General features: G+C 60.0%; 45 protein-coding genes and 1 pseudogene. 18 read left to right on the top strand and 28 right to left on the bottom strand.

What is annotated here, in order from left to right:
• The first annotated feature begins 326 nt into the window (after positions 1 to 326).
• Positions 327 to 800 (top strand): hypothetical protein, encoded by a 474-nt coding sequence (locus AC58NV_RS22350; protein WP_497229119.1) that lies wholly within the window; start codon positions 327 to 329, stop codon positions 798 to 800.
• 55 nt (positions 801 to 855) lie between these two features.
• Here AC58NV_RS22350 and AC58NV_RS22345 read toward each other — a convergent pair whose 3' ends face one another.
• Entirely contained in the window at positions 856 to 1,977 is a 1,122-nt protein-coding gene (locus AC58NV_RS22345) for a flavin-containing monooxygenase (protein ID WP_497229118.1), read from the bottom strand.
• A complete protein-coding gene (locus AC58NV_RS22340) occupies positions 1,974 to 3,071 on the bottom strand; it encodes a class I SAM-dependent methyltransferase (protein WP_497229117.1) in 1,098 nt (365 codons plus the stop codon). The genes AC58NV_RS22345 and AC58NV_RS22340 overlap by 4 nt, the downstream gene beginning before the upstream one ends.
• Positions 3,072 to 3,172: 101 nt before the next feature.
• Between AC58NV_RS22340 and AC58NV_RS22335 the strand changes: the two genes are divergently transcribed.
• Together AC58NV_RS22335 and AC58NV_RS22330 are read left to right on the top strand one after the other, a co-directional pair.
• Positions 3,173 to 4,213 carry a GlxA family transcriptional regulator gene (locus AC58NV_RS22335; protein WP_497229116.1) on the top strand — a complete coding sequence of 347 codons (1,041 nt, stop codon included), beginning with the start codon at positions 3,173 to 3,175 and terminating at the stop codon, positions 4,211 to 4,213.
• A gap of 302 nt (positions 4,214 to 4,515) precedes the next feature.
• A pseudogene (locus tag AC58NV_RS22330) lies at positions 4,516 to 5,592 on the top strand (IS110 family RNA-guided transposase).
• Between the two features lie 374 nt (positions 5,593 to 5,966).
• On the opposite strand, the gene speB reads toward AC58NV_RS22330, so the two are convergent.
• From speB to AC58NV_RS22295, 7 genes are all read right to left on the bottom strand, one after another.
• The gene (gene speB / locus AC58NV_RS22325) at positions 5,967 to 6,947 is read right to left on the bottom strand and encodes an agmatinase (RefSeq protein WP_497229115.1); all 981 of its coding nucleotides are present in this window, start codon (positions 6,945 to 6,947) and stop codon (positions 5,967 to 5,969) included.
• On the bottom strand, positions 6,944 to 7,933 hold the full coding sequence (locus AC58NV_RS22320; protein ID WP_497229114.1) for an arginase family protein: 990 nt from the start codon (positions 7,931 to 7,933) through the stop codon (positions 6,944 to 6,946). The genes speB and AC58NV_RS22320 overlap by 4 nt, the downstream gene beginning before the upstream one ends.
• An 88-nt stretch (positions 7,934 to 8,021) precedes the next feature.
• Positions 8,022 to 9,581 carry an ABC transporter permease gene (locus tag AC58NV_RS22315; RefSeq protein ID WP_497229113.1) on the bottom strand — a complete coding sequence of 520 codons (1,560 nt, stop codon included), beginning with the start codon at positions 9,579 to 9,581 and terminating at the stop codon, positions 8,022 to 8,024.
• The gene (locus AC58NV_RS22310; RefSeq protein WP_497229112.1) at positions 9,578 to 10,627 is read right to left on the bottom strand and encodes a quaternary amine ABC transporter ATP-binding protein; all 1,050 of its coding nucleotides are present in this window, start codon (positions 10,625 to 10,627) and stop codon (positions 9,578 to 9,580) included. The genes AC58NV_RS22315 and AC58NV_RS22310 overlap by 4 nt, the downstream gene beginning before the upstream one ends.
• A gap of 77 nt (positions 10,628 to 10,704) precedes the next feature.
• On the bottom strand, positions 10,705 to 11,595 hold the full coding sequence (locus tag AC58NV_RS22305) for an ABC transporter substrate-binding protein (protein WP_497229121.1): 891 nt from the start codon (positions 11,593 to 11,595) through the stop codon (positions 10,705 to 10,707).
• A 130-nt stretch (positions 11,596 to 11,725) separates the two neighbouring features.
• On the bottom strand, positions 11,726 to 12,967 hold the full coding sequence (locus AC58NV_RS22300; RefSeq protein WP_497229111.1) for a Zn-dependent hydrolase: 1,242 nt from the start codon (positions 12,965 to 12,967) through the stop codon (positions 11,726 to 11,728).
• The gene (locus AC58NV_RS22295) at positions 12,964 to 13,869 is read right to left on the bottom strand and encodes a dimethylarginine dimethylaminohydrolase family protein (RefSeq protein WP_497229110.1); all 906 of its coding nucleotides are present in this window, start codon (positions 13,867 to 13,869) and stop codon (positions 12,964 to 12,966) included. The genes AC58NV_RS22300 and AC58NV_RS22295 overlap by 4 nt, the downstream gene beginning before the upstream one ends.
• Positions 13,870 to 13,985: 116 nt before the next feature.
• Between AC58NV_RS22295 and AC58NV_RS22290 the strand changes: the two genes are divergently transcribed.
• Entirely contained in the window at positions 13,986 to 14,930 is a 945-nt protein-coding gene (locus AC58NV_RS22290; protein ID WP_497229109.1) for a LysR family transcriptional regulator, read from the top strand.
• Between the two features lie 364 nt (positions 14,931 to 15,294).
• Here AC58NV_RS22290 and AC58NV_RS22285 read toward each other — a convergent pair whose 3' ends face one another.
• The 3 genes from AC58NV_RS22285 to AC58NV_RS22275 all read right to left on the bottom strand — a co-directional run bounded on the left by AC58NV_RS22285 (position 15,295) and on the right by AC58NV_RS22275 (position 18,149).
• Positions 15,295 to 16,353 carry an IS110 family RNA-guided transposase gene (locus AC58NV_RS22285; RefSeq protein WP_497229108.1) on the bottom strand — a complete coding sequence of 353 codons (1,059 nt, stop codon included), beginning with the start codon at positions 16,351 to 16,353 and terminating at the stop codon, positions 15,295 to 15,297.
• 297 nt (positions 16,354 to 16,650) lie between these two features.
• Positions 16,651 to 17,349, bottom strand: a complete 699-nt coding sequence (locus tag AC58NV_RS22280; protein ID WP_497229107.1) for a GntR family transcriptional regulator — start codon at positions 17,347 to 17,349, stop codon at positions 16,651 to 16,653.
• 74 nt (positions 17,350 to 17,423) lie between these two features.
• A complete protein-coding gene (locus AC58NV_RS22275; RefSeq protein WP_497229106.1) occupies positions 17,424 to 18,149 on the bottom strand; it encodes a maleate cis-trans isomerase family protein in 726 nt (241 codons plus the stop codon).
• A gap of 164 nt (positions 18,150 to 18,313) precedes the next feature.
• On the opposite strand from AC58NV_RS22275, the gene dctP (AC58NV_RS22270) reads away from it, so the two are divergent.
• From dctP (AC58NV_RS22270) to AC58NV_RS22245, 6 genes are all read left to right on the top strand, one after another.
• Complete coding sequence (dctP, locus tag AC58NV_RS22270) at positions 18,314 to 19,318, top strand: TRAP transporter substrate-binding protein DctP (RefSeq protein ID WP_497229105.1); 1,005 nt, start codon at positions 18,314 to 18,316, stop codon at positions 19,316 to 19,318.
• 61 nt (positions 19,319 to 19,379) lie between these two features.
• A complete protein-coding gene (locus tag AC58NV_RS22265; protein WP_497229104.1) occupies positions 19,380 to 19,985 on the top strand; it encodes a TRAP transporter small permease in 606 nt (201 codons plus the stop codon).
• Between the two features lie 4 nt (positions 19,986 to 19,989).
• Positions 19,990 to 21,285 carry a TRAP transporter large permease gene (locus AC58NV_RS22260; RefSeq protein ID WP_497229103.1) on the top strand — a complete coding sequence of 432 codons (1,296 nt, stop codon included), beginning with the start codon at positions 19,990 to 19,992 and terminating at the stop codon, positions 21,283 to 21,285.
• A gap of 49 nt (positions 21,286 to 21,334) precedes the next feature.
• A complete protein-coding gene (locus AC58NV_RS22255; protein WP_497229102.1) occupies positions 21,335 to 22,492 on the top strand; it encodes a M24 family metallopeptidase in 1,158 nt (385 codons plus the stop codon).
• A 3-nt stretch (positions 22,493 to 22,495) separates the two neighbouring features.
• A complete protein-coding gene (locus tag AC58NV_RS22250; RefSeq protein WP_497229101.1) occupies positions 22,496 to 23,290 on the top strand; it encodes a carbon-nitrogen hydrolase family protein in 795 nt (264 codons plus the stop codon).
• A gap of 69 nt (positions 23,291 to 23,359) precedes the next feature.
• Positions 23,360 to 24,166 carry a PhzF family phenazine biosynthesis protein gene (locus AC58NV_RS22245; RefSeq protein ID WP_497229100.1) on the top strand — a complete coding sequence of 269 codons (807 nt, stop codon included), beginning with the start codon at positions 23,360 to 23,362 and terminating at the stop codon, positions 24,164 to 24,166.
• 413 nt (positions 24,167 to 24,579) lie between these two features.
• Here AC58NV_RS22245 and AC58NV_RS22240 read toward each other — a convergent pair whose 3' ends face one another.
• From AC58NV_RS22240 to dctP (AC58NV_RS22215), 6 genes are all read right to left on the bottom strand, one after another.
• Positions 24,580 to 24,993: a universal stress protein gene (locus tag AC58NV_RS22240; RefSeq protein WP_497229099.1), complete on the bottom strand. Its 414-nt coding sequence runs from the start codon at positions 24,991 to 24,993 to the stop codon at positions 24,580 to 24,582.
• Positions 24,994 to 25,064: 71 nt separating this feature from the next.
• Positions 25,065 to 26,579, bottom strand: a complete 1,515-nt coding sequence (locus AC58NV_RS22235; protein ID WP_497229098.1) for a malonate--CoA ligase — start codon at positions 26,577 to 26,579, stop codon at positions 25,065 to 25,067.
• 15 nt (positions 26,580 to 26,594) lie between these two features.
• Entirely contained in the window at positions 26,595 to 27,842 is a 1,248-nt protein-coding gene (locus AC58NV_RS22230) for a malonyl-CoA decarboxylase (protein ID WP_497229097.1), read from the bottom strand.
• Complete coding sequence (locus AC58NV_RS22225; RefSeq protein WP_497229096.1) at positions 27,839 to 29,155, bottom strand: TRAP transporter large permease; 1,317 nt, start codon at positions 29,153 to 29,155, stop codon at positions 27,839 to 27,841. The genes AC58NV_RS22230 and AC58NV_RS22225 overlap by 4 nt, the downstream gene beginning before the upstream one ends.
• Positions 29,156 to 29,160: 5 nt before the next feature.
• Entirely contained in the window at positions 29,161 to 29,703 is a 543-nt protein-coding gene (locus AC58NV_RS22220) for a TRAP transporter small permease (RefSeq protein WP_039167304.1), read from the bottom strand.
• 79 nt (positions 29,704 to 29,782) lie between these two features.
• Positions 29,783 to 30,769 carry a TRAP transporter substrate-binding protein DctP gene (gene dctP / locus AC58NV_RS22215; RefSeq protein WP_497229095.1) on the bottom strand — a complete coding sequence of 329 codons (987 nt, stop codon included), beginning with the start codon at positions 30,767 to 30,769 and terminating at the stop codon, positions 29,783 to 29,785.
• 137 nt (positions 30,770 to 30,906) lie between these two features.
• On the opposite strand from dctP (AC58NV_RS22215), the gene AC58NV_RS22210 reads away from it, so the two are divergent.
• Positions 30,907 to 31,563 (top strand): GntR family transcriptional regulator, encoded by a 657-nt coding sequence (locus tag AC58NV_RS22210; RefSeq protein WP_497229120.1) that lies wholly within the window; start codon positions 30,907 to 30,909, stop codon positions 31,561 to 31,563.
• A gap of 157 nt (positions 31,564 to 31,720) precedes the next feature.
• Entirely contained in the window at positions 31,721 to 32,461 is a 741-nt protein-coding gene (locus AC58NV_RS22205) for a hypothetical protein (RefSeq protein WP_497229094.1), read from the top strand.
• A 26-nt stretch (positions 32,462 to 32,487) separates the two neighbouring features.
• On the opposite strand, the gene AC58NV_RS22200 is transcribed toward AC58NV_RS22205, so the two are convergent.
• The 3 genes from AC58NV_RS22200 to AC58NV_RS22190 are packed head-to-tail and all read right to left on the bottom strand — an operon-like array spanning position 32,488 to position 34,511.
• The gene (locus AC58NV_RS22200) at positions 32,488 to 32,916 is read right to left on the bottom strand and encodes a YqaA family protein (protein ID WP_497229093.1); all 429 of its coding nucleotides are present in this window, start codon (positions 32,914 to 32,916) and stop codon (positions 32,488 to 32,490) included.
• Between the two features lies 1 nt (position 32,917).
• Positions 32,918 to 34,243, bottom strand: coding sequence for an MFS transporter (locus tag AC58NV_RS22195; RefSeq protein WP_497229092.1), 1,326 nt, complete (start codon positions 34,241 to 34,243; stop codon positions 32,918 to 32,920).
• Between the two features lie 7 nt (positions 34,244 to 34,250).
• A complete protein-coding gene (locus tag AC58NV_RS22190) occupies positions 34,251 to 34,511 on the bottom strand; it encodes a metal-sensing transcriptional repressor (protein WP_490399042.1) in 261 nt (86 codons plus the stop codon).
• Positions 34,512 to 34,579: 68 nt separating this feature from the next.
• On the opposite strand from AC58NV_RS22190, the gene AC58NV_RS22185 reads away from it, so the two are divergent.
• The 3 genes from AC58NV_RS22185 to AC58NV_RS22175 are packed head-to-tail and all read left to right on the top strand — an operon-like array spanning position 34,580 to position 36,378.
• Positions 34,580 to 34,948: a hypothetical protein gene (locus AC58NV_RS22185; RefSeq protein ID WP_497229091.1), complete on the top strand. Its 369-nt coding sequence runs from the start codon at positions 34,580 to 34,582 to the stop codon at positions 34,946 to 34,948.
• A 58-nt stretch (positions 34,949 to 35,006) separates the two neighbouring features.
• Positions 35,007 to 35,729 carry a HupE/UreJ family protein gene (locus tag AC58NV_RS22180; RefSeq protein WP_497229090.1) on the top strand — a complete coding sequence of 241 codons (723 nt, stop codon included), beginning with the start codon at positions 35,007 to 35,009 and terminating at the stop codon, positions 35,727 to 35,729.
• A gap of 19 nt (positions 35,730 to 35,748) precedes the next feature.
• Positions 35,749 to 36,378, top strand: coding sequence for a transmembrane anchor protein (locus AC58NV_RS22175; protein WP_497229089.1), 630 nt, complete (start codon positions 35,749 to 35,751; stop codon positions 36,376 to 36,378).
• Between the two features lie 406 nt (positions 36,379 to 36,784).
• On the opposite strand, the gene AC58NV_RS22170 is transcribed toward AC58NV_RS22175, so the two are convergent.
• Complete coding sequence (locus AC58NV_RS22170; protein ID WP_497229088.1) at positions 36,785 to 37,702, bottom strand: LysR family transcriptional regulator; 918 nt, start codon at positions 37,700 to 37,702, stop codon at positions 36,785 to 36,787.
• A 130-nt stretch (positions 37,703 to 37,832) separates the two neighbouring features.
• On the opposite strand from AC58NV_RS22170, the gene AC58NV_RS22165 reads away from it, so the two are divergent.
• The 3 genes from AC58NV_RS22165 (at position 37,833) to AC58NV_RS22155 (ending at position 40,448) form a co-directional block, all read left to right on the top strand.
• Positions 37,833 to 38,756, top strand: a complete 924-nt coding sequence (locus AC58NV_RS22165; protein ID WP_497229087.1) for an SDR family NAD(P)-dependent oxidoreductase — start codon at positions 37,833 to 37,835, stop codon at positions 38,754 to 38,756.
• Between the two features lie 24 nt (positions 38,757 to 38,780).
• Entirely contained in the window at positions 38,781 to 39,164 is a 384-nt protein-coding gene (locus tag AC58NV_RS22160) for a DUF4345 family protein (protein WP_497229086.1), read from the top strand.
• A gap of 279 nt (positions 39,165 to 39,443) precedes the next feature.
• Complete coding sequence (locus AC58NV_RS22155; protein WP_497229085.1) at positions 39,444 to 40,448, top strand: zinc-dependent alcohol dehydrogenase family protein; 1,005 nt, start codon at positions 39,444 to 39,446, stop codon at positions 40,446 to 40,448.
• A 128-nt stretch (positions 40,449 to 40,576) separates the two neighbouring features.
• Here AC58NV_RS22155 and AC58NV_RS22150 read toward each other — a convergent pair whose 3' ends face one another.
• From AC58NV_RS22150 to AC58NV_RS22125, 6 genes are all read right to left on the bottom strand, one after another.
• The gene (locus AC58NV_RS22150; RefSeq protein ID WP_497229084.1) at positions 40,577 to 41,539 is read right to left on the bottom strand and encodes an alpha-L-glutamate ligase-like protein; all 963 of its coding nucleotides are present in this window, start codon (positions 41,537 to 41,539) and stop codon (positions 40,577 to 40,579) included.
• The gene (locus tag AC58NV_RS22145; protein ID WP_497229083.1) at positions 41,539 to 43,074 is read right to left on the bottom strand and encodes a UUP1 family membrane protein; all 1,536 of its coding nucleotides are present in this window, start codon (positions 43,072 to 43,074) and stop codon (positions 41,539 to 41,541) included. Before AC58NV_RS22145 ends, AC58NV_RS22150 begins: the two co-directional genes overlap by 1 nt.
• A 25-nt stretch (positions 43,075 to 43,099) precedes the next feature.
• Complete coding sequence (locus AC58NV_RS22140; RefSeq protein WP_497229082.1) at positions 43,100 to 43,639, bottom strand: ATP-dependent zinc protease family protein; 540 nt, start codon at positions 43,637 to 43,639, stop codon at positions 43,100 to 43,102.
• A gap of 559 nt (positions 43,640 to 44,198) precedes the next feature.
• Positions 44,199 to 45,395, bottom strand: coding sequence for an HlyD family secretion protein (locus AC58NV_RS22135; RefSeq protein WP_497229081.1), 1,197 nt, complete (start codon positions 45,393 to 45,395; stop codon positions 44,199 to 44,201).
• A complete protein-coding gene (locus AC58NV_RS22130; protein ID WP_497229080.1) occupies positions 45,388 to 45,771 on the bottom strand; it encodes a hypothetical protein in 384 nt (127 codons plus the stop codon). The genes AC58NV_RS22135 and AC58NV_RS22130 overlap by 8 nt, the downstream gene beginning before the upstream one ends.
• 685 nt (positions 45,772 to 46,456) lie before the next feature.
• Positions 46,457 to 46,642: hypothetical protein (locus tag AC58NV_RS22125; protein WP_497229079.1), on the bottom strand; the 186-nt coding region annotated here is incomplete at its 5' end.

Here is a 46,642-nt window from a genome sequence, read left to right as displayed (position 1 = left end):
CTAAAAAATGGGAAAACACCACTGCCTCCACGGAAGGAGCAACGCGAATCGTCGTGATCTCAAGGGTGGACAGTTGCTGAGGGCATTCTTGCAGATACCCTCAAGCCTTGCAGTGGGTGCTGGCCTCTTGATCCCCGGGGTTCTCATTACCGCAAAGAGCCTCAATCCGCTCAAATTCGTACCCTTCGGCATCGCGCTGGTTGTATCTGGGATGTGGATGCTCTCAGGGGCGAGTTTGGAAGGCGGGGCACATGACCTGTGGAGCGGGCTGCTCATTGCCGAGAGCATTGCCCAGGAATCAAGTGTTGTCTGGAAAATCTGGACCCATGGCCGACGGCACGCTGTCGGTCGACAATCAGGAGCGCGAGTCCTTCGGCGCGCTCAACATCAAGGGCGGCGCCACCCTGATCGCGATTGACCCGAACCGGTTCGGCAAGCGGCCATTTGCGGCGACAGCGAGGACAGCGTGTGAGTCCATAAAAGTGGACAATCCCAGCTTGGAAGTCTTAGGGCCATGCCGCATGCTTTCCAAGATCGGCAAAGCTCTGTTTCCGGTTTTGCAGTCCCGACAGGGTGTGCGGAAATCGGCATATGCTCAGAGCAAGCCTAGCTGCGGTTCGAAACTTGAAACGACATCGCGCTTGCTCACCGGACTTCGTGTGCCTTCGGAAGATGCTCTTTCAGTCATTGCCTTATCCAAACAGCTACGGAAACTGTCGCGTCGGCGCTGGGAGGTTTCACTTGCCACCCAAGTTCCGGGAATTGCTGAAACGCCGATTTTACCGATAGGTGGTTTCTAAACAGCTGAGCTCGGACGGCGTTTGCCTACCGGGTCGTGCGAACAGCCTTGATGCCTCAATTTAAAGCTCGCGCGATTGAATGGGCAATCTCCGGTGCTTTCTTTGAGATCGCCCGCAGCGATCCGCCAAGGGGCGGCGGCATCAGCGCGAACCGAAGCCCTGGCCGAACGGCTGTCCCGTAGCATCGCGGCCATCCGGCTTCGTCCAGCACTCCAAGATGCCCGGCAATTCTTTCCAGCCCGCTGCGGTAGCCTGTCGCTGCAATGACAAAATCAGGCCGCAGTGTTCGGCCGTCATCAAAATGCACTCGATCAGATGCGAACCTGGCGATCTGCGGAAACACCGGGATCTTGCCGCGTTTCAGCTCTGCAACGAAGCCGCGGTCCACTGCTGGTGCCACATGCTCGTTTTTCAGGCGGGACGCCGCTCCCGCGCGGCATCGGTTCAGCCCGAGCTTCGACAGATCGCCAAAAGCAATCCGTTCCACCCCTGACAGCACCGCATCAGCCAAACGGGCGGGCAGATGTTCCAGAAGAGGCGCGGTCAACTGTAAAGGAAAGCCGAATAGTTCCGCGGGCACCGTCGTGCCGCTAGCACGCACCGAAACACTCAGATCAGCGGTTTCAGCCCGGGCCAGTACGTTCAAGCAGTCTACTGCCGAGTTTCCGGCGCCCGCGACCAGCACTGACTTGTTTCGGTATCTTCTTGCATCACCCATGTCCCGGGAATGCAAAATCGAACCGGAAAAGCCGCAGGCCCCGGGCCAATTCGGAACAACTGGAGTGTGATCGAAGCCGGTTGCAAGAACGACCTGATCGGCACAAATCCCGCCCTTGCCGGTTTTCAGAAGCCATGTGCCTGCGTCGCGTTCCAGTTTTTGCACCGTGCAATTCACTTCGATCCGGCACCGGGATTGCCCGGCAATGCGGTCGAGATAAGCGACATAGTCTGGTAGCGCTGGCCAAGTGCCTGCGGTGCGTGGTATTGGCTGGCCCCTCAGGCCTGAGTACACACGGTGCGTATTCAACTGAAGTTGCGGATGGCGGGACCGCCAGGCGGAGGCCACTGCGCTGCCGCGTTCCAGAATGAGCGGGTCAACCCCCTGCCTGCGGAGTTCACGTCCCAGCGCCAGCCCGAACGGGCCGGCGCCGACGACAACAATACGTTCATGCTTCATACCGGCGCCTCTTTCCGGCTGACGAACCAGACGTTCATCGGGTCATGCGGCAGAACACTGCGCACCGGTCTCTGGAAACCTGCCTGGCGCAGCATCGTTTCGGCCGTCTCCCAGCCCCACATGGTGCCGAGGCCCTTCCCCCCCTGCGCCAGAGACACCGGTGTGCAGTGGCTGCAGGAAATGGCATAGAGAAAGGCCGCGAAGGGAAAATCGAGGTTGTTTTCGAGCCGCACCGACCCGCCGATGTCCTGCATGAGGTGAACGCCGCCAGGACGCAATGCCCGGTGATAGGATTTCAAAAGTTCCTGGGGGTCCTTGGTGTCATGCACAGCATCGAAAGAGGTGATCAGATCGAAGGCTGAAGCTTCATCAAAACCGGACAGGTCCCGCACCTCAAACCCTACATTGCTCACGCCGCGTGACGCCGCGGTGCCCTGGGCCATCTCGATAGCGTCCAGACAAAGATCAATCCCTTTGAACCGGCTGTTTGGATGCAGTTCAGCCATCCGGATCAGCGCAAGCCCGGCACCGCAACCGGCATCCAGAACGTCGATGCCCTGATCCAGTCGTTCGGCGAGATCGGGGGCCAGCGTTTGAATGATCTCGCCGATGCCAGCGACGACGGTCTGTTCACTGTCCTCGGACATGATTTGGTGAAAGCAGGGATAGTCGCTGTACGGAATTCCTTCGCCGTCTTGGAAGGCTTGCATCAAGCGGTCCTCGACCTTGCCGAAAAGCGCAACCGACTGAGCATAGACAGCCAGGTTCCCGAACGGTGCGTCGGCAGTCAGGCACGCGGCGTGTTCGGACGGCAGGCTGTAGGTTCCTTCTTGCGGCGCATAGTCAACGATCTGACCCGTGACCATTACCGCAAGCCATTCTCGCACGTAACGCTCGGCCAGCCCTGCGGTTTTGGCAATTGTGGCGCTTTGGCTGGGCGGCAGTGCAGCCAGCGTGTCAAACAGGCCCAGGCGGTGGCCGACTGACATCATAGCGGCCACGGCACCATTGTTCAGGGTTGCTGCAACTGTGTCGAGAAATGCTTCGGCCCTGTTCTCGTCGAACACAGGGATGGGGGCAGCGTGGTGGGTCATTGGTGGTTCCTTTTGAATTTGCTACCCCTGCCTACCCCCGGCCCGCGCATGCCGTCAGATCGGCTATGGACAGAAACGGCCCTTTTCGGACAAAATCCCACATGGAAGGTAAGACCCGGGACACAAAGTTTGCGCTTTTGGCGCTGCCCCAAGCGACGCCGCTGGCCTTGTACGGGCTTTATGAAGTGTTCCAATCGGTCGGCCGGGCATGGTCGGACATGACCGGCGAAGAAAACACACCTGTTCACTTCTCACCGGCAATCGTAGCGCGGTCCCTTGCCACAATTCCGACCGCAATCGGCATTGAGATCACGCCTCAGGCGAAACTTGGCCTGGCCGATGTTGTGATTGTGCCCGACATCGCCGTCGGAGATTCATTTGATCCGCGCGGCAGCTGGCCGGAAGAATGCGCTTGGCTGCGCGAATGCTTCGACCAAGGAGCCATTATCTGTTCGGTCTGCACTGGCTCGCTGGTTCTCGCTGAGGCTGGGCTTATCAACGGGCAGCAAGCTACCTGCCATTGGGCGAGCGTTGAACAGTTCAAAAAATACTATTCGTCGGTAAATCTGGCGCCGGAGCGCATCCTGAGCACAGCCGGCGAGGCGGACCGCATCGTGACCAGTGGCGGAGCATCGTCCTGGGAAGATCTCGCGTTGTATCTTGTCGCGCGGTTTGCCGGTGGACAAGAGGCGGTCCGGATCGCAAAAATATTCCTGTTTGGCGAGCGGGCAGAGGGGCAGTTGATGTATGCCGGCGCGCGGACCGCCCACCGGCACGCGGACTCCGTGATCGCGGATGCCCAGAGCTGGATCGCTGAAAACTACCACGAGAGTAACATCGTTGGCAGGCTTGCGCGCCGCTCTAACCTCAATGAGCGAACATTTAACCGGCGTTTCCGGGCGGCGACCGGTTACACACCTATCGACTACGTTCAGACTTTGCGCATCGAAGAAGCAAAACAATTGCTGGAAACGACCAGCCTGCAGATTGATGAGATCAGTGAAGAAGTGGGTTATGCAAACCCCTCCTATTTCCGCAAGCTGTTCCGGCGGCGGACAGGTGTATCGCCAGCCCGCTACCGGCAAAGGTTTTCCCCGATTGCCTTGGCAGGAAATTTACCGAAGCATAACGAAACGTCCTGAAGCCGCAGGCCGGCAGTTTACTGGTTTCGTCATATTTCGCCTTCGTCCGGAAATTCTATTGCTTGACGCCGGCATATGAACATTCGCTTCTTCCATCAGGGCAATTCGACCCGATGGCGACTTCGGGCTGGCTGGCGTCATCTGGCAGCTGGGACCGAATGCGATTTCGCTGCGCCTATGCTGCCGCACTGCTGCAGGTCTGCACTGAGCCCTCAGCGGATGGAGTGGGTGGCTCCTGCTCCACCGGCGTCGCAATGCGCCATACTGCAGTTATCAACGACCGCTAGGAAAGGAGCCACCCAATGACAGTTAAAACAGTTGGACTGAATTTGGCCAAGGATGTGTTCCAGGTTCACGGGATTTCCGCGGCCGGGCGCAAGATATTCAATAAGAAGATCAAACGCGCGAAACTGCTCGCGTTTTTCGAGTCTCTTCCGCGATGTGTCGTCGGCATGGAAGCCTGCGGCTCTGCCCACTACTGGGGCCGGGAGCTCAGCAGGCTGGGCCATGATGTCCGCCTGATGCCTGCGGCCTATGTCAAACCGTATGTTAAGCGCGGCAAGACCGATGCCGCTGATGCCGAGGCGATTTGCGAAGCGGTCCGCCGGCCAAGTTTAAGCTGGTCCGCGCTAGCGGATTGAACGATCCGGAGGATCGTTCAAAGGCGCAGAACGCGTTTCGTTGAACTGAAGTCTGAAGAGCAGCAGGCAATCCTGGCGCTGCACCGCACCCGGGATCTCGCGGTCCGGCAGCGCACGCAGCTGGCGAATATGATCCGCAGCCTTCTGCGCGAATTCGGCCATGTGCTGCGGAGCGGTATCGAGGCTGTGACCGCCTTTGCGAAACGCCACCTTGAAGGGGAAAGGCCCGGCATGCCCGATCTAGCAAACGGCATTCTGGGCACGGTTTGCTATCAGTTTCTTGGAGTTCACGAGCGCGTTGAAGGCTATTCAAAGATGATCGAAAAGCATGCTCTGCAGGATGCCGGTGCCCGGCGCCTGATGCGCATGCCTGGCATCGGCCCGATCACTGCCTCCGCCATCGTGGCAACCATCGGCGACGCCAAGCAATTTCGGACCGGCCGCGATCTTGCAGCCTGGCTGGGCCTGACCCCGCTCAACAAGTCCAGCGGCGGCAAAGAGAAGCTCGGCAAGATCACCAAAAAGGGCGACCGGTACATCCGCAAGCTTTTGATCACCGGCATGACGTCCCGCGCGCTGATGGGCAGGAAGCACCCGGAGCGCATCGATATCTGGAGCGCCAGGATCCTTGCCGGAAAGCCGTTCCGGCTGGCAACGGTCGCCATGGCCAACAAGGCCGCCCGGATCATCTGGGCAATGCAGACGAAACAACAGGAATACCGGCAGCCGACCGCCTGACCAGACCGGCCCGCCCAGAGATGCAAGACGCTTGATGTGATGATGCGGACTCAAGTCAACCAAGAGCAAGGACACTCCGACTAAGGTCTTGGCCCTCCGAGGCCGTTAAGCCGATAGGAACCTCGCTTGCGGAACTCATCAGGGCCAGTGGCAGACCGCCACGCAAACAGGCCGGACAGACGACTGTACTGACAAATACGCCGCAAACTCGCTGAGAAAACTCTTGCAATGCAGGAGCCATCCACAGACGACCATCTGCGATCAATTGATCTTCTGCAGCGCGGCATTCACAGAGCAGGCATTCGAACTCAACGTATCGTACCCGATTAGTCAATTAGTGACCCTTTTTTGGGGGGGGCGAAGACACTCCGGGCTCACCCCATTCTTTGTGTCATCGATTGCGAGAGCACACACATAAGTTCGAACATCAACGAAATGCCCAGCCAGGCTGTGCCGCCGGACTCGTCAAACGGTGGCGCTACCTCAACCAGGTCAGCGCCGATCAGATTGACACCCGCCAACTCGCGGATCACCTGCTGCGCCTGGAAGCTGTTGGGGCCGCCGATTTCCGGAGTGCCGGTGCCGGGCGCATAGGTTGGGTCGACAAAGTCAATGTCATAGGTGCAGTACGCAGGCTGGCTGCCAAGGATGTCGCACACCTCTTCCATAACGTCCTTCATGCCGCGGTCGAATAGTTCCTCCACGCGGATGATGCGGATGCCCTGCTCCAGGCCCCATTCGATGTCCTCGGTGTTATAGGCGGTGCCGCGGATGCCGACCTGGACAAAGCGTTTTGGGTCGACCAGCCCTTCCTCCACCGCGCGGCGGAACGGGGTGCCGTGGGTGTACTTATAGCCGCCGAAGTAGCTGTCGAAGAGGTCGGTGTGGCTGTCGAATTGGACCAGTCCCAACGGACCGTCCGCCGCCAGCGCGCGCAGAATTGGCAGGGTGATCAGATGGTCGCCGCCCGCGGTCATCGGGGTGATGCCACCCGCCTTGAAACCGCTGTAGTAGGCGGTGATCCGTTCCAGGCTGTCCTGGATGTCGACCGGGTTGGGCGGCACATCGCCCAAATCGGCGCAGTTGACGGTGGTAAAGGGGTTCACGCCCGTCACCGGGTTCATCGCACGGATCATGGTGGAGCAGTCCCGCAGCTGCCGCGGCCCGTGGCGGGCGCCGGGGCGGTTGGTGGTGCCACCGTCCCAAGGCACGCCGATCAGCCCCATTTGAACATCGCCGTAACGAGGATGGTCTGGTGTTAGCGACGGCAGCCGCATGAAGGTGGGCACCCCGGCAAAACGGGGCAGATCCATGGCCGAGACCGGCTGGAAGAAGTCATCGCCTGTTTGGGTCATGCAGTTGCTCCGTTCTTTACGTTTTCCGCGATCATCGAGATCATCTCGAACATGATTGCCGAGGCCGTCAGCGCGGTGATCTGGTTCGGGCTGTCCTTGGTCGGCATCATACAGACGATATCGCCACCGACGATGTTCATGCCGCGAACGCTGTGCAGCAGGGCAACCGCTTCATCGATGTCGAAGCCCTTCTCGCCAGGCTCAAGGTTTGAAACTGCAGGGGTAATCGTCGGGTCCAGGCAGTCGAGATCGAAGGTAATGTAAACCGGCCGGCCTGCCATCACTTCCTTGATCTGGGCGACCACATCCTCAACTCCGCGTTTGCGGAATTCCTTCATGGTGACGATGTTGTAGCCGTAGTCATAAGACGGCTGCAGCCAGTCGAGGGTGCGGGGGTGGCCGCGCAGGCCGATCTGCATCGAATGATGCGGGTCGACCTTACCCTGATCGGCCAAGTAAGCGCCCCAATGAGCAGCGGACTTCTTGGCGCCCAGGAAGTGGTCCACCTTGGTGAACACATCCGTATGAGCGTCGAAATGAAGAAAGCTGACCGGCTCGCCCTTGGTGATCTTGCCGCAGCCGATCGCCTGCACGATGCCGCCGGTGATCGAATGATCGCCGCCGATGGAGACGGGGCGGGCGCCGGTTACATCAATCTCTTGATAGAAGCGGGTGATCTGTTCGATGCAGTCCTCGTTGTCATTGGCGCGCGGGAAGGGCACGTCGCCGATATCGGCGATTCTGGCTGCTTCCCACGGGTTCAATTGGAAATCTCCATGCACCCGACGCCCCACCGCCGAGACATTGCGCAGCGCGCGGGGACCCAGGTGCTGGTCGCGCTCGGTGGTGCCGTTGCCGGTTGAATGTGGCACCCCGACCAGGGCGATGTCCTGTCCCTTGGGGCCTTCGTTGGGGCAGCGGAACATGGTGGGGATGCCCCACCAGTAGAGGTTCTCCATCATGGATTTCAGGTGTTCGTCAGCCATGAGCAGTCTTTCCGAGTTAGAGTAGAAAAGGGCCCCGATGCCAAAGTGTGCAGCACCGGGGCAGTCCGGGAACAGCCCGGGGGAGGAGTCAGCTTTCGCCGGTTTTCTTGCGGTAGGCACCCTGTGCGATCCGGTCGATGACCATGGCGCAGAATAGGATGGCGAGACCGCCCAGGAGACCCTGGCCTTTGGCCGCGTATTGCAGTGCTTCCAGGATCAGGGCGCCCAGCCCTTCGGCACCGATCAGCGAGGCGATCACCACCATCGACAGCGACATCAGGATGGTCTGGTTGATGCCGGTCATGATCGAGGGCAGCGCCAGCGGCAGCTCGACATTGAACAACAGCTGCCGGCGCGAGCAACCGAATGCGATGGCGGCTTCCTTGGTGGCTCCGGGCACGCCGCGCATGCCAAGGGCGGTCAGGCGGATCACCGGCGGCATTGCAAAGACCAGGGTGGCTAGCACGCCCGGCGGTTTGCCGGTGCCGAAGAAAGCGATGATCGGGATCAGGTAGACAAAGGCCGGCATGGTCTGCATGAAGTCCAGCACAGGCTCTGCGATTGCATATGCACGTTTGGACTTGCCAAACCAGATACCCAAAGGAATGCCGATTGCCACGCAGAGGAAGGCACCGGCGCCAATCAGCGCCACGGTGATCATCGCTAGCTCCCACAGGCCCATGAAGGCGAGGTAGGCGAGCGAGGCAGCGGTGAAGATCGCCACCCGCGGCCCAGCCAGGCGCAGCGCCATCACCACGGTCACAAACATCACCACCGGCCAGGGCGTCTGGATCAGCAGCACCTCAAGTCCGTCCAGCACCCAGCGGATGCCGACGGTTACGCCGTCGAACACATCGCCAAAGTTGTTGGCCAGCCAGTCAAAGCCGGCGTCGCCTTTCTTGGACAGTGCAGCGAAGTATTCCTTGCCAACCGGGAATTCGGTGATCGGCAGGCGCTCACCCAGCAGCCCACCGGTGACGCCGGCCATGGCTTCGTCCGGCTTTGCGACGGTGAATCGCACCAGGGTCAGTGGCCAGATTGCAAAGAGGCCGATTGCGCCGAAGATCAGCCCGTTGCGGCTCATCCCTGACTGCGCCTTTTGACCCGAGCGCCAGCGCAAATATTGGGCCTCGTAAGCCGTGTTGGCATAGAAACCTTCGGCCAGCTTGATCACGGCTATCAGGGCAAGGCCGGTGAGCAGAATCGCCAGTGCGGTGCTGTCGGCGGCATTGGCGGCCTCCAGAGCTTTGTCGGCGGCCGCGCGCAGGTTGTCGGCGATCTTCAGCTTGGCGGCAGCGCCGGCGGCGTCGCCCGCGGCGGTCAGGTCCGCGGCCTGGTCCTCGCGCTTGGCGATATTGGCCAGCAGGCGTTCATAGCGGGCAAGTTGGTCGGCACCGAGTTCACCCCACAGGCCGCGGCCGATCTGCACCAGGGCAAACAGCTCCAGCACCAGGAATATCCAGAAGAAGCCCCAGGCACCGCGGGCGGCGCCCCACAGGGGTCCGCAGACGGCAGCCATGGTGTTCCACGACCAGGCAAAGCCGGTCCTACCCTGAATGCGGGCGAATTCACTGGCGTAGTAGGGGCCGTTCTCGACGGCAAATTCTTCGACGCTCAGGCCGGGTGATTCAAACGAGGTATCCTTCATGCCTTGCCCCCCTGAATGCCCTTCAAGAGCGTTGCGCGGTCGACCACGCCAATGTCGGCGCCATCGTCGCCGGTGATGACAATCACGTTCTCGGTCGAGGTTGCGATATCGATCAGCTGGTCGAGGTCGGTGCCGTGATGCGCCCGCGGGCTTTCATCGAAATCGACGGGCCGGGTGGGTTTGTACTCACTGATCGGCACCATGATCGAATGGGCAAAGACCAGTTTCAGCTTGGAGATGCCCTCGACAAAATCGCGCACATAGTCGTCGGCGGGCTGGGTGACTATTTCCTCCGGGGTACCGATCTGCACGATGCGGCCGTCCTTCATGATGGCAATGCGGTTGCCTATGCGGATCGCCTCGTCGAGATCGTGGGTGATGAAGACGGTGGTCTTGTTCAGCTCAGCCGAGAGCTTCATGAACTGGTCCTGCAGCTGACGGCGAATCAGCGGATCAAGCGCCGAGAAGGGTTCGTCCATCAAGAGCACATCCGGGTCCGAGGCGAGCGCGCGGGCCAGGCCGACCCGCTGCTGCATGCCGCCGGAGAGTTCACGCGGGAAACGGTCCTCGAAACCGGTCAGGTTCACCTTGTCCAGGCAGCGCTGCGAAACTTCCCAGCGGGTGGACTTCGGCTCGCCGCGCACCTGCAGCGGAAAGCCCACATTGTCGCGCACGGTGCGGTGCGGCAGCAGCGCCATGTGCTGGAACACCATGCCGATGTTCATCGCCCGCATCTCGCGCAGGTCCGCGTCCGACAGGGTCAGCATGTCCCGGCCCATCACCGAGATATTGCCCGCCGTGGGTTCGATCAGCCGGTTCAGATGCCGCACCATGGTGGATTTGCCGGAGCCCGACAGCCCCATCACGCAGAAGATCTCGCCGCGCTTCACCTCAAAGGACACATCGGCGATGCCGACGACGCAGTTGAATTCCTCCAGCACCTCGGATTTGCCCAGGCCGCGCTCGCGGATCGCCGCCATGGCGGCATCGGCATTCGGCCCGAATATTTTCCACACGCCGTCCAGCGTGATCACATTGTCAGTCATAAGCTCAGTCTCCGGATGTCCCGGTTCGTTTGGCGGGCAGCGGTGCCGCCCGCCTGTGGCCCTTAGGTTCCGGCAGTTTATTGGAACCAGGAGTCCACCAGATCGGCGTTCTCATCGACCCATTTGCGGGCAAATTCGGCCGGGTCCTGGCCATCGACCGACAGCGCATAGACCACAGCGTTGACCTGCTCGGTGGTGAGTTTGACTTTGCTCAGCATATCTGCGGCTTCGGGCTGGCTGTCAGCCAGGCCCGCGGCATAGAACACATGCAGCTTGGCCGCGTCCCAGGCAGTACCGGCCTTGGAGTTTTCCAGCCAGTTCGGATCATCGGTCGGCTGTTTCACATCCCACTCGGCGGCGTCATAGGCAGGCTCGCTCAGCGGCACCAGATCGTAGAGCGAGAACATGTGGTGCGGCGTATAGCAGTAAAAGACGATGTTCTGCCCCTGCGCCACCGCGTTATCGACCTGGGCCAGGGCCAGGGTCTCGTCCATCTCCATCAGGTTCATGGTCTCTGAGTAGCCATAGGATTTGGCGCGGATCTTCTCGACATTGGTCGAGGCCCAGCCCGCCCCGCCGATCCACATCTCGCCGCGGCCATCGCCGTCGGTGTCGAAGTTGGCGGCCATCTCCGGATCGGTCAGATCGCTGAGCGCAGCGATGCCGGTGCGTTCCTGGGTGTCCTTGGTGACGCAGATCTGCTGGTCGGACAGCACCGCGTTCGGGTTGAGGGCAACCGTGCCCTTACCGGAGACGAAGGTGTCATGCAGGTTCTGCTGGTTGGGCAGCCAGACCTCCGGATGCACATGCATGGCTCCGGAATCCATTGCCTCAAAGATGATCGGGTTGGTGCCGTTCTGCAGTTCCACCGAGAGGCCCAGGTTGTCCTCCAGCGCCACCTTCAGGATATGCGCGGTACCGCGGACCGAGGCCCAGTTCGGCACCCCAATCACCACATCCTGCGCCATGGCAGTGCTACCCAGCGTAGCGGCCAGTGCGGTGGCGGCCAGTGTCTTGACCGGTGTTTTTGCTATTTTCATGTTTCTTCTCCCTTGTTGGATGACCACTTTGTTTTTTGATTGAGTATCCGGCGCGTGATCACGATGCCGGGGCCCTTTGTTTTGAAAGCGCAAGCGCGGCCTGCAGCAGGACATTGCAGCCGGCCTCAAGGTGGTCCGGTTCGGCCCATTCGGCCTCGTTGTGGCTGAGGCCGCCGCGGCAGGGCACAAAGATCATTGCGGTGGGCACCTTGCGGGCAACCTGGCAGGCGTCGTGCCCCGCGCCCGACACCATCCGGCGCCAGAGCAAACCGCTGTTCTTGGCCGCGGCCTCGATGGCGCTGACGCAGCGGGTGTCGAACTGAACGGGCGGGTTATGCCAGATAATGTCCAGCGCGACCCCGGCCTCCTGCTCCTCTGCGGCGGCGCGGCGGATGGCGTTGTCCATGCCGCTCAGCACCGCGTCGTCAGGGTGGCGGAAGTCGATGGTAAAGCGCACCTCGCCGGGGATGGTGTTGCGGGAATTCGGGCTGACGTGCAGCTCGCCCACGGTGCCAACGCCGTCGGGGCCATAGGCCAGGGCAATCCGCTGCACCTCTTGTATCAGCCGGGCCGCGGCCACCAGCGCGTCGCTGCGCCCTTGCATCGGGGTGGACCCGGAATGCGCGTCGCGCCCGGTGACATTGACATCATACCAGCGCTGACCCTGGCCGCCGGTGACCACGCCGATCACCTCTTCATGGGCCTCCAGCACCGGGCCCTGCTCGATATGGGCTTCCAGGAAGGCGCCGAACTGATGCACGCCGCAGGGTTCTGAGCCGGCATAGCCGATCCGGGCCAGCTCATCGCCAAAGCGCAAGCCCTCGGCGTCCTCGCGGCTCAGGGCAAACTCCGGATCAAACAGCCCGGCATAAACGCCGGAGCACAGCATCGCCGGGGCAAAGCGCGCGCCTTCCTCGTTGGTCCAGTTGACGATCTCGATCGGGGCATCCGTCTCCAGCCCCAGATCGTTCAACGTCCGCACCACCTCAAGGCCCGCAAGCACGCCATAGACGCCATCGAACTTGCCGCCGTGCGGCTGGGTGTCCAGGTGGCTGCCAATGGCGATGGGTAGCGCCTCCGGATCGCGGCCCGCGCGGTGGGCAAACATGTTGCCCAGCCGGTCATGGGTGACGGTGCAGCCCGCGTCCTCGCACCAGCGGGTGAACAGCTCGCGGGCTTCCAGATCACCGTCCGTCAGCGTCAGCCGCCCGCAGCCGCCGCCCGGCAGAGCATCAATCTTGGCCATCTCCATGATGCTCTGCCACAGCCGAGCGCCGTTTATGCGGTGGTTGCTGCTCATGCGCTTTGGGGGACGTCTTCACGGCAGAGCGCCTGGCTCAGGCAATGCACACCGCCGCCGCCGAGGGTGAACATCGACATGTCGGGGTCATAGACCTCGAACCCCAGGGCGCGCATCTTGGCGTTCAGGTCCTTGGCGCCGGCCATCGACATCACCTTGCCGTTGCCCAAGGCCACCAAGTTCACGCCCAGATTCTTGGCTTCGGCATAGGAGACATCGACGATCTCGATCCCCCAGCCTTTGACGATATCCACCAGCCAAGGCTCCATCGCGTCGATGCAGGCCACCGCCAGCTTTTTGGCCAGGGGTACGATCAGCCCGTCCATATGCACAAACTCGCGGCTGATCGGGGCGACCACGGCCTCCCAGCCCTCGGCGCGGACAAATTCGGCGACCTGTTCGGAGCCCTCTTTTTCGGACCGCTCGCCGCAATAGCCGATCAGAACCCGGCCCGGCTCGATGATGTTGAAATCGCCGCCTTCGAAATGACCCGCGGTGGCGAACTTCCAGATCGGGATATCGTTGTCCTGATAGAACTTGATCGCGGTGGCATAGTCGGCGCGGCGGCATTTCAGCTGCATATGGCAGATCAGCGCGCCCCAGGGGGTCATGGCGGAACTGTCGCGGGCAAAGAAGTTGCGGTGCAGCACCTCGTCGCTGTCCAGGTAATGGCAGGTGACGCCGGCCCCCTCAAAGATCGACACCATCTCGGAGTGCTGCTTCATCGCCAGCTGCAGATCGAACTGCACGCCGGTCTTATGCGCATTGGCCAGAGTGCGGCCGATCAGCGGGCCGGCCTCGACCCATTTGAAATACTCCGGCTTGCCCAACAGAACATCCGTCAGCTTGGCATAGTCGTTGTTGATCCCCCAGCGTTTGGCCGTTGCGATGCTTGCATCCATGCTGCTCAACCTCCCAGTCATTGCATGCTTGGGCAGCAGCATTGGCTGGGATTAGCTTTTATTAAACTACAAACTAAGGGACTTAACTTTTACGTTTATGCAAGTATTGTGAGACCATGCTGCCGCCCGCCCTGTCCAAAGCCGACCTGCACCTGCTCTACGTGTTCTGCGCGGTGGTGGAGGCGCGCGGGTTTTCGGCGGCGCAGATCACCCTGAACGTCTCGGCCTCTACCATCTCCCGGCAGATTGCTGATCTGGAGACCCGGTTGGGCATGCGCCTGTGCCAACGCGGCCGCAAGGGGTTCCGGCTGACTGATAAAGGCGAGATCGTCTATGCCGCCTCGCACAAGCTGTTTGCGGCGCTGGACCAGTTCGGCGAGACCGTGGACGGCACCCGCGGCAAGTTGGTCGGCCGCCTGCCGGTGGCGGCGATCGACAACTGGGTGTTCAACAACGAAGCACCGATCATGAGCGCCTTGGCCGACTTCACCCGAATTGCGCCAGAGGTCGAGATCGAGATGCACTCGCTAGCGCCGGATGACATTGAGATGGCAGTGCAGGACGGACAGATTGCACTCGGGGTTGGTGTCTTCCACAAGCATAAGCCCGGCTTGATCTACGAGACGCTGGGGTACGAGCGTATCGGCCTCTACTGCAGCCGCGGGCATCCGCTGTTCACGGCTGACATCCCTGCTCAGGTTGAGGAGTTGCTGCCGCAGGCCAATTTCTGCAAGCGGGCCTATCTGAACGAAGACTTGGTGGCGCCAGTCTCCCGCGGGCTGCCTTCAAACGCCAGCGCCCATCAGATCGAAGGCATTGCGATGCTGGTGCTAACCGGCCGCTATATCGGTTACCTGCCGGAAAGCTTCGCCGACATCTGGGTACGCGAAGGCCGGGTGCGCTCGGTAGGGGATGGTATGTTTGACCTGAAGTCCGAGATCAAGTTGGTCCGCAAACGCGGCGAAGAGCCGAATCTGGTGGTCAAAACCTTCATCCATCTGGTGAAAACTGCAGCGGGTCAGGTCAGCAAGAAAAAACGCAAAGAAAGTCTAGGCGCCTAAATTTTTGTTTTGACTGCGCCCACAAGCAAACGGCGGATGCCAAATTGTTGCTCTAAGTGGAAGTTCTCTTTGACCTTTAATTATGCCGCTGCCTAACTGGAGGTCATGGAGAGTAGGTCCGGCCCAATGTATGTACCGGCTGCTGTTCGCAATGGATTTCTGGCATGTTCTCGGAAGTCGCTAATATGTATCCGGCCTACTGATCGGCACGCGGGCCGTAGCCTTGTTGGGGTTGCGCTCGTACCGTGATCTCATTAGCGGACAGGCCGTTGATGACCATTTGGGCCGTCAGATTCTGGGGGCGTAATGTTTCCGTTCCATGCTTTCGATCTGTCGCGAACTCCTTTGGATTGCTGCGGGTCTGTCAGACGCCGATTGTAACCTCGTCTCTCTTGGCGTCGAACTCCGTTTTTTGCCTCAGGATGCTCCATGCCATGCGTGCCAATTTGTTGGCGAGCGCGACTGCGGTTTTGTTGCGATGCATACGTTCTGACGCCCCGGCCAACCATTCGCCAAAGCTAAAGTCCGGCCAGCGGTGGGGCCGCATCATGACGATCTTCGCCGCCTGAACGAACAGCATCCTTAGATATCGGCTTCCGCGCTTTGAGATGCGCCCCAATACAGTTCGACCTCCCGTGCTGTATTGCCTGGGAACAAGACCGATCCACGCCGCAAAGTCTCGCCCGCGATCAAAAGCCTCGCCTTCACCGGCTGCCGCAACCATCGCCGTCGAGATCATCGGGCCAATGCCTGGTACCGTCATGACATTGGCGCAGTCCTCCTCGGTTCGGCTGATTTCTTCGATCTCCTGCGATACCTTAGCAGTGCGATCGTCCATCCACATCCAGTCGCCAAAGAGGCCGATCAGTATCGAGCGCATCCTTGGCGATATCTCGTCCTTGCATTCCTCTAAGATAGCTTCGAACGAGTTCTTGAGTGCGCGCAGGCCCTTGCGTACGGTAATGCCCTGCTCAATCAGAAATGCGCGGATCTGGTTGATCGTCGCCGTGCGCCGCGACACCAAACGAGATCTGACACGGTGCAGCGCTTGTAAGTCCAGCGGATCCTGGCTCTTCTCAGACACCCCTTGCAGATTGGGCCGCAGCGCCGCTTCGGCGATGGCTTCTGCATCGTTGTAATCGTTCTTTTGTCCCTTGCTGAGCGGCTTCACGTAGAACGCGGGGATGATGCGGGACTTAAATCCCATCTTGCTCAGCGTGCGGCTGACAAAATGGGCGCTGAGGCAGGCCTCCATGCCAACAATACATCGCGGCAGTTTCTCGAGGGCCGCCACCAAGGCCAGCCGCTTGATCTGCTTGCGCAGAACCCGCTGTCCCGACTGATCAAAACCAACCAAATGGAACGTATCTTTGCCGATATCGATGCCAATTGACTTCAGCTCATCAAAGTCCTCCTTCGCCATGCTACTTCTCCAGTTTGCAGAAATAGGCAAAGCCTAACCTGCTGGGTGAAGCAGCCGGTACATCCCATTAACTGACCTTAAGCGGCCTCGTTCCTTGCGGGAATGCAGCCCGCCAAACCGGACCTTGCTCTACCACGCAGCCTTTCTAAGATATAAATGAGGCAGCTCAGGTCTCGCCAAACCTTCTTCGCGTTCTGGATGCGAATTACTTTAAAATGACGCAGGTGTGCAGCAAAGCCGACGTGCTTTGGGGATAGGAAAGGCTCGCTCATTTCGCGCAACCAATGACCGTGGAAATTACTCGACTGATTCGCTGAACAGAAATTTCCTGATCCGGGCATAGCCATAGCCAATGTGGATGCGTTGAATGTACCCGACAGCCTGGATATCCTTCTCGATCAAGGCGTTTTCGAGATCCACAAGTTCGGCAACAAGGGCATCCGCCACTTCCGCACCTGCGCAGTCGACAACCCTGTGCCAGGTGCTGGCTGCTTGGTAATAGGCCTGGGTCCAGAAAGAGCGCAGGACCGAATTGCCGATCAGATCGCTGATCAGCGTGTTTAACTGATCGTTCACGATGACATATTGGCGGGAGTCCATTTGCCCGCCGAGCTGATGAGCCTGCTCTAGAAGGTCGCGGACGCGTGCCAGGTGGCTGTCTTCAATCTCAGCGGGCGCCGTTGCGCCAATCAGCGAAGCCAGATGCAGACGCATATCGTAGACATGGGCAATTTTTTCCTGTGGCAGCTCCATCACGACGTTGCCGACACCGTTGATCGTTTCCACCAGGCCAAGGTGATTGATGCGGCTGATCGCATCGCGCACCGGCGTGCGGCTCACTCCGAATTCCTCGGCCAGTTCCGCCTCTTTCAGCCGATCTCCAGGCGTGTACTCCAGAAAGCAGATCCGCTTCAGGATCAGGCGCTGAATGTCCTCGACACCCGGCTTGCGGTCTCCCCAGCCTTGTGGTGTCAGTGGTGCGGCCTCTGCAGACAAGTGAGCTTCCTTTCCCGGACGGCGACAGTTTCAGAAGTCATATCAAGGCGTTTGATAGCAAAGAAGAGCCAATTTCAGTGCTCCCGGAGCAGCCGGCCATGTCCTTCGATCTGGTCCGGGACGCCGGCAAGGCGCAGCACATGCCACATCATTGCCTGGTTGGAGCAGATCACCGGCTTTCCCAGTTGCTGTTCCAGCCGATCCACGATCTCCAATGACCGCAACGCACCGCAGCTGATGAACAACGCATCGCTGTCTGGCGTGTCTGCCTCCTTGGCAAAATCGGCCAGGTAATTAGGACTGACGCGGATCATGTCGCTGTCCTTCTCCAGCTGCAGCCCCTGGATCTGCGTCACCTTAAACCCCGCCTTTTCCAGGTATTGGACTTCCTGATCGTTGATCTCGTCCAGGTAGGGCGTGGCAACCGCAACCCGTTTGGCGCCGACAGCGCGCAGCGCCTCCAGGACGGCGGTGATCAGGCTGGTGGCCTTGGCGTTTGGCGCGCCCTTGTTTAATTCCGCGGCAACCCGATCTTCTCCGATAACCAGACTGCCGGAAGTGCAGCCATAGCAGATCACATCGAGGCTGCCATCCGGCAGCAGTGTTGAGGCAGCGCGGGCCAGATCCCCGGCATGACGGCTGAGGCTGTCGACCGTGATGCTGTCCCCGATCCAGGCGCGGGCGAAATGCACTCCAACCCCGTCGGGGCGCAGGAGGAACATGTCGTCCTCAATCGTCTGTTCCGTGGCCAGCAGGACAAAGCCGATCTTGGCCCGGTAGTGGCGGCCTTTATCAAACATTTTCTCTCCGTGAATTGAGCGCGGTGTATGCAGCATATCAATTTGAAGGTCAAAACTTGGAAAAAATCAAGTATTGACGCAATAGCTGTACACAGCTTAGCAAATTGCGAGGCTGGAGTTTCGATTCGAGCCGCGACTGAAACACGAACAGGGAGGAAACCTTCGTGGGGATCGCAACATTGATAAAAGCGGGTGCCGCGGCGGCTGGCGTTCTGGCCACCACGCTGCCTGCGGCGCAAGCTGAAGACATCATTCTGGGCCATGTGATGGACACCCAGCACATCTTCCATCAGGTATCCGAGCGCTTCTCGGCGCGGCTGGAGGAACTGTCCGGCGGCACGCTGAACGTTGACTACCATCCAGGCGGCGACCTGGGGGATTGGACCTCGATCGTCGAGCAGGTGTCGCAGGGCGCGGTGCAAATGACCATGTCCTGGAACCATTCCGAGCTGGACCCGCGGTGGGATGTGTCGGTGCTGGGCTATGTCGCCAGCGACTGGGAAACCGGGCGCGAAGTCTATGGGCCGGGCTCGGTCATGAACTCCGTCTATGACGGCATCATGAACGATCTGGGCATGGTGCTTCTGGGAACGATCCCGACCGATTTCACCGGCTTTGTGGTGCGCAAGGGCGTTGAGGTGCCGACCAGCTTCCCGGAAGAGGCAGAAGGCTTCAAGATGCGGGTGCCAGGCATGCCAATGGCGATCGAGCGTTACAAGGCAACCGGCTTTGCCCCGGTCCCTATGGCCTTCAGCGAGGTGCATACAGCCCTGCAGACCGGCGCCATCGACGGCCGCGCCTATTCACCGCCGTCCGAGGTGCTGCTGTTCAAGGATGTGGTCAGCGCCTATGTCTTCACCCGCGAGAACTTCGAGCACACTTTCTGGACAGCCAACAAGCGCTGGTTCGACAGCCTGGGCGAAGAGCAGCAGGGCTGGATTCGCACCGCCGCGGATGAGGCGGTGACCTGGGCCTGGGAAAACGCTGAGGCCGAAAGCCCCAAATGGTTTGCCCAGATGAAGGAGGCCGGCATCGAGGTTGTCGAGCTGACACCTGAGCAGCTGGAGTCCTACCGCCAGCAGGTGACCGCAGTGGAATACCCCTACATGGAGCAGATCATCGGCGCCGATGTGATGGGCCAGATCAAGGCTGCCGCGGGCACCAACTGATCCCCGCTTTCCCGTGCCCGGGGGCTGCCCCGGGCACTGCACCGGCTGAGGAGGACGGCGCATGACCAAAGAACTTTTGCACACGGACAGCCTGGACAACGTCCTGACACCTGAGCCGATCATGCCGGCAGGCAGCGATGCTGCGGCACCGGTTTACCGCGGGCTCGGCGTTTTCTATGCGGCTGAAGACAGGGTTGCCCTGTTGATGCGGGTGATGCTGTTCGGCGCGATGATCTCGCTGGGGCTGCTGATGGCGGCGCAGGTGTTCATGCGGTACGTGATCTCCTCGCCCTTTCTGGGGATCGAGGAACTGGCGCCGATGCTGGCCCTGTGGATCTACTTTATCGGCATGGCCTATTGCACCCGCGAGCGCGACCACATCGAAGGCGGCGTGCTGACCCTGCTGACACAGAACCGCAAAACCCTGCTGGCGGTGCGCCTGTTCGGCACCCTGGCTTGTCTGGTGACGGTTCTGGTCTTTGCCTGGTTCGCCTGGGATTTCGCTGCCTACAACCTCTCGCTGAACCGCAAGAGCACCTACATGCGGCTGCCCAAGTACATCTGGGATTTCAGCATGGTTTCCGGCTTTGTGCTGATGATCCTCTACCTGATGCTGCAATTCTTCCTGGAAGCGCGCGCGCTGCTGACCGGACAGGGCGGAGACTGACCTCATGACCTTCTTCCTCATTGCCTTTCTGGCCATCATCTTCCTGCTGCTGATCGAAGTTCCGGTTGGCTTTGCCTTCGGCGCCGGGGCACTTGGCTACGGGCTGATGTCCGGCACCAATATCTCCTTCCATGCCGGCTACGGCTATTCCCAGGTCAGCGCGTTCTCATTGCTGGCAATCCCGCTGTTCATCCTGTCGGGCACGCTGATGGGTGCCTCCGGTATATCCGAGCGGCTGTTGAACTTCGTGAACAGCTTTGTCGGCCGCACCAAAGGTGGATTGGGCGCCGTGACCGTAATCACCTGCGCGCTGTTCGGAGCTATCTCCGGCAGTGCATCGGCCGCCATTGCCGCCATTGGCAAGATCATGGTGCCGCGGATGATCAAGGAGGGCTACCCGCCCGGCCATGCCACCGCGCTTGTCGCGGTCTCCTCGGTGCTGGCGCTGATGATCCCGCCTTCGATCCCAATGATCGTTTTCGCCATTGCAATCCGTGAGTCCGTTGCCAAGTGCTTCCTGGCCACCATGGGCCCAGGCGTGCTGCTGGCACTGATCTATTGCGGGCTGAACTTCTTCTTCCTGCGCAACAACCAGACCATCACAACCGCGCCCAAGCTGCCCTTGCGCGAAACCCTCGCCGAGGTTGCGGGCACCGGCAAGAAGGCCAGCCTGGCGATCATCATGCCGGTGATTGTGCTGGGCGGCATCTACAGCGGCATCGCCACTCCGACCGAGGCAGGTGCGGTTGCGCTGGTCTACACGCTGATCGTGGGCATTGCGATCTACCGTTCGCTGCCGATGCAGTCGCTGTTCAACTCCACGGTCGAAGCCGCGCGGCTGACCGGGGCGATCCTGATGGTGCTGTTCTTCCTGTTCGTGATGAGCCGCGGCATGGTGTTGGCCAAGGTGCCGACCCAGTTTGCCGATCTGCTGCTGACGATTTCAGACAACAAGATCGTCATCCTGCTGCTGATCAACCTGCTGCTGCTGATCATGGGGATGATCATCGACGATGTCTCCGGCGGCGTTCTGGCAGCCATCATCCTGCTGCCCGTCACCCAGAAAATCGGCCTGGACCCGATCCACTTTGCTGCCATCGTCGGCACCAACCTGGGGCTGGGCAATATCTCCCCGCCCTGCGCCCCGCTGCTCTACATGGCCGGCGGCGTCACCCGCCAGCCGCTGTCGGTCTATGTCGGCCCGACGATGAAGTTCCTGCTGCTGGGGCATTTGCCGATGGTCCTGATCGTGACCTTCGTGCCGCCGGTAGCCCTTTTCCTGCCCGGGCTGCTGGGCTGATTTGCCCGCTGTCCGCCACTCAATCCACCTAACAGAAGGAAGTCAGCACATGCTGGAAGAAGCCAAGAAACGCACCCTCATCCTGCAGGACCGCATGCGCCAGGCAGGTATCGGCAAAGCCGTGTTCACCGATGAAAGCTCGATCGCTTACCTGGCGGGCTTCTGGGGCTATCTCGGGATCGAATTCGGCCGTCCCTCAATGCTGGTGGTCGATGCGCAGGACGCGCCGGTTGTCATCACCCCGCTGATGGAATCCGAGATGGTGGCGGAAATGACCTGGGTCGAGGATGTGCAGACCTGGGAAGACATTGGCCCGCGCAGCTGGGGCCGCGCCCTGGCCAATGCCCTGGGCGAGAGCCCTAAGGAGATCTGGATCGAACGCAGCACCATTCCGGCAATCGTGCGCAACCACCTGGATGACACCTATCCCGGCGTGCCACTCAAGGATATCTCGCCGGTGCTTGGCGCCATGCGCACCATCAAGACACCGTTTGAAATCGGCGTCATGAAAGAAGCCGGGCAGATCGCCGGCGCAATGATGGCGGCGGCGCATGACAGCCTGCGGGAAGGCGCGCAGGAGTATGAATCCGCGCTCGCCGTGATCGAAGCAGGCTCGCGCAAGGCGGCCTCCTTCTTGACGGACAAGGGCTGGGACCGCTTCGTCTCGCCGATGATCCACAACCTGCAGATCCTGCAGAGCGGCACCGATGCCTCGATGGTGCACCGCCGCGCCAGCGTCAAAGCCTACGAAAAATTCGATCCGGTCTATTTCTGCTTCTGCAACATGGCGCAGTTCAAGCAATACAAGCTGGGCTTCGACCGCATGTTCCACATCGGCGATGTGACCGACCAGGCGCGCGACGTGCAGGAAGCGGCGATTGAAGCCCAGCAGGCCGCCATCGCAGCGATGCGCCCCGGCGTTCTGGCCGAGGATGTGGCTGCTGCCGCCAATGAGGTCTACCGCGCGCGCGGTTATGAGACCGGCTACCGCACCGGCCGTTCCATCGGCGTTGCCTACCTGGAGGCGCCGGAGCTGAAGGAAGGCGACAAGACTGTTCTGCAGCCGGGCATGACCTTTGCTGTCGATGGCGGCATTTCGGTGGACGGTGTGACTGCGGGCCGGATCGGCGACTCGGTTGTGGTGACTGAAACCGGCACCGAATATATCACCAGCTACCCCCGCGAAATCCTGCTGAGCAAGGGCTGAGCCATGACAGGCAACCTGAATATCGTAGTTGCCCAAAGCCCTGCGGACCTCGACGGTCCGCAGGCACGGCTGGCGTGGTTAGGCAACTGTCTGTCCCGACTGCAAGGGCAGCACACCGATCTGCTGGTGCTGCCTGAGCTGTTTCTGACCGGATATAACATCGGCAGCCGGGTTTCAGACTGGGCGGAACCGGCGGACGGGCCGTCGGCGCAGGTGGTCGCGGAACTCGCCCGGGCGCATCAGGTGGCGATTCACTACGGATTTGCGGAGCAATCCAGCGGTGACCTGTTCAATTCAGCCTCCTGCATCGGCAAGGACGGCAGCCTGCTGGCAACCCACCGCAAACTCCTGTTGCCGCCTGGCTTTGAAGGTGACCATTTCAACCCCGGCAAAACCTACACGCTGTTCGAGCTGGAGGGGTTCAAAGCTGCCACACTGATCTGCTACGACGCCGAGTTCCCTGAAACCTTCCGGGCGGTCGCCCAGGCCGGGGCAGAGCTGGTTCTGGTTCCCACAGCCTTGGGCGCGCATTGGGGCGTGGTGGCAAACACCGTCATTCCCGCACGCGCGTTCGAAAACGGGGTTTTCGTTTGCTACGCAAACTCCTGCGGGCATGAGAACGGTATGGATTATTTCGGAGGAAGCTGTGTCATCGCACCTAATGGGCATGAACTGGCCAGAGCAGGGACAGGCGAAGAGCTGCTGTGCGTGCAGGCCGAAAAAGATGCGGTTTCCTCTGCTCAAGCGCGCCTGCCATATCTAGAGGACCGGCTGAAGCTGCCCAGCTTGTCTGGCTGACCAGCTTAGAAGCACGGGCTCCAGATTGCATGCCGCCCACCCTGCGCTTGCAAATCAAAGAGAACTGACATGCAAATACCTGTCTACCTTGTAGATGCCTTTACCGAGCAGCCACTGACCGGCAATCCCGCCGCTGTTTGCCCACTTGACCGCTGGCTGCCGAACGCGGTGATGCAATCCATTGCAACCGAGATGAACCAATCGGAAACCGTCTTCTTTGTCCCCCGGAGGAAGGCAGCAGACACCAAAACCCACCGGGAATTCGAAATACGTTGGTTCACACCAACCCGGGAGGTCGACATGATCGGACACGCAACTTTGGCGGCGGGCCACCTACTGTTGACCAGTCTTGAACCCGCGCTTGAAGAGACCCGCTTTTTTTCCTCTTCTGCCGAGATGTCAGTCCACCGGGAAAACGGGCTATTGAAACTGCAGATGCCGGCATTGTTACCTGCGGCAGTCGAAGAACCTGACGGCCTGAGCCGGGCCTTGGGAGCAAAACCTCAACAAGTTCTGGCTGCAAAGCACTATCTGGCTGTGTTTGAAAACGCGGAAGATGTGCTCCGCCTTCGGCCGGACTTTGATGCTCTTTCCAAGCTCCCCTTGCCGGCAGTCATCGTCACAGCAAAAAGCCAGGGCGAGGACGACTTCGTTTCGCGCTTTTTTGCTCCGGCCAACGGTGTTCCGGAGGATTCGGTCTCCGGTGTTGCGCATTGTTGCCTCGCTCCTTTTTGGTCTTCGCGTCTGGGCAAGCAGCAATTAAGGGGGCGTCAATTGTCATCCCGGGGCGGCATGGTCTTGTGTCAACATGACGGCGCCAAAGTTGTTCTCGGAGGCAATGCAGTGGTTACCTTAGAAGGAAGAATTTCATTCTGACGCGTTGTCCGGTACAAGAGGAGCTTCCAATGCGGAAGTCGGCGCGCTTGACTTAGAGGTCTGTTCTCAGTTTTTGCAGCTTGCAAATTATGCCGGAGACTCGTCTGAAACTGATCAGCTGAAGGCGCAATAAAACCTAGGCAATCCGGAGCTCCCCAAGCAGCAGGCATTACCGGCCCAGATCGGACATTTGTGCTCAGTGCAGCATTTTTTTCGTGCCAATGGTTCGGCAGGGGACTTTCCGCTCATTCGCCACGTGCGCGACATCGATTCATCAGTGCGCCAGCTTTGAGCACGAAGGCAAAAATTGCAAACTCGCGTTCACCGTTCCGGGTTAAATAGCTCGACCTGTTCGACACCGACCGGCGACCGAAATGACTCTTCACAATGCGGCTTCCCGGAAAGGCAAGCTTTCACCGGACTACGTGAACTGAACACTGTGCCTGGCGCACCACACGAGCAGCTGTAGAACCAAGAAAAAGATCCTGCATTCCTGGCCGATGGCTAGCCAGGACAATGCAATCCTTCGCGTTCTCCTTGGCGTAATCGAGGATGCTGCGAGCACTGTGGCCTTCCACCACGACGACCTCGGTGTCCGTTAGGCTTTCTGCCAGAGGGGCAAGCTTTCCGGTGACCGTGGCACGCGCGACTTCGTGGTGGTTCTGCGGCAGTTGGTCGCTCGCATACTGCGGCAGCTGCTCCAGCACATGCAGAACAGTGATCCGGCCTCCGCTTGCGCGGATGGCGTCAGCGATCTCCAGCGCTTGGGCGGCATTGCGGCCGGCCTCAAAAGAGACCGGGACCAGGATATTGTTGTATTTGGGCATTGTCATTTTCTCCGTCGAAAAGGGCGGCAGGCGCTCCACAGGGCGGAGACACCTGCCCAGGGAGAGGAGGGTCAGGACGCGAACATGTCTTTGTATTGGTCGCGCAGGATGTTTTTCTGGACCTTGCCCATGGTATTGCGGGGCAGTTCGTCCAGCAGGATCAGCTGGCGAGGGTGCTTGAAGCGGGCTAGCGCCTGGCGGACTGCCTCCATCATGGCGTCCAGATCGGGGGACTGGCCGGGTTCAGCGATGACTACACCCAGCACGGTCTCTCCAAAATCCGGATGTGGCACGCCGATCACCGCGCTTTCCAGCACACCGGGCTGGTCGTCCAGCACCAGCTCGATTTCCTTGGGATAGATGTTGTAGCCGCCCGAGATGATCAGGTCCTTGTTACGGCCGACAATATGGACATAGCCGCCTTCGTCGATCTTCCCGAGGTCGCCAGTGATGAAGAACCCGTCTTCGCGCAGTTCGGCGGCGGTTTTTTCCGGCATCTGCCAGTAGCCCTTAAACACGTTGGGGCCGCGCACCTCGATCTGGCCAACCTCCCCCTGCGGCAGGGTATCGCCGCTGGCCGGGTCGGTGATTTTCAGCTCCACCCCCGGCAGCGGGAACCCGACAGTGCCCGCGCGGCGGTCGCCCTCAAACGGGTTGGAGGTGTTCATATTGGTCTCGGTCATGCCATAGCGTTCGAGGATGCGGTGACCGGTGCGCTCTTCGAACTGAACATGGGTTTCCGCCAGCAGCGGCGCCGAGCCGGAGACGAACAAGCGCATGTGCTGCGTGAGGTCGCGGGTGAAGCGCTCGTCGCCCAGCAGGCGGGTATAGAAGGTCGGCACCCCCATCATGGTGGTGGCCTGGGGCATGCGCTCCAGCACCATGTCGAGATCGAACTTCGGCATGAAGATCAGGCTGCCGCCGGCTGCCAGCGTGACATTGGTGGCGACGAACAGTCCGTGGGTGTGGAAGATCGGCAGTGCGTGCAGCAGCACGTCATCGCTGGTGAACCGCCACTCCTGCGCCAAGGTTTCCGCGTTGGACAGCAGGTTGTTCTGGGTCAGCATCGCCCCTTTTGAGCGACCGGTGGTGCCGGAGGTGTAGAGGAAGGCTGCCAGGTCATCGCCGTCCCGGTCAACAGTGGCAAAGGAGACCGGCATGGCGGCCGCCTGATCCGTCAGGGTGCCGGAGCCGTCGGCATTCAGCGTCTCGATCCCGGCGCCGAGCTGCTTGGCGATGGGGGTCAAAGTGGCCTCATTGCGGGCATCGCAGATCACAACGGAGGCACCGCTGTTTTCGATGAAGTAGGTGAGTTCGTCGGCGGTGTAAGCTGTGTTCAAGGGCAGGAAGATCAGTCCGGCCTGCGCGCAAGCGGCATAAAGCGCCAGGGCTTCGGGGGATTTCTCCACCTGCGCCGCAACCCGGTCACCTGGTTTCAGCCCGGTCTGTGCCAGCACATTGGCGATCTGAGCGGCGGTGCCGAGAAAGTCCTGATGGGTGATCACCTCACCGTTCAGCAGATGCAGGAAGGGCGTGGCCTTCCCGGCGTGGATGCCGAAAAGGCGGTCAAACAATGGATTTGCCATGGGGTGTTGCCTTTCTTAAGCCTGTGCGCTGGCAGCGGATGCAGCGAGGGTTTGCACGTCTGCGGAGGCCACCACCTCCTGGGTGGCCGCGAAGTGCTCGTGGTTCTGGGCGGTTTTGCCGAGATCGTAGAGGTAGTTGACCATGGTGCCGCCGGACTGGGCGCGACCCTTGTCCGAGGTGTCGGCGTCGGCGTGGACAGCGTGCACAATTGCGCCGTTGCCCAGATGGAAGCGGGCGACCGGGTCATAGGGCAGGCCGCCCTTGCCTTTGGCGCTCAGCAGGTAGCGGGCGGCGATGGCGCGCATTTCTTCCGGGTTTTCGGTGTCCCAGCTGAGGCCTTCCTGTTTCAGCCATTTGGTCAGGCCGGGGATGGGCGAGAGAGTGACGAAGGTGTCGAGGCCTGACAGCTCGGCGGCCAGATCGCTCGCCACCTGCTTGATCAGCGAGTTGCCGAAGGAGATGCTGGCCAGCCCTGCCTGGCAGTTGGAGATCGAGTAGAACACCGCGGTGGTGGCATCTGCGGCGGGCATAGCCGCACGGTCCTCGGCCAGCAGGGCCTGGACCGAGCCGGGGATTCCCTTGGTCAGGGCCACCTCGACAAAGATCAGCGGCTCATCCGGCATCGACGGGTGGAAGAAGGCAAAGCAGCGCCGGTCCGAGGGCTCCAGCCTGCGGCGCAGGTCGTCCCAGCTGCCGATGGCATGCACCGCCTCATAGGCGATGATCTTTTCCAGGATATGCGCCGGGCTCTCCCAGCTGATCGGACGCAGCACCAGGAAGCCGCGGTTGAACCAGCTGGCAAAGAGGTGGCGGAAGTCGAGATCCAGCGCCTCCAGTTCCGGCTCTCCCCGGCCCAGCCGCAGCAGGTCCGCCCGCATCCTGACCAGCGCGCCGGTTGCATCGGGCACCCGGTTGAGGCGGCGGATCAGCTCCTGCCGCCGCGGCTCCGAGGCCTCCATGAAGGCGCGGTAGGTGGCCTTGGACGGGTTATTTTCATAGGCTTCCAGGGACTTGCGAACGGATTCGGGGGCGATGTTCATGCCGGTGGCGAGCTGGCGGAAGAAGGCGGATTTGCCCTCGTCCTCCAGCGCTGCAAACCGGGTCAGGATTTCCTCGGCCAGGGCGAGGCCGGAGGTTTCCCCGGTGGAACCGACCAGCGCGCTGGCCAGCTCCTCCAGCGGTCGGCCGTCCGGCGCCGCGGCGGCCTCGCGGCGCTGGCGCCGCTCGAAAACCGTGGACAGGAGATCAGCCAGAAGGGTCATAGCGCCGCTCCCATCACCAGATCGGGCAGCCAAGTGGCCAGGCCCGGGAACAGGCAGAGGAGGACAATCGCCAGCACCATGCAGGCCACAAAGGGCAGCGAGCCGGTGAGGATGGTTTTCAGCGAGATGTCCGGGGCAATGCCGTTGATCACATAGAGGTTGAGGCCAACCGGCGGCGAGATCAGGCCGATCTCCATGTTGATGGTCAGCACCACGGCGAACCAGATCGGATCAAAGCCGGCGGTGGTGATGATCGGCAGCAGGATCGGTGCCGCCATCAGGATCACCGCAACCGGCGGCAGGAAGAAGCCGGCGATCAGCAGGAAGACGTTGACTGCCCCCATCAGCACCCAGCGGTTCACGTCCAGCGTACCGATCCATTCAGCGATCGCCTGAGTGATGAACAGTGACGACAGCATATAGGAGAACACACCGGCGGCGGCGATGATGAAAAGGATCATCACGCTTTCCTTGGTGCTGTCGCGCAGCACCACCCACAGATCGCGCGGATTCCACAGCTTGTAGATGATCATCGCGATCATCAGGCAAAGGAGTGCGCCGACCGCTGCGGTTTCCGACGGCGTGGCAATGCCGCCGTACATGGCGTAGAGCACACCGAGGATGATCGCCAGGAAAGGCAGCACGCGGGGCAGGATCTCGAACCGCTGGCCCCAGGTGTAGCTGCCCGAGCCGAGGCGCGTGGCATCGCCGGAGCGCCAGGTCGAATAGAGCGACCAGGCCATGAACAGGCCGACCAGCATCAGCCCCGGGATCACGCCGGCCAGGAACAGGCGGCCGATCGAGGTCTCGGTTGCGATGCCGTAGACGATCATGGTGACCGAGGGTGGGATCAGGATGCCGAGGGTGCCGCCTGCAGCGATGGAGCCGGCTGCCACGCCATCCGGATAACCGCGCTTGCGCATCTCGGGGATGCCCATCTTGCCGATGGCGGCGCAGGTAGCAGGCGAGGAGCCGGACATGGCGGCAAACAGCGCGCAGGCGCCGAGGTTGGAAACCACCAGCCCGCCGGGAATGCGGGTCAGCCAGCGCTCCAGCGCCTCATAAAGGTCGGCGCCAGCCCGGGTGGAGGCGATCGAGGCGCCCATGATGATGAACATCGGGATCGATAGAAGCGCGAAGTTGTCGAGCTTACCGAACAGGATTTCGGGCATCAGCTCCAGCGAGCGGGGGCCGTCGAAGATGATCAGGAAACCGGCGGAGACAATCAGCAGGCCAATGGCCACGGAGACGCCGGAGAACAGTACGAGAATGGTGGCCAGCGCCACAATTCCGCCAAGCAGAAGCGGGTCCATCGGCTTTACTCCAGTCCAAAGGGTTTATCGATGCCGGTCAGCACGGCCACCAGATCTGCAATTAGCTGCAGCAGCAGGAGGCCGAACCCGACAGGGATAGCGAGGTAAGGGATCCACAGGCGCACGCCCCAGACGGTGTCCGACCGCCAGCCGCGCTCCCAGGCGAAATGCCAGTACTCAAAGCCGTACCACAGCATGATCGCGACGATGACGATCGACAGCACCGCGGTCAGTACCGCCAGGGCAAAGCGGCCGCGCGGCGCCAGCGACAGCGGGATCAGGTCGACATTCACATGGCCGCGCAGCCGCTGCACATAAGGCAGCCCCACCAGGGTTGCTGCGATGATCAGATAGATTACGGCCTCGGTCTGCCAGATGGTGGAGCCGTTCAGCACAAAGCGCACCACGATCATCTGGCAAGTGATGGCGACCGCGGCGACGATCATGCCGGCCGAGCACCAGCCCGCAAGGGTCGAAAGCGCCGCGACCAGGCGAAGAAAGGGATTGTTGCCGGCATGGGCAATGGCTGCATTGCTATGGCTGGCCATCATCGCCTCCCGTTGTTGAAGAAGTTGAGGGGGAGCGGAGCGGCGCAAGGGCCACTCCGGCGGCAGTCAGGCGAGGGGATCACTCAACTGCCAGCGCCAGGTCGAGCAGTGTCTGCCCGTCCGGAACCTCATCGACAAACTTCTGATAGGAGGTCTCCATCGCCAGCTTGCGCCAGGCTTCGAAATCCTCCGCCGTCATCTCGGCGATCTCGACACCGGCATCGGCAAAAATCTTGGCCGAGGTGGCGTCCTGTTTCTTGGCCTCTTCCAGATAGAAGGCCTGCGCCTTTTCCGAGGCCGCCAGCAGGGCATTCTGCTGCTCTTCGCTGAGGCCGTCAAAGGTTCGCTTGTTCATCAAGAGCGGCTGATACATGAACCACAGCGCCACATCGCCCGCGGGGGTATAGCAGCTGACCTGCTCGTAGATCCGGTAGGAGACAAACGACGAGGAGGATGTATTCGCGGCCTGCAGCACGCCGGTCTGCATGGCGTTGTAGATCTCGGAAGACGCCATCGATGCAATTGATGCATTTGCACCGGCCAGCATCTGTTCAAACGACTTGCCCGCCGCCCGGGTTTGCAACCCTTTCACGTCTTCGGGTTTGGTGATGCACTTGTCCTTGCCGGCAAAACCGCCTGCCAGGTAGCCATGCACCAGTACCATCACGTCGTCTTCGGCCATCTTGGCCTCCAGCGCCTCCATGAAAGGTGAGTCGCTCAGGCGCGCGGCATGGTCATGGTTCTTCACCAGCCCCGGCATCAGGGTGAGGTTATAGGCAGGTTGCTGGCCGCCGGCGTAGGACAGCGGCAGCACCGTCATGTCCAACTGGCCGCGGCTTAGCGGCTTATACTGCTCGCGCGGTTTGAACAGCGATTTCGAGCCGAAGATCTTGATGTTCAGATCCACGTCCGCAGCCGCCACCTCGTCGGCAACGATCTGGGCGACTTGATGGCGGATGTCCTTATTGGACCATTGATGCGACAGGCGCAGCTCGGTTGCGTTTGCCAGGCTGCCCGCAGCAGCCAGCGCCAGTCCGGCCACGGCGGCCTTTAAAACAGATTTCATTTTTTCCTCCCTAAAAACTCTCCTGGCGGACCAGGGGATGGCAAAAGGGTAAACGTTCTTTGTTTTTCAAGTCAATATTTTTGTATACAAGAATGCCAAGGTTGAATTTTCACCGCGCCGTGAGTAAACCTGAAAGCATGGAACAACGCCGCGCCGACAACATCGCCGAGCAGCTGGAAGAGCTGATTTTCAACGGGACTTTTTCTGACGGAGACCGGCTGGACGAGGTCCGGCTGGCCGAGCAGTTTGGCGTTTCCCGAACGCCGCTTCGCGAAGCCTTTCAACGGCTTGCGCTGTCCGGCCTGGTGGAGCTGATCCCCCGCCGCGGCGCCTTTGTGCGCCAGCCCGGTCCGGTAGAGCTGATGGAGATGTTCGAAGTGATGGCAGAGCTGGAGGCAGTCTGCGGCCGGCTGGCGGCCTTGCGGATCACCGACCAGGCGCTTGAGGAGCTGCGGGACGCCAATTCAAAGTGCCAAGCGGCGGTCGAAGCGCGCGATTCTGATGAGTACTATGCTGAAAACGAGCGGTTCCACAGAATCATCTACCAGCAATCCGGCAACAACTTCCTGGCTCAGGAGGCGGCCAAACTGCACAAACGGCTGAAGCCTTTCCGCCGCCAGCAGTTGCGCTTCCGCGGCCGGATGGCCCAATCAATGGCTGAACATGAACATATCGTTCGGGCACTGGAAATGGGCACGTCGGACCTTGCTGCTGACACGCTTCGGGATCATGTGGCTGTCCAGGGTGAAAAGTTTCACCAGCTGATGTCCACTTTGAAAAACGCCGCTGAATAGTGTGGGGCAAGCCAAGCAGGAATTCAGGCTCTCGATGAACTAGACGTAAGTACTGAATGTCATTGACGAGTCTATTTTGCATTTTTGCACGGATCACACCTGGGCGAAAATTTGCCTGTCTTGTTTACATGAATGAGTGCAGCTATCTGGTCGGGTGATGTCAGAGTTCATCGGTTTCCTCTTTTCGGCTTGGGCTTCGATGGTTGCCGTTCAGCGCGAAATCTCGGCCGAGCTTGCTCAGGTGTTGCGTATTTACGCAGCAACAGGCGAATGGCGGTCTCTCGCAGATTTTCTTCCCTGGAGCATCGTTTTCGGCGCGGCGCATGCGTTGACGCCTGGTCATTCCAAAACACTGCTCGCAACCTTCGTCGCAGGAAGCGGCACGCCGCTGTCCCGCGGCTTGCTGACGGCAGTCACGCTTTCAGCCACGCATATTGCAACCTCAATCGCGATTGTGCTGCTCGCCTTGCCGGTGGTCTCAATGACCGTCGGCGAAGTGAGGCGCGCCCCGGTCCTCGATGCGCTCAGCCGCGGACTGCTCGGGGCCGTGGGGTTTTGGCTGATCATTGTCGCGATTGGAAAGGCCAAACGCCATTCTCAGCAGGAAGGTATTTGTTTCGGTGTCTTTGCTGGCTTGATTCCGTGCCCGCTCACGCTGTTCGTCATGACCTTCGCAAGCGCCCGGGGAGTCACCGAAGCGGGCATCGCCTTTGCGTTCATGATGCTCATTGGCGTGGCATTCGTGCTGGCATTGACCGCGGCCCTTGCCACCGCCTTGCGGGCGGGCTTGGGGCATGCGCTTCCTTCTGCCGGGAATGTGGCTTTGCGGGTATCCCGTATCGCGCTTTTTTCGACTGGGGTGATCTTGCTCTTCGTTGCAAGTGTCCAGTTCACGTAAGCTGTCTGACTGGAAATTGGCCTGCGTCAAGCGACAGCGGTCGCAATACCGGCAACAGCAAGATATCTTCCGCCCTTCGCGATGGTCACGATAAGCGCGAAGCGCCAAAGCGGTTCGCGCAAGATCCCCGCGACCAGTGTCAGCGGATCTCCAATAACTGGCAGCCAGGACCCGAGAAGGCTCCAGCGGCCCCATTTGCCATACCACTCCGAAGCCTGATCCCGCCGCTTAGGCGAAACCGGAAACCAGCGGTGGTCCGAGAAATGCATGAGATACCGCCCTGCCGCCCAGTTGAGGACTGAACCCAGGACATTTCCTGCCGTTGCCACTGCCAGGAGCAGCCAAACCGGGTGGATGCCGCCAATCAGCATTCCAGCAAGAACGGCCTCTGACTGTGCTGGTAAGAGCGTTGCCGCCACAAGGGCCGCCGTGAACAGGCCGGTGATGGAGAGCATTTCAGGAGCGCATAGGCCAGCTGCGGTGCAGATCATCTATGATGATCTCATGCTTGTGGCCGCTAGTTCCGTGTTCTCGCAGATGCGGATGATCAGGCGGCAGATCGTCATGGCTGTGCTCAATTTCACCCGCCATTTTACCGGGCCACTGCAACAGGCAAGCCAGGACCCCAACGCCCGCCAGCGCGGCCAGGACAACCAGCGACGGGATGGCCCCGAACTGTGTCATCAGCAAGCCGGACAGCGGATAGGTGACAAGCCAGCAGGCATGCGACAGGGCGAACTGCGCGGCAAACACCGCGGGTCTGTCCTCTGGGTGCGCCGAACGCTTCAGCAACCGTCCTGAGGGTGTCAGCACCGCGGAATACCCAAAGCCCGCAAGCAGCCAGGCGAGCAGCAGAGCTTCCCAATGCAGATCAGATGCAGCGGTGACTGCAGCAAGCCCAAACAACGAAAGGATCATGAGGCAGGCACCCGACAGCATGACAGGGCGGTCAGGTACCCGGTCCAGAAGCCTTGGCAGCAGCAGCGCCGCCGCCATGGAGCCCGCCCCAAAGGCGAACATCGTCCAGGCCAGCGCGCTTTCCGGCAGGCCGAGAAGGCCGCGCACCAGCACGACCGAATTGACCAGCACCATCGCCCCGGCTGCCGAAACCGCAAGGTTGAGCGCTAGCAGGCCGCGCAGCCGCGGGGTTGCCAGGTAAATGCGCATTCCGCGCGTTGTGCGGTCGTAGATCCCTCGCGGCTCGGCGGCCTGAGGGCTCGGCAGCATCACTGAAACCACTAAGAGCGCGGAAGCGGCAAAGCCCGCCACGGTGCCCAGGAACAGGGTATTGTAGCTCATCAGTGCCAGCAGCAGCGCCGCGAGTGTCGGGCTTATGATGTTTTCCAGATCGTAGGCGAGGCGCGAAAGTGAAAGCGCACGGGTGTAGCGCGCCTCGTCGGGCAGCACGTCGGGAATCGTAGCCTGGAAGGTGGGCGTAAAGGCCGCCGAGGCAGACTGGAGCAGGAAGATCAGCACATAGACCTGCCAGACCTCGGTCACGAAGGGCAACGCCAGCGCCGCACCCGCCCGCACCAGGTCAAGCGCGACAAGCAGGCGGCGGCGGTTCACCCGGTCCGCAAAGGCTCCCGCAACCGGGGCGATCCCCACATAGGCCACCATCTTGATGGTGAAGACCGTGCCCAGCACCATCGCAGCGCTGTCCCCCGCCAGATCGTAGGCCAGCAGTCCGAGTGCGACAGTTGCAAGGCCCGTCCCCAGCAGAGCAACAACCTGGGCCAGGAAGAGGTGCCGGTAGGTGCGGTCAGACAGGATATCCAGCATGATTGCCTCAGAGATAGCGTGAGATGGCCTTGAGCTCGGCCCGGTCGGATTCGGAGTTTTCCCCGTCGAGGCAGTGATCCATGTGGTCATGGATCAGCGCCTGCTTGGCGTTGCGGACGGCTTTTTCCACCGCCTGAAGCTGCTGCGCGATTTCGAGACAGGGGCGCCCGTCTTCGATCATGCCGATGACTGAGCGCAGATGCCCTTCGGCGCGTTTCAGCCGTGCGGAGAGCTTGGGGTGGCTTGCATGCCGGTGTGGTTCTATCATAAGAACGAGCTATCCTCCCGTGGGGGATAAAGCAAGATGGCGTTTAGAGAGCCACGAGCAGGGACATGGTGCAGGCACGGATTGCCGGAAAATGGACGGAATGGATGCAGCGGGGCCTGGCCGCGCTCCTCTGCCTGTGCCTTATGTTCTGGTCTTCCCAGCCGGTCACCTCCCACATTCCGGATATGCTTGCTACCATCCAGGACCATGCGGAGATGATCGAAACCCACGGCCATAGCCACGGGTTCGAGGAAGACCTCGCCTGGGCTCTGCACGGCCACAGCCATGATGTTGCCGATCATGACCACAGCCCGGCGCTTCTTGTCCGTGGCTCCTTTGCCGAAGCGTGGGATGTTCCCCAAGCGGCGGGCTCTCCCGCCGGGCCGTCATGGCGTCCGGGCCCGGTCTATCGCCACGAGCGGCCTCCGCGCGTGTGATCTGGTGCCGCCCGAGCGGCCGCCACACAGATCCCACACATTCTTTTCGGAGACCAACATGACCGCAGACTTTCGGGACACGCGCCTCGCCGCTTTGAGCAGGCCGCTGTTCCTGACAACTCTTATCCTGCTTGCGCTCGGCGCAACTCAGGCCGCAGCCCACAATGTCACTGAGGGCGACGCTGGCTATATCCAGGAGATCTGGGGAGTGAACATCATCCCCTTCATGTATCTCGGCGCCAAGCACATGGTGACCGGCTACGACCACATCCTATTCCTGCTCGGCGTCGTCTTTTTCCTCTACAAGATGCGCGACGTCGGCATCTACGTCAGCCTCTTCGCCATCGGGCATTCGACCACGATGCTGCTCGGCGTCTGGTTGGGCTGGGGCATCAACGCCTATGTCATCGACGCCATCATCGGCCTCTCGGTGGTCTACAAGGTGCTCGACAACCTCGGCGCCTACCAGCGCTGGTTCGGATTCCAGCCCAATACCAAACTGGCGACGCTGATCTTCGGCTTCTTCCACGGCACCGGCCTGGCGACCAAGATCCTCGACTACGACATCGCCTCCGAGGGGCTTCTGGCCAACCTCCTGGCCTTCAACGTCGGCGTCGAGCTGGGCCAGCTCATGGCCCTGGCTGTGATCCTCATCGTCATGGGCTACTGGAGGAAATCACCGAAATTCTTCCGCCAGGCCTACTCCGCCAACGTCGTCATGATGACGCTTGGCTTCATTCTCATGGGCTACCAGCTCACAGGCCTCTTCGTGGCCGCCTGAACCGACAGGAGATATCCAGATGTTCAACGCAGAAAAACCCAGCCTCAACGAACTGCCCAGCTCGAAGCAGCTCCTCCGCTCGACAGTAACCGCTGGCGTCTCAGCCGTGGCGATCCTCGTCACCGTGGTGCTACCGGCCGAATACGGCATCGACCCGACCGGCATCGGCCGCGCCATCGGTCTGGCCGAGATGGGGGAGATCAAGACACAGCTCGCCGAGGAGGCCGAGGCCGACCGGCAGGTGGACGAACAGTCCAGCCTGCTTGACCAGATGCTCGGCCTCTTGGTGGGCGCGGCCTACGCGCAGGATACCACCGCCGCCGAGGCGGCTGAGGAGTGGCGGGACGAGACCAGCTTCATCCTGGCTCCGGGCGCCTCCGCCGAATGGAAACTGGTGATGGAAGAAGGCCAGACGGTCGAATACCGCATGCTCGTCGAGGGCGGCCGGGTCAACTTCGACTTGCACGGCCATGGTGGCGGCAACTCCGTCACCTATGAGAAAGGTCGCGGTTCTACCGGAGCCGAGGGCGAAATCGTCGCCGAATTCAACGGCGAACACGGCTGGTTCTGGCGCAACCGCGACAGCTCGAACATCACAGTGTCGGTCCAGGTCCGCGGCGAATACGTCGAGTTCAAGGACGCAAGCTGAAGTCAAAGCTGCCGTTCATACGCTATGCGGCGAACGGCAGCTCTCGCCCTTCCTGAGGGTATAGACCCCAGCGGCAGGGACACCTGGCCATGACCGCTTTGGGCTGGCTGCCGTCATGCCAGGGGGTAACCAAGATCCGCTCTGGTCTTCCAGGGCGGCTGCCTGGTCGCCGCGACGCCGCAAAGCGGCAGTGAGCCCTAAGCTGCCGCTCCTTTGGTCCTTCCATTTTTGCTCATGCAGCATGACGCGAAGGCCCCAAAGCTGACCTTGGCTAAAAATCATGGCGGAAAAACTGCCATTCCAAGACAAGCCAGAAACGCCGATTGACAGAAGCTGGCTTTGGGGTGGGGCTGGGTGAACGGTTATTTCGTTGAAGTTTGCCGCGTATCAGGCAGTCCAGGTCAGGTCATTTGTTTTCAGTTCCTGAAACCCAGAATTCGTTTCTTCGAAGGGAAACCTGCTTCGCAAGGTAATCAACAAATAACCGGACCCGCGCAGTGCTGCGCAGGTCACGGTGCAAGAGCAGCCACAGGCTTCGATAGGGCAGCGGCTTCTGAAACGGGGCACGAATCAAGTTCGGGTGCCGGTCGCCAAGATTGCACGCCAGATACGCCATCCCCAAACCAGACGCCGCCAGCGTGATCAGCGGCACCAGCTCGGATACCCGATGTTTCAGCCGGGCCTTGGGGTAATAGCTGTCCTGCAGCCACTTCGCCGTCACCTGATCCTCAGCTTCATGCCAGCCGATAAAGTTCAATCCCTCGCCGCCATTGTCCCGCACTTGCCTGGCATAGCCGCGCGTGCAATAGGCGGCCTGGGACATTTGCACCAGTTTACGCCCCACCACATCGTCAGTCACCTCATGCGCCACGCGCAAAGACACATCAGCCTCGCGCCGCGTCAGGTCAGCCACGTCATTCGTGAAAGTCATGTTCAGAGTGATATCCGGGTAGATATCTGCAAACCTTGCCAGGTCATCCATAATCGAAGTCATCGCCAGCCCGTGCGGCAAGGTTAAATAGACCGTGCCCGCAGGCTGCGCATCACGCCCGACAATCACCCGCGAGGCTGAGGCCATTTCATCCTCAACCCGCCGGGCGTAGGGCAGCAGATCCTCTCCTAGCTGGGTCAGCACCAGCCCGGCCTTTGACCGGTCAAACAAACGGCTGCCGATCCGCTCTTCCAGCACCGACAAGCGCCGGGTGAGCGTGGTGTGGTTGGCGCCGATTTCCGCCGCTGCACTGCGCAACGTGCCACTGCGCGCCACAGCCAGAAACACTTTCAGATCATCCCAGTCGAACTCTCGTCCATCCTGCGCGCTCATCCCGCTTTCCTCGAATTCCAGCCCTGTGTTTCAATTTTGAACCATCATGTCCAGTTTTGCCGGGATACACGGCAAATCCCAACCACCCTAATTTGAGGACACCGCAACGAAACACAATGGATACCACACCGTGACACCGATCCAATCCGTCCTGATCACCGGTGCAAACGCTGGTCTCGGCCGCGAAGCCGCCCGCCAGTTGTCGCATCAAAAAGGCGTCGGGAAGATCATTCTGGCCTGCCGCAGCGCCGCCAAGGCTGAGGCCGCCAAAGTCTCGCTTGAGGCCGAGACCGGACGCAAGATCTTTGACATCATGCTGATGGACATGCTCAGCCCGGAAACAATCCGCAAAGCTGTGTCCGAGATGACGGCGCCGGTGGATGCAGTTATCCTCAATGCCGGTGGCACCGGTGGCCGCACTCCCTACGCGCTGACCAAAGACGGTGTGACCCATGTTTTCGCCACCAACGTGCTGGGCCATGTTGTGCTGGTCAACGCATTGCTGGATCGCCAACTGGTCACCTCGACCGTGCTGTATGCCGGGTCCGAAGCTGCCCGCGGCATTCCGAAAATGGGTGTCGCTCGCCCGGAACTGGCCTCGGAAGAGCCCAGAGAATTCACCTCGATTGCCGATGGCAGCAAGTTTGGTCCCGAAGGCGACCCGCTGGTGGTCTATGCCAACATCAAGCTGACCGCCGCCCTTTGGATGAGTGCGATGGCCCGTCAGCACCCGAATGTGCGCTTTGTTACCATGAGCCCCGGCGGCACCACCGGCACCAACGGCTTCGACGATCTGTCCTTCGCCAAACGCCTGTTCTTCAAACATATCGGTGGCGTGCTCATGCCCCTGTTCGGCATGATGCACAACCTGGAAACCGGTGCGAAACGTTATGTCGACGGGCTGTTGAACCCGGAATACGAAAGCGGCCGCTTCTACGCCAGCCGCGCTGGCTCACCTACTGGCCCCATCGTGGATCAGATCACTATCGACGCCCGCCTGGGTGAAGCTGATCTGCAAGACAGCGCCCTCCGGGCTATCACCCAATACGCCTGACGCCACCCCGATAGGAGATCTGTCATGGAACTCGAACTTGCTCTGAAAATCCTCGTTGGCGCCGCCACCGTCATGCTTGCCGGTCTCGGCCTAATGTCGATGTTTGCTCCGCGGCGCATGGTGAAGAACTTCTCAATCGAACCGGTCGGTGTGCCGGGCCTCAGTACCATCCGCTCAGTTATAGGCGGGCTGTTCCTCTCCTGCGTCGTGATCCTGGCGCACGGGCTGATCAACGGTCAGACCATGGGCTTTGTGATTGTCTCGCTGATCCTGAGCGCGGTGGCCGCGGGCCGTGTTGTCGGCATCGTGGCAGACGGTTTGCAAAAAGAAGTGGTCCCGCCGCTCCTGGCCGAGATCGTCATCATCGCCGTTCTGATGGGCGCCCACATCAATCCGCCAGCGGCCTAAGCCGCAAACGGAGAAACCGCTGCGCTGGCGGCGGTACCGAGTAAAGCTGGGCGAAATTTGATGACGAGGTTTGCAAGGCATCAGAAAGGCCTGCGGCCAGTCAATTGCTTGTCCACGCGCCTCGGGCAGGCCACCCGGACCTCATCGGGCAGCTCATACTGAGCGCCCTCTCACCAAGGACAGCAACCAGACCCCGGCGAAACCGCCGGAGGCCAGAGAATGCTGGCTGCCCCCCGTGCCCTGTTCAACTCAGGCGCGCGCAATTGAAAGGAAAGACCTATGACCCGAGTCGTCCAGTTTTCGTCTCTCGGCGGGCCCGAAGTCCTAGAATATGCAGACCAAACACCCCAACTGCCGCGTGAAGGCGAAGTTCAGGTTGCTATGAAAGCCGCCGGGCTTAACCGGGCCGAACTGCTCTTTTTCGGTGGCGCCTATCTGGTTCAGCCGAAACTGCCGTCGGCAGTCGGAATTGAGGGGGCCGGTGAAATCGTTGCAACCGGCCCAGGTGTCGAGAATTTTGCAGTGGGCGACCGCGTCGCCATCCTTCCGGTCTTCAAGACAGATGAATATGGTGTGCTTGGACAAGTTGTGAACCTGCCTGCCACCGCGCTTGAACGGATCCCGAACGATGTTTCCTATCGCGACGCGGCGGCCTCCTGGGTGGCGCTCGGCACGGCCTATGGCATTCTGGTTCAGCAGGGTGGACTCAAAAAAGATGCCGGTCAATACGTGGTTTTGAACGCGGCCAGCTCCAGTGTCGGAATCGCCGCCTTTCAAGTCATCAAAGCCCATGGCGCCATCTCTATTGCCCTGACGCGGGGGGGCGACAAGGTGGATGCGCTGAAAGACGCAGGTGCTGATCACGTGATCGTAACCAGCAGCGAAAACACAACTGCGCGAATTCTGGAGATCACCGAAGGACGCGGCTTCGATATCGCTTGTGATGCCGTCAGCGGCGCAGAGGCCGAAGAGATTGCAAATGCGGCGGGTTTCGAAGCGACGTTTGTGATCTACGGGCTGTTGGCCGGAGAGATTGCCGCAACGCCGCTCAACGCGCTGATCGGTCGCGGCATGGCACTCAAAGGATTCCACTTTGCATGGCTGATGATGGACCACCCCGATCGCCGCAAGGCTGCCGTCGCACATATTTCCGACGGGTTGGCCAATGGCACCTACACGCCGGCAATCGACAGGGTGTTTTCCTTTGCCGAAGCGGCGGATGCCTATACCTACATGGCATCGAACGCACAGATCGGAAAAATCGTGGTCGACATCGGGCATTAAGCGAGCCGGTCAGTTTCTCTAAGCCTGTCTCAGCCACATGCATAAAGCGTTTTACTCAGAACGGGCGTGCCGTCTTGCGGTGCGCCTGCAGAAACGTGAAGGTAGGGCGAAGGCCCGGAATGGGCCGGTTAGTGACCCGGGGAGAAAATTCGCATCGCATAGTCTGCGCGGTTAATTGGATCCTCGGGTGCGGAGCCGTCGGCAATCATTGCATTCACTATTGCTAGGCGAGGCGCCATACCGTGGCCGTTGGCTACCTGAATGGCCAAACCGGGGCGCGCATTGAGCTCTAGAACCTGTGGACCCGCCTGACGGTCCAACACAATATCCGCACCCAAGTAGCCGAGCGTTGTTGCAGCCTGGCAGCGCGCGGCCAACCGCACGACGGCCTGCCAAGGCGGCACACTGATATCTGCCAGATTTGCCCCGGTGTCGGGGTGCTTTTTGATCGGTGTGCCGTTTTGCACGGCGCGCAATGCCCGGCCGCTGGCGATGTCTAGCCCGACGCCAACGGCTCCTTGATGCAGGTTTGCCTTACCGTCAGATGCCGCCGTGGACAGTCGCGTCATCGCCATCACCGGGAAGCCTTTGTAGACTATGACGCGGATATCCGGCACGCCTTCGTAGGTGAAGCCGTCAAAGACCCGGTCGAAATCAACCATCGCTTCGATCATTGCCACATCAGGCTTGCCCCCGAGAGAAAAAAGGCCGCTGAGCGTATTGTTGATATGGCGCGCCAGGGCATCGAAGCCGACCAGCTCGCCGGAGGGTTTGACGTATTGATCCCTGTCGCGCCCAGAGATCACCAGAATGCCCTTGCCGCCACTGCCGCAGGCGGGTTTGATGACAAATTGCTGCCATGGGGCCAGAAATTCCGCGAGCTCCCGGATCTGGCCAGTCTGCCGGACAACCCCGATGAGCTTGGGTGTGTCGAGCCCGTGCTCCTCGGCCAGAACCTTGGTTTTCAGCTTGTTGTCGACCAGCGGGTATAGATGGCGTGGGTTATTCTGCGCGATCAGTTCCACGTTGCGGCGGTTCATGCCCACGATGCCTGCCCGCGCCAGCCTCCGCGGAGACGCTAGACCGAACATCAGCTATCCCTCGCCAGCGGCTCGAAACGCCGCAGCTCGCTCAGCCGGTAGCCGGTGTACTGACCGATCACCAAGATCACCGCCAGAACCACCAGCAGCAGCTCAGGGAATTCGAAGGTCCAGAATTCAACGTAGCGATTGGTCATTGCCAGGTAGGCGATCACGGCCGTCAAAAGGCTGCCGCCGCCCTGAAGCAGCACGTCCTTCATGCCTTCCTCTTCCGCCAGAACCGACATCCGTTCGATGGTCCAGGAGATAATGATCATCGGGAAGAAGGTCACCGAAAGGGCCTGCGTAACCCCCATTTTGAAACCGACAACGGACAGGAAGATATAGAGCACGATCACAACAATGAGCACCGCTGCGATCCGCGGCACAAGCAGCAGGTTCAGGGAGGTCAGATAGCCCCTGATGAACAGGCCGATACTGACCACGACAACAAACAGGATCAGCCCCGTCACAAGCTCTGTTTGCACAAAGACCAGCGCAATCAGGATCGGCATGAAGGTGCCCGAAGTTTGCAGCCCGACCAAGTTACGCAACACCACCACAATGAGCGCGCCAATGGGGATCAGCAGCAGGGTCTTGAAGGCGTTCTGCGATTCAACCGGCAAAGAAAAAATTGAGAAATCGATCAGGCTGGCCCCGCGGTACTGGCCATAGCTCAGCGCTACCTTGCCTGCCGCCAGCTCGTCAGCGATGACCGCAAACTTGATCTCAGACTCATCTGCGCCTTCTACTTCATAAAGGCTGCGCGATCCGATTTGCCATGGAAGGAACAGCTCGGGCAGGCCTGCCTCGCCGTTGCGCGGATTGATGACAGCCCAGGTATCTTCGTGCCAGACGGCAATAAGCTCGCTCAGTCGGGTCGAGCGCCGCTTTTCGTCCAGGAACATGCCGCGCACGATCATTGTGGGCACCTTGGCCGCATGCAGCAGCTTGGTGATCATATCAACCTTGTCGCCCGGGCTGGCCTCTTCTCCCAGAAGGACCTGCACGGTCGGCGAAGGGCTGTCTGCCCAGATTTCCTGCGACAGCCGGATCGCCATGCCCTTGGCATTGGCCGACAGCGCGTGGGCGTCAGCCAGCACGGATTCTGCCGCACCTGCTTCGCTTTCCTGGAAAGCCGGGGCTTCCGGCTTGTCCGGCGTGTCGAATTCTCCAAACACATCCGGTCGGCCACCACCGCGGTAGATGCGCGCACGGTGGTAAACCGAATGTTCGCCGTCGGCCTCGCGGGCCTCCCAGACACCGGTTCTGCCGAGCTCGGTCTTTTCCACATAGTATCCGAACCCGTGACCAGCGACGCCCTGATCCAGAACCAGCAAGTCGTTGGTGCTGGTTGGCAGGTTCAGCCGGACCCGGACCGGCTCTCCCTTGGCTTGAAAAGTGACTTTGGCCTCGGCTGTCCAGACGGTTTCCCTTTCGCCTGGCCAGATCGGGAACCCGAGTTGTAAATGCTTGAAAGCGGCCAGTCCGAAACCGGCTATCAGGAGTACGGCGACTATAAGTCTGAGCTGAATCTTTGCAGTCATAGAAAAAGCTTTGTCTGGCGGAACTTTATTCGGCTACGGAAGTGTCCTGAATGTACTCGCGGCTAACGTCGATCAAAGCGACGCCGGATAGGTAATTGCGTCCAATGAGGATCGGGTATTCAAATCCGCTGCGGTCGCTCAGGTTGACATCGATCCGGCGCACCACTTCGCCGATCGCCACATCCATCTTGATCACGGGGCGGCGGTGATGGCCGCCGCCGCGCTTCAGAATCTCAGCGAACCGTTCAACCTTGCGCTCGACTTTGACTGAAACGTCCTGTTCATCGTTGCGCAGAACGAACCGTACCCAGTCTTCGCCGTCCCTTTCAAACTCCTCGATGTCCTGCGCGTGAACCGACGTCGTTGTTGCTCCGGAATCTATCCTCGCTTCCCAGGCAACGCCATGTTCCGGCAGCTGGACCATCTCAGCCTCGCCAAGAACCTGCATTTCACCATGCGAAAGGTATTCTTTCAGTTCGATGACCTTGGGCGTTTCCTCTGCATGCACAGTGGAAACAGAAATCACAAATGCAAATATGGAAACGGGGAGAATTTGATATCTCAACGCTCAGTTCCTTCATTCGTTACTCCCCAATGCTCGTTGGGGTATGCTTATTTTTTAGCGGCGGTTCTCTGGTTTCAATCAAGTAGCTCTCAACCTGTTCCCGGCCTGCCTTTCCAGATCCTATCAGCCCAGCCTTTTCCAAGATTATGACCCCGAGCGTGCTTCGTGGTAGCAGCCGGCCTGCAGGTTGTCGAGATTTGACACCATCCGTGGTATAGTTGTGAAGCTGATATACAGTTAAGTTCGGTCAGGACAAAAAACTGCTTCCCGCCGACCAAAGCTGAAACGACCGTACTTAACCAATCTTTCGTACTTGCAGAGAACGGCCGAAAAATCCCGCGGAGGCATTGCATGGAATAAAATGCTGCACCCGGTTGCCAATGGCCGCTCTGGCGACCGCTGCGATGCGGCGGCGGGTTGTGACGAATCTCCGCAAAGGGCCGTTCGACATCGTCCAGGGACCGCCAACTAGGATTGCCGCTGAGATAGGTAGTTTGAGCCCTCAGCCGACCTTTATGACTTTCAGCTAAACAGAAAATTCGACCCTGCAAACAACAATCTAATGCCCTCCGCCTCCGGCCAGGCCAATTCCCATCAGAATTGACCCAAGTACCTTCATTCGCAGTCCAGCGGCTTTGACCACGCCCGTCGCAGCTACGATATGCCCATATGTTCCTTCAATGTTGTTTGTATATCCTTGAACTATACAACCTGATCCGTCGAGCAACATGGCTTCGTGCTCTTTGTGCACCAGTTCAACAAAGGCCTGAACGCTGCCGCGGTATGTTGCGTTGTTCAACTCAAGCAAATCTCCGCTTGGCACGACCTGACCAGTGGCCACCGCTGGTTGCACAGAAACGATATGCGCAGGGAAAATCGCGTTCCGAAATGCGATATTTGCGTTGGTTTCGCATGCGATCTCGGCGGGCATTCCATCGTAAATCGTGGAGTTTGCCACCTGGGAGAACCCGGCCACAACGCGGATTGGCAAATCTTTCGGGCGGTCTGGAATGATAATCATCGACGGGCGCACTACCAATGTCGTTGCTGGACTGCCAACGCTCAGAGCAAGCTGAGTGACTGTTCCACCAACCAGGCTTCTGACTTCGGTAAAGGCAAGCGCGGTGTTTGCCTGCTCAATTGTAGCTTTGATCGCCTGACGTTCAGCCGGAATACTCTGTTCGATTTCAACCAAAGCGAGATCGAGTTGTGACTTTGCGGCCTGCAAGTCTGCTTCGGCAGCTTCCAGCGCGGCGGTCGCTTCGATGACGGTATTTGTCGTTCCGACCCCTCGGTTGACCAAGGATTGGGCGTCGTCCAGCTCGTCCCGCAGGCTAACAATCCGCGCTTCGATCTCTGTCACGCCCGCTTCGGCCACCTTTTTATTGTCCTCAGCCTTGACCTCTTCAGCGTCAATCACTGCCAGTTGCGCCTCGGCTTCCGCCAAGTCTGCGCGTTGGGCGCTGTTTTCAATGCGAAAAAGGAGATCGCCTGGTTCGACCCGCTGGCCATTCACAACCGCAACCTCAGTCACTGGACCAGTAGTTTGCGCGACGACAGACACGGTACGGAAGGGTACTACGCCTGCGTAGGTTTTCGGGTGATAGTAGAAAACTATTATGAAGACGGCGAAGGCCATGATCGCCCACAAAAACACTGCTGTTTTCATATTCCAAACGGTTATCGCTTCACCGCGACGCCGCAATTGAACATAGCGAATCACCGCTGGAAAGGATGTGAACAAAAGCTCAAACATCGTCGGTGTATCCCTTATTCAGCGTTGTGTTGGGAAGGTCAGCGGCGTCAGCTTCAGTTTTAATGTTCAGGTGAAACCGGGACCAGTCGGCCATCAAGGCGATGAGAATAGCACTTAAAGGCAGCAGCGGGTGGAAGTGATCGACAGGAAAAATTTCGTAAATCAGTGCGATCGCCAGCAAGGTTGGAATGGTCTTCGCAAGCGGTGTACCCTGAGCCCGATGTTCCGCCCAACGGTCAAAAGCGGCATAAAGGTATACGATGCCGTAGAGCCCACCAAGTACAATCACGATGACTACGATTGCAAGGAAATCGCCTTCACTTGGAGGTACAAACCAACCTGGGTCCGCGTGACCCCCGTGTGCATTGTCTGCCATTTTCCTGAATTCTCTTTCTCCAAAACTTTCTATTACAGATTGGGTAAGTTTATTTAAGTCAAGCCTATCCATACTGGTCAACTGCGTAGTGAGTCGCTGCAAACCATTCTTGACGATACAAGTGTGGTGACATTTAGGATTACGAAAAAGTGCACCCGAGCGTTCGCCTAAGACGAGTCGCCTGCTGCTTGCCCCACAAGCTGCCCTTGGTGTTGTCGCAGCGAATTCACACTTCGTCCCGCAGTGTGTGAGTTCGCATGTCGCGTGGCTTCCTCCCGCGCCTGGCACGGGCCACTCCCAATTTCACCGCTCCGGCCCCGTGTGTCAGATCACCGTCCGGCCGCAGTCCGGGCTGCGCCCACCCTGCTTTGCCCTCCGGAAGACACGAGGTCTTCCGAAGTGAAAATCAGCGAAAGCTTCGCCACTGGCGGAAAAGGAGGCGCGAGCGGGGATGTTGGAGACACAAAAAAGGAAGGGTTCTGTCGCAAATGGCAAAACTATATGTCGCCCGACAGCTGCGGACAGAAGGCTCGATGCCAGCTTTAACCAACCGCTCTGTGTAAATGATTGACAGGTACTGGAAGGATTCAAGGATTCAATAGGCCGTCGTAACGGTTCCGGACAGGAGGTTGTTATGACGAAGGCGACATAGGTGAACCCTTTTCAGCCTCAATAAGAAACCCGGTTACTTTACCATAACTTCGCATATAGCTGACTTGGCGCGACGGCGGGCACGTACGAGGAGTAATTTTATAAAAACAGATGCTTGCAGGAAGACTACTGAATGAGGCGCAGCTAAAAAAATTCTCAAACAGCAATCAGCCCCCGGCTGGCGGCTATCGCTACTGCCTGAGTTGTGTTGGCGGCTGAA

The organism is Leisingera sp. ANG49, assembly GCF_059694505.1.
This window is presented reverse-complemented; position numbering and strand designations above follow the sequence as displayed.

Bases quoted from the DNA above. Each gene is read 5' to 3' on its own strand.
- AC58NV_RS22350 (WP_497229119.1), top strand. From the start codon at position 327: ATGGCCGACGGCACGCTGTCGGTCGACAATCAGGAGCGCGAGTCCTTC.
- AC58NV_RS22345 (WP_497229118.1), bottom strand. From the start codon at position 1,977: ATGAAGCATGAACGTATTGTTGTCGTCGGCGCCGGCCCGTTCGGGCTG.
- AC58NV_RS22340 (WP_497229117.1), bottom strand. From the start codon at position 3,071: ATGACCCACCACGCTGCCCCCATCCCTGTGTTCGACGAGAACAGGGCC.
- AC58NV_RS22335 (WP_497229116.1), top strand. From the start codon at position 3,173: ATGGAAGGTAAGACCCGGGACACAAAGTTTGCGCTTTTGGCGCTGCCC.
- speB (WP_497229115.1), bottom strand. From the start codon at position 6,947: ATGACCCAAACAGGCGATGACTTCTTCCAGCCGGTCTCGGCCATGGAT.
- AC58NV_RS22320 (WP_497229114.1), bottom strand. From the start codon at position 7,933: ATGGCTGACGAACACCTGAAATCCATGATGGAGAACCTCTACTGGTGG.
- AC58NV_RS22315 (WP_497229113.1), bottom strand. From the start codon at position 9,581: ATGAAGGATACCTCGTTTGAATCACCCGGCCTGAGCGTCGAAGAATTT.
- AC58NV_RS22310 (WP_497229112.1), bottom strand. From the start codon at position 10,627: ATGACTGACAATGTGATCACGCTGGACGGCGTGTGGAAAATATTCGGG.
- AC58NV_RS22305 (WP_497229121.1), bottom strand. From the start codon at position 11,595: ATGGCGCAGGATGTGGTGATTGGGGTGCCGAACTGGGCCTCGGTCCGC.
- AC58NV_RS22300 (WP_497229111.1), bottom strand. From the start codon at position 12,967: ATGAGCAGCAACCACCGCATAAACGGCGCTCGGCTGTGGCAGAGCATC.
- AC58NV_RS22295 (WP_497229110.1), bottom strand. From the start codon at position 13,869: ATGGATGCAAGCATCGCAACGGCCAAACGCTGGGGGATCAACAACGAC.
- AC58NV_RS22290 (WP_497229109.1), top strand. From the start codon at position 13,986: ATGCTGCCGCCCGCCCTGTCCAAAGCCGACCTGCACCTGCTCTACGTG.
- AC58NV_RS22285 (WP_497229108.1), bottom strand. From the start codon at position 16,353: ATGGCGAAGGAGGACTTTGATGAGCTGAAGTCAATTGGCATCGATATC.
- AC58NV_RS22275 (WP_497229106.1), bottom strand. From the start codon at position 18,149: ATGTTTGATAAAGGCCGCCACTACCGGGCCAAGATCGGCTTTGTCCTG.
- AC58NV_RS22265 (WP_497229104.1), top strand. From the start codon at position 19,380: ATGACCAAAGAACTTTTGCACACGGACAGCCTGGACAACGTCCTGACA.
- AC58NV_RS22260 (WP_497229103.1), top strand. From the start codon at position 19,990: ATGACCTTCTTCCTCATTGCCTTTCTGGCCATCATCTTCCTGCTGCTG.
- AC58NV_RS22255 (WP_497229102.1), top strand. From the start codon at position 21,335: ATGCTGGAAGAAGCCAAGAAACGCACCCTCATCCTGCAGGACCGCATG.
- AC58NV_RS22250 (WP_497229101.1), top strand. From the start codon at position 22,496: ATGACAGGCAACCTGAATATCGTAGTTGCCCAAAGCCCTGCGGACCTC.
- AC58NV_RS22245 (WP_497229100.1), top strand. From the start codon at position 23,360: ATGCAAATACCTGTCTACCTTGTAGATGCCTTTACCGAGCAGCCACTG.
- AC58NV_RS22240 (WP_497229099.1), bottom strand. From the start codon at position 24,993: ATGCCCAAATACAACAATATCCTGGTCCCGGTCTCTTTTGAGGCCGGC.
- AC58NV_RS22235 (WP_497229098.1), bottom strand. From the start codon at position 26,579: ATGGCAAATCCATTGTTTGACCGCCTTTTCGGCATCCACGCCGGGAAG.
- AC58NV_RS22230 (WP_497229097.1), bottom strand. From the start codon at position 27,842: ATGACCCTTCTGGCTGATCTCCTGTCCACGGTTTTCGAGCGGCGCCAG.
- AC58NV_RS22225 (WP_497229096.1), bottom strand. From the start codon at position 29,155: ATGGACCCGCTTCTGCTTGGCGGAATTGTGGCGCTGGCCACCATTCTC.
- AC58NV_RS22220 (WP_039167304.1), bottom strand. From the start codon at position 29,703: ATGGCCAGCCATAGCAATGCAGCCATTGCCCATGCCGGCAACAATCCC.
- dctP (WP_497229095.1), bottom strand. From the start codon at position 30,769: ATGAAATCTGTTTTAAAGGCCGCCGTGGCCGGACTGGCGCTGGCTGCT.
- AC58NV_RS22210 (WP_497229120.1), top strand. From the start codon at position 30,907: ATGGAACAACGCCGCGCCGACAACATCGCCGAGCAGCTGGAAGAGCTG.
- AC58NV_RS22205 (WP_497229094.1), top strand. From the start codon at position 31,721: ATGTCAGAGTTCATCGGTTTCCTCTTTTCGGCTTGGGCTTCGATGGTT.
- AC58NV_RS22200 (WP_497229093.1), bottom strand. From the start codon at position 32,916: ATGCTCTCCATCACCGGCCTGTTCACGGCGGCCCTTGTGGCGGCAACG.
- AC58NV_RS22195 (WP_497229092.1), bottom strand. From the start codon at position 34,243: ATGCTGGATATCCTGTCTGACCGCACCTACCGGCACCTCTTCCTGGCC.
- AC58NV_RS22190 (WP_490399042.1), bottom strand. From the start codon at position 34,511: ATGATAGAACCACACCGGCATGCAAGCCACCCCAAGCTCTCCGCACGG.
- AC58NV_RS22180 (WP_497229090.1), top strand. From the start codon at position 35,007: ATGACCGCAGACTTTCGGGACACGCGCCTCGCCGCTTTGAGCAGGCCG.
- AC58NV_RS22175 (WP_497229089.1), top strand. From the start codon at position 35,749: ATGTTCAACGCAGAAAAACCCAGCCTCAACGAACTGCCCAGCTCGAAG.
- AC58NV_RS22170 (WP_497229088.1), bottom strand. From the start codon at position 37,702: ATGAGCGCGCAGGATGGACGAGAGTTCGACTGGGATGATCTGAAAGTG.
- AC58NV_RS22160 (WP_497229086.1), top strand. From the start codon at position 38,781: ATGGAACTCGAACTTGCTCTGAAAATCCTCGTTGGCGCCGCCACCGTC.
- AC58NV_RS22155 (WP_497229085.1), top strand. From the start codon at position 39,444: ATGACCCGAGTCGTCCAGTTTTCGTCTCTCGGCGGGCCCGAAGTCCTA.
- AC58NV_RS22150 (WP_497229084.1), bottom strand. From the start codon at position 41,539: ATGTTCGGTCTAGCGTCTCCGCGGAGGCTGGCGCGGGCAGGCATCGTG.
- AC58NV_RS22145 (WP_497229083.1), bottom strand. From the start codon at position 43,074: ATGACTGCAAAGATTCAGCTCAGACTTATAGTCGCCGTACTCCTGATA.
- AC58NV_RS22135 (WP_497229081.1), bottom strand. From the start codon at position 45,395: ATGTTTGAGCTTTTGTTCACATCCTTTCCAGCGGTGATTCGCTATGTT.
- AC58NV_RS22130 (WP_497229080.1), bottom strand. From the start codon at position 45,771: ATGGCAGACAATGCACACGGGGGTCACGCGGACCCAGGTTGGTTTGTA.